Annotated in this window: 51 protein-coding genes and 2 pseudogenes (1 of these 53 only partly in view); 25 read left to right on the top strand and 28 right to left on the bottom strand. The window is 65.7% G+C overall.

All coding sequences use genetic code 11. The features are described 5' to 3' along the window. Both AC1DD3_RS17790 and AC1DD3_RS17785 read left to right on the top strand, forming a co-directional pair. A protein-coding gene (locus AC1DD3_RS17790) for a FadR/GntR family transcriptional regulator (protein WP_230118585.1) crosses the window boundary here: on the top strand, window positions 1-328 show its 3' portion. The gene continues 374 nt to the left of window position 1, outside the view; 328 of the gene's 702 nt are visible here — the last part of the coding sequence; its start codon lies off the left edge, out of view; the stop codon is at window positions 326-328. A gap of 2 nt (window positions 329-330) precedes the next feature. Beyond that, entirely contained in the window at window positions 331-1,062 is a 732-nt protein-coding gene (locus tag AC1DD3_RS17785) for a glutamine amidotransferase (protein ID WP_476882188.1), read from the top strand. 202 nt (window positions 1,063-1,264) lie between these two features. Here AC1DD3_RS17785 and AC1DD3_RS17780 read toward each other — a convergent pair whose 3' ends face one another. The 3 genes from AC1DD3_RS17780 to AC1DD3_RS17770 form a co-directional block, all read right to left on the bottom strand. Further along, window positions 1,265-2,344: a cyclase family protein gene (locus AC1DD3_RS17780; protein ID WP_476876308.1), complete on the bottom strand. Its 1,080-nt coding sequence runs from the start codon at window positions 2,342-2,344 to the stop codon at window positions 1,265-1,267. Window positions 2,345-2,349: 5 nt separating this feature from the next. Next, window positions 2,350-3,975, bottom strand: coding sequence for a purine-cytosine permease family protein (locus AC1DD3_RS17775; protein WP_476882187.1), 1,626 nt, complete (start codon window positions 3,973-3,975; stop codon window positions 2,350-2,352). A 263-nt stretch (window positions 3,976-4,238) separates the two neighbouring features. Then, window positions 4,239-5,258, bottom strand: coding sequence for a DUF6454 family protein (locus tag AC1DD3_RS17770; protein ID WP_476876306.1), 1,020 nt, complete (start codon window positions 5,256-5,258; stop codon window positions 4,239-4,241). Window positions 5,259-5,585: 327 nt separating this feature from the next. On the opposite strand from AC1DD3_RS17770, the gene AC1DD3_RS17765 reads away from it, so the two are divergent. Next, entirely contained in the window at window positions 5,586-5,984 is a 399-nt protein-coding gene (locus AC1DD3_RS17765) for a cupin domain-containing protein (RefSeq protein ID WP_230118590.1), read from the top strand. A 24-nt stretch (window positions 5,985-6,008) separates the two neighbouring features. On the opposite strand, the gene AC1DD3_RS17760 is transcribed toward AC1DD3_RS17765, so the two are convergent. Continuing rightward, complete coding sequence (locus AC1DD3_RS17760) at window positions 6,009-7,985, bottom strand: APC family permease (RefSeq protein WP_476882186.1); 1,977 nt, start codon at window positions 7,983-7,985, stop codon at window positions 6,009-6,011. Further along, window positions 7,972-8,598: a hypothetical protein gene (locus tag AC1DD3_RS17755; protein ID WP_476876305.1), complete on the bottom strand. Its 627-nt coding sequence runs from the start codon at window positions 8,596-8,598 to the stop codon at window positions 7,972-7,974. The genes AC1DD3_RS17760 and AC1DD3_RS17755 overlap by 14 nt, the downstream gene beginning before the upstream one ends. A 223-nt stretch (window positions 8,599-8,821) precedes the next feature. On the opposite strand from AC1DD3_RS17755, the pseudogene AC1DD3_RS17750 reads away from it, so the two are divergent. Then, a pseudogene (locus AC1DD3_RS17750) lies at window positions 8,822-9,839 on the top strand (magnesium and cobalt transport protein CorA). Window positions 9,840-10,137: 298 nt separating this feature from the next. On the opposite strand, the gene AC1DD3_RS17745 reads toward AC1DD3_RS17750, so the two are convergent. The 4 genes from AC1DD3_RS17745 to AC1DD3_RS17730 form a co-directional block, all read right to left on the bottom strand. Then, entirely contained in the window at window positions 10,138-10,350 is a 213-nt protein-coding gene (locus AC1DD3_RS17745) for a hypothetical protein (protein WP_230118594.1), read from the bottom strand. 18 nt (window positions 10,351-10,368) lie between these two features. Next, complete coding sequence (locus AC1DD3_RS17740; RefSeq protein WP_476882194.1) at window positions 10,369-10,998, bottom strand: glycosyl hydrolase 53 family protein; 630 nt, start codon at window positions 10,996-10,998, stop codon at window positions 10,369-10,371. Between the two features lie 17 nt (window positions 10,999-11,015). Next, a complete protein-coding gene (locus AC1DD3_RS17735; protein ID WP_476882185.1) occupies window positions 11,016-12,359 on the bottom strand; it encodes a glycoside hydrolase family 53 protein in 1,344 nt (447 codons plus the stop codon). A 69-nt stretch (window positions 12,360-12,428) separates the two neighbouring features. Beyond that, window positions 12,429-14,474 carry a beta-galactosidase gene (locus AC1DD3_RS17730; protein ID WP_476882184.1) on the bottom strand — a complete coding sequence of 682 codons (2,046 nt, stop codon included), beginning with the start codon at window positions 14,472-14,474 and terminating at the stop codon, window positions 12,429-12,431. A gap of 194 nt (window positions 14,475-14,668) precedes the next feature. On the opposite strand from AC1DD3_RS17730, the gene AC1DD3_RS17725 reads away from it, so the two are divergent. From AC1DD3_RS17725 to AC1DD3_RS17705, 5 genes are all read left to right on the top strand, one after another. After that, window positions 14,669-15,997: an ABC transporter substrate-binding protein gene (locus tag AC1DD3_RS17725; protein ID WP_230118597.1), complete on the top strand. Its 1,329-nt coding sequence runs from the start codon at window positions 14,669-14,671 to the stop codon at window positions 15,995-15,997. Between the two features lie 82 nt (window positions 15,998-16,079). After that, entirely contained in the window at window positions 16,080-17,048 is a 969-nt protein-coding gene (locus tag AC1DD3_RS17720; protein WP_230118615.1) for a carbohydrate ABC transporter permease, read from the top strand. 26 nt (window positions 17,049-17,074) lie between these two features. Next, on the top strand, window positions 17,075-17,944 hold the full coding sequence (locus AC1DD3_RS17715; RefSeq protein ID WP_476882193.1) for a carbohydrate ABC transporter permease: 870 nt from the start codon (window positions 17,075-17,077) through the stop codon (window positions 17,942-17,944). 19 nt (window positions 17,945-17,963) lie between these two features. After that, window positions 17,964-18,980 carry a LacI family DNA-binding transcriptional regulator gene (locus AC1DD3_RS17710; RefSeq protein ID WP_230118598.1) on the top strand — a complete coding sequence of 339 codons (1,017 nt, stop codon included), beginning with the start codon at window positions 17,964-17,966 and terminating at the stop codon, window positions 18,978-18,980. Between the two features lie 282 nt (window positions 18,981-19,262). Next, complete coding sequence (locus tag AC1DD3_RS17705) at window positions 19,263-21,032, top strand: S8 family serine peptidase (protein WP_476882183.1); 1,770 nt, start codon at window positions 19,263-19,265, stop codon at window positions 21,030-21,032. 116 nt (window positions 21,033-21,148) lie between these two features. On the opposite strand, the gene AC1DD3_RS17700 is transcribed toward AC1DD3_RS17705, so the two are convergent. Both AC1DD3_RS17700 and AC1DD3_RS17695 read right to left on the bottom strand, forming a co-directional pair. After that, window positions 21,149-21,688, bottom strand: a complete 540-nt coding sequence (locus tag AC1DD3_RS17700) for a hypothetical protein (RefSeq protein ID WP_230118600.1) — start codon at window positions 21,686-21,688, stop codon at window positions 21,149-21,151. Window positions 21,689-22,012: 324 nt separating this feature from the next. Beyond that, entirely contained in the window at window positions 22,013-22,849 is an 837-nt protein-coding gene (locus tag AC1DD3_RS17695; protein ID WP_230118601.1) for an alpha/beta fold hydrolase, read from the bottom strand. Window positions 22,850-22,991: 142 nt separating this feature from the next. Between AC1DD3_RS17695 and AC1DD3_RS17690 the strand changes: the two genes are divergently transcribed. Then, on the top strand, window positions 22,992-24,065 hold the full coding sequence (locus AC1DD3_RS17690) for an LLM class flavin-dependent oxidoreductase (protein ID WP_476882182.1): 1,074 nt from the start codon (window positions 22,992-22,994) through the stop codon (window positions 24,063-24,065). On the opposite strand, the gene AC1DD3_RS17685 is transcribed toward AC1DD3_RS17690, so the two are convergent. Both AC1DD3_RS17685 and AC1DD3_RS17680 read right to left on the bottom strand, forming a co-directional pair. Continuing rightward, complete coding sequence (locus AC1DD3_RS17685; protein ID WP_476882181.1) at window positions 24,049-26,073, bottom strand: DUF6541 family protein; 2,025 nt, start codon at window positions 26,071-26,073, stop codon at window positions 24,049-24,051. The two genes, AC1DD3_RS17690 and AC1DD3_RS17685, sit on opposite strands and share 17 nt — an antisense overlap. Before the next feature lie 6 nt (window positions 26,074-26,079). Further along, window positions 26,080-27,285: a polysaccharide pyruvyl transferase family protein gene (locus AC1DD3_RS17680; protein WP_476876300.1), complete on the bottom strand. Its 1,206-nt coding sequence runs from the start codon at window positions 27,283-27,285 to the stop codon at window positions 26,080-26,082. 164 nt (window positions 27,286-27,449) lie between these two features. On the opposite strand from AC1DD3_RS17680, the gene AC1DD3_RS17675 reads away from it, so the two are divergent. Together AC1DD3_RS17675 and AC1DD3_RS17670 are read left to right on the top strand one after the other, a co-directional pair. Then, complete coding sequence (locus AC1DD3_RS17675) at window positions 27,450-28,229, top strand: hypothetical protein (RefSeq protein ID WP_476882180.1); 780 nt, start codon at window positions 27,450-27,452, stop codon at window positions 28,227-28,229. Between the two features lie 99 nt (window positions 28,230-28,328). Next, window positions 28,329-28,574, top strand: coding sequence for a hypothetical protein (locus AC1DD3_RS17670; RefSeq protein WP_230118606.1), 246 nt, complete (start codon window positions 28,329-28,331; stop codon window positions 28,572-28,574). Between the two features lie 24 nt (window positions 28,575-28,598). On the opposite strand, the gene AC1DD3_RS17665 is transcribed toward AC1DD3_RS17670, so the two are convergent. The 3 genes from AC1DD3_RS17665 to AC1DD3_RS17655 form a co-directional block, all read right to left on the bottom strand. Further along, window positions 28,599-29,264, bottom strand: a complete 666-nt coding sequence (locus AC1DD3_RS17665) for a nucleoside/nucleotide kinase family protein (RefSeq protein WP_476882179.1) — start codon at window positions 29,262-29,264, stop codon at window positions 28,599-28,601. Between the two features lie 62 nt (window positions 29,265-29,326). After that, window positions 29,327-29,776, bottom strand: coding sequence for a sensor histidine kinase (locus tag AC1DD3_RS17660; RefSeq protein WP_476876299.1), 450 nt, complete (start codon window positions 29,774-29,776; stop codon window positions 29,327-29,329). Window positions 29,777-29,964: 188 nt separating this feature from the next. Further along, on the bottom strand, window positions 29,965-30,204 hold the full coding sequence (locus tag AC1DD3_RS17655) for a hypothetical protein (RefSeq protein WP_230118609.1): 240 nt from the start codon (window positions 30,202-30,204) through the stop codon (window positions 29,965-29,967). 146 nt (window positions 30,205-30,350) lie between these two features. On the opposite strand from AC1DD3_RS17655, the gene AC1DD3_RS17650 reads away from it, so the two are divergent. Continuing rightward, window positions 30,351-30,965: a TetR/AcrR family transcriptional regulator gene (locus AC1DD3_RS17650; RefSeq protein WP_230118610.1), complete on the top strand. Its 615-nt coding sequence runs from the start codon at window positions 30,351-30,353 to the stop codon at window positions 30,963-30,965. 64 nt (window positions 30,966-31,029) lie between these two features. Here AC1DD3_RS17650 and AC1DD3_RS17645 read toward each other — a convergent pair whose 3' ends face one another. The 3 genes from AC1DD3_RS17645 to AC1DD3_RS17635 form a co-directional block, all read right to left on the bottom strand. Next, complete coding sequence (locus AC1DD3_RS17645; protein ID WP_476882178.1) at window positions 31,030-31,608, bottom strand: mucin-associated surface protein; 579 nt, start codon at window positions 31,606-31,608, stop codon at window positions 31,030-31,032. Between the two features lie 96 nt (window positions 31,609-31,704). Further along, window positions 31,705-31,899 carry a hypothetical protein gene (locus AC1DD3_RS17640; protein WP_476882177.1) on the bottom strand — a complete coding sequence of 65 codons (195 nt, stop codon included), beginning with the start codon at window positions 31,897-31,899 and terminating at the stop codon, window positions 31,705-31,707. A gap of 118 nt (window positions 31,900-32,017) precedes the next feature. Continuing rightward, complete coding sequence (locus AC1DD3_RS17635) at window positions 32,018-32,512, bottom strand: hypothetical protein (protein ID WP_476882176.1); 495 nt, start codon at window positions 32,510-32,512, stop codon at window positions 32,018-32,020. Window positions 32,513-32,973: 461 nt separating this feature from the next. On the opposite strand from AC1DD3_RS17635, the gene AC1DD3_RS17630 reads away from it, so the two are divergent. After that, complete coding sequence (locus tag AC1DD3_RS17630; protein WP_230121367.1) at window positions 32,974-33,846, top strand: NAD-dependent epimerase/dehydratase family protein; 873 nt, start codon at window positions 32,974-32,976, stop codon at window positions 33,844-33,846. A gap of 37 nt (window positions 33,847-33,883) precedes the next feature. Continuing rightward, a complete protein-coding gene (locus AC1DD3_RS17625) occupies window positions 33,884-34,915 on the top strand; it encodes an aldo/keto reductase (RefSeq protein WP_476882175.1) in 1,032 nt (343 codons plus the stop codon). A 71-nt stretch (window positions 34,916-34,986) separates the two neighbouring features. Here the strand turns inward: AC1DD3_RS17625 and AC1DD3_RS17620 are convergent, their stop codons facing one another. The 6 genes from AC1DD3_RS17620 to AC1DD3_RS17595 are packed head-to-tail and all read right to left on the bottom strand — an operon-like array spanning window position 34,987 to window position 41,215. Beyond that, window positions 34,987-36,177 carry a Gfo/Idh/MocA family protein gene (locus AC1DD3_RS17620; protein ID WP_476882174.1) on the bottom strand — a complete coding sequence of 397 codons (1,191 nt, stop codon included), beginning with the start codon at window positions 36,175-36,177 and terminating at the stop codon, window positions 34,987-34,989. Next, window positions 36,162-36,860 carry a ThuA domain-containing protein gene (locus AC1DD3_RS17615; RefSeq protein ID WP_230121370.1) on the bottom strand — a complete coding sequence of 233 codons (699 nt, stop codon included), beginning with the start codon at window positions 36,858-36,860 and terminating at the stop codon, window positions 36,162-36,164. Before AC1DD3_RS17615 ends, AC1DD3_RS17620 begins: the two co-directional genes overlap by 16 nt. Window positions 36,861-36,871: 11 nt before the next feature. Continuing rightward, window positions 36,872-38,056 (bottom strand): Gfo/Idh/MocA family protein, encoded by a 1,185-nt coding sequence (locus tag AC1DD3_RS17610; protein ID WP_476882173.1) that lies wholly within the window; start codon window positions 38,054-38,056, stop codon window positions 36,872-36,874. Between the two features lie 27 nt (window positions 38,057-38,083). Further along, complete coding sequence (locus tag AC1DD3_RS17605) at window positions 38,084-38,989, bottom strand: carbohydrate ABC transporter permease (protein ID WP_230121372.1); 906 nt, start codon at window positions 38,987-38,989, stop codon at window positions 38,084-38,086. Next, window positions 38,989-39,891, bottom strand: a complete 903-nt coding sequence (locus AC1DD3_RS17600; protein WP_230121373.1) for a carbohydrate ABC transporter permease — start codon at window positions 39,889-39,891, stop codon at window positions 38,989-38,991. The genes AC1DD3_RS17605 and AC1DD3_RS17600 overlap by 1 nt, the downstream gene beginning before the upstream one ends. 4 nt (window positions 39,892-39,895) lie before the next feature. Continuing rightward, window positions 39,896-41,215 (bottom strand): ABC transporter substrate-binding protein, encoded by a 1,320-nt coding sequence (locus tag AC1DD3_RS17595; protein WP_230121374.1) that lies wholly within the window; start codon window positions 41,213-41,215, stop codon window positions 39,896-39,898. A gap of 303 nt (window positions 41,216-41,518) precedes the next feature. Between AC1DD3_RS17595 and AC1DD3_RS17590 the strand changes: the two genes are divergently transcribed. Continuing rightward, window positions 41,519-42,556, top strand: a complete 1,038-nt coding sequence (locus tag AC1DD3_RS17590; RefSeq protein WP_476882172.1) for a LacI family DNA-binding transcriptional regulator — start codon at window positions 41,519-41,521, stop codon at window positions 42,554-42,556. 44 nt (window positions 42,557-42,600) lie between these two features. Here the strand turns inward: AC1DD3_RS17590 and AC1DD3_RS17585 are convergent, their stop codons facing one another. Beyond that, complete coding sequence (locus tag AC1DD3_RS17585) at window positions 42,601-43,902, bottom strand: ROK family protein (RefSeq protein ID WP_476882171.1); 1,302 nt, start codon at window positions 43,900-43,902, stop codon at window positions 42,601-42,603. Window positions 43,903-43,912: 10 nt separating this feature from the next. Then, window positions 43,913-45,181, bottom strand: coding sequence for an FAD-binding protein (locus AC1DD3_RS17580; RefSeq protein ID WP_476882170.1), 1,269 nt, complete (start codon window positions 45,179-45,181; stop codon window positions 43,913-43,915). Window positions 45,182-45,426: 245 nt separating this feature from the next. Between AC1DD3_RS17580 and xylA the strand changes: the two genes are divergently transcribed. Both xylA and AC1DD3_RS17570 read left to right on the top strand, forming a co-directional pair. Next, window positions 45,427-46,617 carry a xylose isomerase gene (xylA, locus tag AC1DD3_RS17575; protein ID WP_476882169.1) on the top strand — a complete coding sequence of 397 codons (1,191 nt, stop codon included), beginning with the start codon at window positions 45,427-45,429 and terminating at the stop codon, window positions 46,615-46,617. 4 nt (window positions 46,618-46,621) lie between these two features. Continuing rightward, window positions 46,622-48,130 (top strand): xylulokinase, encoded by a 1,509-nt coding sequence (locus tag AC1DD3_RS17570; RefSeq protein WP_476882168.1) that lies wholly within the window; start codon window positions 46,622-46,624, stop codon window positions 48,128-48,130. Window positions 48,131-48,190: 60 nt separating this feature from the next. Here the strand turns inward: AC1DD3_RS17570 and AC1DD3_RS17565 are convergent, their stop codons facing one another. Further along, window positions 48,191-49,006 carry a FadR/GntR family transcriptional regulator gene (locus AC1DD3_RS17565; RefSeq protein WP_476882167.1) on the bottom strand — a complete coding sequence of 272 codons (816 nt, stop codon included), beginning with the start codon at window positions 49,004-49,006 and terminating at the stop codon, window positions 48,191-48,193. Window positions 49,007-49,139: 133 nt separating this feature from the next. Here AC1DD3_RS17565 and AC1DD3_RS17560 point away from each other — a divergent pair, with 133 nt between their 5' ends. From AC1DD3_RS17560 to AC1DD3_RS17530, 7 genes and pseudogenes are all read left to right on the top strand, one after another. Then, window positions 49,140-50,420, top strand: coding sequence for an ABC transporter substrate-binding protein (locus AC1DD3_RS17560; RefSeq protein WP_476882166.1), 1,281 nt, complete (start codon window positions 49,140-49,142; stop codon window positions 50,418-50,420). A gap of 90 nt (window positions 50,421-50,510) precedes the next feature. Next, on the top strand, window positions 50,511-51,449 hold the full coding sequence (locus AC1DD3_RS17555; protein ID WP_476882165.1) for a carbohydrate ABC transporter permease: 939 nt from the start codon (window positions 50,511-50,513) through the stop codon (window positions 51,447-51,449). After that, window positions 51,446-52,327, top strand: coding sequence for a carbohydrate ABC transporter permease (locus tag AC1DD3_RS17550; protein WP_230121363.1), 882 nt, complete (start codon window positions 51,446-51,448; stop codon window positions 52,325-52,327). Before AC1DD3_RS17555 ends, AC1DD3_RS17550 begins: the two co-directional genes overlap by 4 nt. A gap of 9 nt (window positions 52,328-52,336) precedes the next feature. Further along, window positions 52,337-53,485: a galactonate dehydratase gene (gene dgoD / locus AC1DD3_RS17545; protein WP_476882164.1), complete on the top strand. Its 1,149-nt coding sequence runs from the start codon at window positions 52,337-52,339 to the stop codon at window positions 53,483-53,485. Between the two features lie 53 nt (window positions 53,486-53,538). Further along, window positions 53,539-54,210 (top strand): bifunctional 4-hydroxy-2-oxoglutarate aldolase/2-dehydro-3-deoxy-phosphogluconate aldolase, encoded by a 672-nt coding sequence (locus AC1DD3_RS17540; protein ID WP_476882163.1) that lies wholly within the window; start codon window positions 53,539-53,541, stop codon window positions 54,208-54,210. Continuing rightward, window positions 54,207-55,181, top strand: a complete 975-nt coding sequence (locus tag AC1DD3_RS17535) for a sugar kinase (RefSeq protein WP_230121366.1) — start codon at window positions 54,207-54,209, stop codon at window positions 55,179-55,181. Before AC1DD3_RS17540 ends, AC1DD3_RS17535 begins: the two co-directional genes overlap by 4 nt. A gap of 74 nt (window positions 55,182-55,255) precedes the next feature. Further along, window positions 55,256-55,665 (top strand): annotated as a pseudogene (locus tag AC1DD3_RS17530) (bifunctional D-altronate/D-mannonate dehydratase); the annotation flags it as partial.

The following is a 55,665-nucleotide window of genomic DNA, read 5'->3' as shown; positions in this document are numbered from 1 at the left end:
CTCTGACATGAAGGCCATCGAGAACGCGCTGGACGCGATGGCAGAAGAAGTGGCCTCGGGTGCCAAGGGCGCACGCGGCGACGAGCTTTTCCACCAGGCGGTCACTGCCGCCGCGCATTCCGCGGTTCTTGCCCAGCTCATGACGTTCATTGCCGGGATGATCCTGGAAACCCGGCTCGAATCGCTCGGGCAGCCTGGCAGGCCGGAGCAGTCACTCGCCTCCCACCGCAAGATCGCCGACGCCATCAGGGCCCAGGACTCCGCGGCCGCAGCAGCGGCGATGTTGGAGCATATCGATCTTGTCTCCGACGTGGCGCTGCTGAAGTGAGCATGAAGCCGTTTCTGTTGCTCGCCTCGCGGGCCGAAGACGCCGCCTCCGAGGATGAGTACGAGGCCTACCTCCGCTACGGCGGGCTGGAGCCGGACCAGCTGAGACGGATCCGGATGGAGCAGGCTCCGCTCCCGCATCTCGACCTGGACGATTATTCCGGTGTAATCGTGGGCGGCAGCCCGTTCACGTCCAGCGACCCCGCAGACCATAAATCAGAGTCCCAGCGCCGGGTGGAGCGTGAATTGTCGGCGCTGCTGGACCGGATTGTGGCCGAGGACTTCCCGTTCCTGGGCGCCTGCTACGGAGTCGGAACCCTCGGCCTGCACCAGGGCGCGGTGATTGACCGGACCTACGGGGAGCAGTTGGGCGGCGTGACCATCAGCCTGAGCCCGGAGGGCCTGGAGGACCCGCTGCTGGCCGGAATGCCGGCACAGTTCACCGCCTTCACCGGCCACAAGGAAGGCTGCACGGTCCTTCCCTCCCATGCGGTGCTGCTGGCAAGCTCGGCGGCTTGCCCGGTGCACATGTTCCGGATCAAGAAGAACTTGTACGCCACGCAGTTCCATCCCGAGCTTGATGCCGAAGGCCTCGTGACCAGGATCGACATCTACCGCCACGCCGGGTACTTCCCGCCCGAATCTGCTGAGGAACTGATGGAGGCTGCCCGGACCTTCACGGCAACAGAGCCCATGAAGATCCTGCGGAATTTCGTCAAGATCTACGGCCGGTAGCTGGTAGCCGACAGCCAGTGCCGGGTAACGCAAGAGGACGACGGCGGGTGGATCCCGCCGTCGTGTCCGCTTTTGCCGGACCCGACAAGCCCTGTTTTCATCGCCCGGGTGACCGCCGACCTCCAGGAATTGCCTAAAAAGACATCCAGTACGAGGTTTTCGGCCCGGACCTGTGGCTGGCTGACTTCCAGTAACTGCGCGGTCAGCTGTCCTCGGCCGCCGCTGGAACGGCCGAGAGGTGCTCATGCACGGCAAGTACGTCGCCGGTTTCGGTCCGGGTGAATATGATGGTCTCCCGTTCATCGCTGGCCAGGGTTCTGCGGCCGGGTCCGGTCCGGACGAGTGTGGCCACGCGGTGCGTAAAGATCGCCGTAGTGCCGAGCATCTGGATGTTCTGCTCGCTGCTGCGGCAATCGAGGACTTTCCAGCCCGAACCCACCCAGGTATCCCACACCTCCCGATACTCGCTTCGGGAACCCAGCGACTCAGGCTCCGGATGGAAAATGAACGTGGCCGATGGGCTGAACGCGGCGAAGTAGCGCTCGGTATCCGTCGATGCGAAGGCAGCGACCAGTCGGTCGGCGGCATCCTGGACGTCCGCCCGGCTCAGCGGCGCAGTCCCGGCGAGACGTGCCATGGCCCGGATCGGTGCCCCGTCGGCGTCGGGAATGCTGAGCGGAAAGAGGAAAACCTCGACGCCGGCGCCCCCAGCCGCTGCCCGTTCAATCTGTTCCAGCCCGGTGAGGTTTTCGACGATAACGCACCCGTTCGCGGCCAGGATGTGGTGTGCCGGGAAGTCTTGGCCCGCTGTCCTGTCAACGCTCAGCGCATCCAGCCCGACGGTACGGTAGCCGCGGTCCACGATCAGCTGCGCGGCGTCGGCGTGGAGCCACGGATGGTCCAGGTACTCTGGCGAGCCCCAGTGGCTGGCGAAGCCCGTGTGGAGCAACAGGATCCGGTCCGGATGCCCTGCCCGTCCGTCGCCGGGAGCCGGCCGGATGCCGGCGAGGTGTTCCGCAGTGATAACGCCGCCCGGCCCGGCGGAGCGGACGTCGACCAGTTCCACGGGTCCGTTGAACTGGGCCGGCGGCAGCGCATCGAGTGCCGGGAAGGCATCGTGGACGTGGAACGGTGCGTCAAGGTGCGTTCCCGAGTGGGAGCCGAGGGCGAGGGCAAGCACGTTGGCGCCGTCGCCGTCGGCCGTCAGCGCCGGGGTGATCCGCACTTCGGGATCTCCGGGATAGACGGGCATCCCCGTCCGGAGCGGGACGCTCAGATCCATCCAGGTCACGGTCGGACCGCCAGTTCGTCCAGATCCAGGTTCAGATCCAGATCCTGGTGCCCCGGCGCAACGACGTGTCCGGCGCTGTCCGTCACCGGAGGCACGGCAACGTTCCGGCTGGGAATCCAGCGCGGACCGGCCTCGGGAAACACGACGCGGGGTTCGGGGAAGATCCAGAGCAGCCCCAGATAGAGCACCGCGGCAAGGACCAAGGAGGCTGGGAGGCTGATGTCCACGCCGCCAGCGAGGTTGCCCAGCGGGCCCTGGAATTGGCCGGGCATGTTGACCAGGCACAGTCCCGCCGCGGCGCTCAGCAGCCACGCCAGCATTCCGCGCAGGTTCCAGCCATGGTTGAACCAGTAGCGGCCGCCTGTCTGGCGGCGGTTGAAGACCTGCAGGGCCTCCGCGTCGTACCAGCCGCGGCGGGTGATGAAGCCGATGATCATCACCACCATCCAGGGGGCAGTGCACGTGACAATCAGCGTGGCGAAGGTGGAGATGCTCTGGACGAGGTTGAAGGCGAAACGGCCCACGAAGATGAACGCAATGGCCAGCACGCCGATGAACACCGTGGCCTGCACGCGGTTGAAGCGCGGGAAGACACTGCTGAAATCCAGTCCGGTTCCGTACAGCGAGGACGCACCCGTGGACATGCCGCCGATCAGGGCGATCGCGCACAGCGGGACGAAGTACCAGGCGGGGGAGACTGCCAGGAGCCCGCCCACATAGTTGGGGGCCGCCGGATCCATGAACTCCGGTGCCTTGGTGGCGATGATGGAGGCGGTGGCGAGCCCGAAGACAAACGGTACAAGGGTGGCGAGCTGTGCCAGGAGGGCGGCCCCCATGACCTTGCGCTTGGGGGTGTTCGTGGGAATGTACCGCGCCCAGTCGCCGAGGAAGGCGCCAAAGGAAATTGGGTTGGACATCACGATGAGGGCGGCGCCGATGAACGCCGGGATGAAACCGGCTACGCCCAGGCCGTCCAGGCCCACGCCGAAGGCGCCGGCAAAGTTCAGATCCAGGTCTCCGGCGAACGCGATGTATCCGACCACGAACAGGAGGGTGGCCGCCGTGACGGCGATCTTGTTCACGAGCAGCATGAACCGGAACCCGTAGATGCAGACAGCCAGCACCAGAACCCCGAAGAGCCCGTAGGCCACGGCAAAGGAACCCATGTCCTGGGGCAGGCCAACCAGGCGGTTGAGGCCTCCCACCAGAGCGTCGCCGGAACTCCACACCGAGATGGAGAAGAACGCGGTGGCGGTCAGGAGCGAGAGGAACGACCCCACGACCCGGCCGTGGACGCCAAGGTGGGCGGACGACGAGACCGCGTTGTTGGTACCGTTTGTCGGCCCGAAAACGGCCATCGGCGCCAGCAGGAGCGCCCCGACAGCCAGGCCGAGGACCGTGGCTGCGAGACCCTGCCAGAAGGAGAGGCCGAAGAGGATGGGAAACGCTCCAAGGAACGCCGTGGAAAACGTGTTGGCGCCGCCGAACGAGACCCTGAACAGATCAAAAGCGGTGGCATTCCGGTGCTTCTCCGGGATCTGTTCGATGCCGAAGGCTTCTACCTCGGTTACTTTGCCGCGGCCGCTTTGGCCGCCTTTGGCCTTATGCTGCCTATTTTCCACGCTGATCTCCATCCGACGGCAACGCCTCATGTTGCTTAGCGAGCATCACAAGTTGTTAGTGAGGCTACATTTTTAATGAGGCTACCGTGTGAAGAGGCTCACATCAAAGATTTCTTTCTCATGACGCGGGAAGGGTTCAGCCCCTCCCTTCCACTGACTCAGAAGGGATCGGCTAAAAGACAGCGGACGACGGCGGGTGCGCCCCGCCGTCGTCCGCTTGCCCTTTGGAAAAGGGTCTCGAGTGTTCGTTCGCGCTGTGATGCTTAGTGCGGGGGCGTCACCATCGCCTCGTAGGTCAGGATTTCGGTCCCATTGCCCTCTTCGCCATTGTCCGGGGCCACCCGCATGGTGAGGTGGTTCCCCTCGGCCGTCATCTTGAACGGGTTGCGGGTCGCGACGTGGCCGCCCGCGCTCCACCGCTGGAACGGTGCATCGTGCAGTGTGTTGTGGGTGTTGATGTCGATCAGTGCCATGCCGCCCAGCTCGTACGTCGCGGAAGGACCTCCTGCGGCAGGTGTCTGGGGCAGGTTGGCTATCCCGGCGCACAACATCGTGGAACTCGCCGCGTATTGGCAGTCCTGGTAGTCGATGAAGTTGTCCGGGTTCTGCCAGGAGGTTAGCTCCTTGCCCTTCAGGTTCCACTCGGCGAAGCGGCGCGAACCCCAGGTATTGCCTACGAGGTGGCCGGTCTGCTTGTCCATGACAATGCCGCCGAAGTGGTCCTTGACCTCAAACTGCCTGTGGACGTCCAGCGTGCGGGCGTCAACGCGGTACACGATCGAGCTGCTGTCGGGGCGGTACTCCGCGACCGGAACCCAGACGTTGGTGCCGTCGAAATCGATGCCGCCCGGGTGGTACATGGCGCCCTCGCCCAGGACGATGTCCTTCTGGAGGTTCCCCGCCTTGTCCATGACAAACAGGTGTCCTGTTCCCTTGCCGGGCGTACGGTCGTAGCCGCCCTGCGGGCTCGGGAACTTCACGGTGGGCTCGATAATCTCCACCGAGGACAGGAAAATGTGGTCCTTCGTGAACGCTATCCCCTCGGTGTGGAACGTCGGGAAGTCCAGTTCCAGCCTGCTGGTCAGCTGCCAGGCGGTGTTGCGGTCGACGGCGGTGAAGGCGTCTGCGACGGCGGTGTCCGCCCCGTGGTGGCCGGCATTGCCGGGATTCTGGTCTCCAGGGTTTTGGGAGGCCTGGGCGACAGCCGTGCCGCCGATGGCCGACGCTGCGAAGGCGGCCGCGATCACGGCCGCGACGATGGTGCGGGTGCGGGTGGTGCTCATTGGGGAGGGGCCTCTCGTTGGTTCGGACCGGGGCGACGCTACCGACTGGTAGTGAACTGACGGCAACCGCTGCCTTAACACTGCTGGGACAGCCCCGCCCTTCGGGATGCCTGACCGATTTTTCCCCATTGACTTAGGCCCCGGGAGGGCTAACGTTGAACTACGGCAACAAGGATCTGTTGCACGCGCGTGCGCTGGAGGGGGGCAGCAGCACTTGCGGGCTGTTCGCACATTCAGGCCTCGGTCTGCAGTCCGCAAACCTTCAGCTTTGCTCCGCTCCGGAGCACCACAACATCAGGTCTCAACTTAGTCCCCAGGTAGCGTCCCATGACCGCTAATTTCGTTACTGCTTTTGCCGTTAAATCCTTCGACGTCCCGGATAAGAAAAGGTATCCGGACAAAGCCGAGGTGGATCTCGTGAGTGTGAACGACTACTCGGTCGCCCGGCTGATTCTCGCCCCGGGCTGGCAGTGGTCGGTGTGCTCCAAACACACGGAGAAGACAGATTTCTGCGAACACAACCACCTCGGATTCTGCCTGTCGGGCACGCTGGAAATCGCCACACCCGACGGCCAGAAGTCCATCATCCACGCCAATGACACCTACGCCATTCCGCCAGGCCACGACGAATGGGTGGTGGGTGCCGAGCCGTTCGTGGCCGTTGAATTTCTCGGTGCGGCGTCGTTCGGCCGGCCTTTCAGCCGCGGCCAGCACGCCCGAATCTGACACGTCTCTGACCCCGTCCCCTGCTCAGCCGACGTGGACCCACGGGCGCCTCGACACGTCCGGCTCCGCTTCGCGCAGGACCTCGCGGGTGACAGGTGCGATCTCGCCCTCTCCGAGAAACAGGAACCGGAGCAGATTGACCACAGGATTGCCTTCAGTCCAGCGGAAGTAGATGTGCGGCATCAGTCCGGTCACGTCCCGGATATGCAGGAGCACCGAGGCGATGGAGTTTGGCACCACCGGCCCGTGCACCTCAAGAACCGGGTAGCCGTGCCGGACGATTCCGCGGACCTCCAGGGCCGTTTCGAAGTCCGAGGAATCGTCCACGATCACCTCCAGGAACAACGCCTGGTAGTCCAGCGGCAGGTGGCTGACCTCGATCGCAGAGGTCAGCTTGTCCCGGTAGGCTTCCGCGGTCAGGCGCAGCGGCTCGTGCGCGATGATGCCGATCGGCCCGTCCAGGTTGGAGGACATGAATTCCAGCGCCTGGCGGTCGAGGTGGACGTGGGTGGCGTGCAGTTCAAAGGAACGCCGGATCCGGGACAGGAGCGAGATCACGATGATGCCGAGGATGAAGAACGAGGCGATCCGGAGGCCTTCGGGCCGTTCGAAGATATTGGCCACCGTGGTGTAAATGAACACTATTGCGATGGCTCCGAACCCGATCGTGCGCTTGCGCTGTTGGCGGCGGCGGGCCGAAAGCGTGACCGCCACCGCTGCCGAGGTCATCAGCACCAGCACGCCGGTGGCGTAGGCGCCGCCCTGTGCATCGACGTCGGCCTTGAAGAGGATGGTGACCAGGAACCCGATCAGCGTGAAGACCAGCACCAGCGGCCGAACCGCCCTGGCCCACCCCGGGGCCATACCGTAGCGGGGAAGGTACCGCGGCACGAGGTTCAGCAGCCCTGCCATGGCGGAGGCGCCGGCGAACCAGAGGATGGCGATGGTGCTCAGGTCATAAAGGGTGCCAAATCCGTTCCCCAGATATTCATGGGCCAGGAACGCCAGGGCCCGGCCGTTGGCCTGTCCGCCGGGCTCGAACTCCTGGGCAGGGATCAGAACCACCGTGGTGAAGCTCGTGGTGACCAGGAACGAACTCATGATGACGGCGGCAGTGGTCAGCAGCTTCCTGGCGCCATCGATCCTGCCCGCCGGATGCTCTTCGGTGTCGCCTGGCCGCCCCTGGATCTGGGGCATCACCGCCACGCCCGTTTCGAAGCCGGACAGGCCCAGGGCCAGTTTCGGGAAAACCAGCAGGGCAATGCCGACCACCATGACGGGGCTTCCGTGCGATGTGGTCAGGGCGTGCCACCAGTCGCCCACGGCCACCGGATGGGTCAACGCTTCGAAGGCGGTCGAGGCGACCACCACCACGTTCAGGCCCAGATAGATGGCGACCAGGGCCACCGCGACGCCGATGGCCTCCTTAAAGCCGCGGAGGAATACCGCGGCAAGCAGCGCCAGCAGGACCAACGTGACAGCGACACTGTTGCCCTGCAGCCAGCCGGGGGCATAAGGGTTCTGGATCGCGTGCGCTGTCGCATCGGCAGCCGACAAGGTCATGGTGATCATGAAGTCAGTGGCCGCAAAGCCCAGCAGCACCAGGACGAGGAGTTTGCCGCCCCAGCGCGGCAGCAGGCGCTCCAGCATCGCGATGGACCCTTCGCCCCTCGGGCTTTCACCGGCTACCCTGCGGTATACGGGCAGGGCGCCCAGCAGGGTCACGGCCACCAGCACGAGGGTGGCCAGCGGGGAAATCACGCCGGCCGCAAGCGCGGCGATGGCCGGCTGGTAACCCAGCGTGGAGAAATAGTCCACACCGGTCAGGCACATCACCTGCCACCAGGAATGCTTCTTCAGATGGGAATCGCCCACAGCGCCTGGGCCTTGGTGTGAACCCTTGGCGTCCTGCAGGCCGAACAGCAGCCAGTTCCTGAATTTTTCCCTGGCCCCCGGGCTGGGCGCCGAAGGATCCAACGGCGGTCTGCTAAGCGTGGTCATGTGAGCCTCTCCGGGCGTTGCGCACTTCGACATAACAAATGAATCCGGCGGTGGCCGGCAGATACCAGTGCCTGCGTCGCCGGACGGGCCGGTAGGTGTGGCCGAAGGGATCCTGGACATGAACGTCGTCCAGCTCGTCCCCGTGGGAAAGTCTGCGATCGATCTCCTGCAGGTCGGGCGTGTGCGATGCGACCCCTTCGATGACCACGGTCCAGGAACCCACGGCCGGGCCCGCTTCCAGGGCGAGCGTTTCGAACAGGTCCTGCAGCAGATCAGTCAGGGTTTCGGGGTAAAAACGCCGAAGCCGAAGCGCGTCCGGATGCACGTCCTGCGCCGCCAGCCAAGCCTGGCGGAGCCAGTGGAACTCCACCGGACCGGTTGCCGGCCCCAGCACGAGGCGGCGGTCCGGGGCGAGGGCCAGGCGCCGCTCGTCGCCACTGCGGTCGATGATGCACGCCGCTTCGCCCACGTACTCAAATGCCGGCAGGAGTTCCTCTTCAGACCGGTGATAGGAAAACTCTCCGCTGTCATCCACGGCGACGAAATCCTGCGCGTGGCCGGCATTGCCCGGGATGGCCGGCGAGCCCGGTTCCGGGCGAGGGGTGGTGTTCATCCAAATCGGCTCCTGCCGAGGATCGGCCTGCGGCCACGGCGGCCGGGGCGTCCTCTTGCTTCATGACAGCACGGGCCAGGCCCGGCGGGGGCGGGTCTTAACGGTTTCCATACGCTTCTTAACGCTTTCCATACGCGCCCGGTGTGCCAGGAGTGTTGGCACCGCCCCGGGGAAGGGATAACGTCACAGCCAAGGGTGCCGGTCCAACGAAGGAGTCGCTGCCGTGACCATTGTCGACAACGCTGTGTACGTCGAAGGCCGCCGGACGGCGGACCCTGAGGGGCTGGAGGAGACGTATTTCCTGCTGCGCCAGCGCGAGGGAATGGCATGGATCGGTCTCTACCGGCCGGATGCGCCGGAGTTACGTTCGGTGGCCGACGAATTTGATCTCAGCCCGCTGGCAGTCGAGGACGCGCTGACCGGCCACCAGCGGGCGAAGCTGGAGCACTACGGCGAGACCCTGTTCATGGTGCTGCGCCCGGCCCGCTATCTCGATGACGTGGAAAAGGTGGAGTTCGGCGAGATCCACATCTTCATTGGGCCCGACTTCGTGGTGACCGTCCGCCATGCCGAATCGCCGGACCTGGCCAAGGTTCGCCGGCGCATGGAATCCCAGCCCGGGTTCCTCGCCCTCGGGCCGGATGCGGTGCTGTACGCCATCCTGGACCAGGTGGTGGACGAATATGAGCCCGTGGCCGCCGGCCTCGAGAACGACATCGATGAAATAGAGGACGAACTCTTCGGCGCGGACCCGGAGGTCTCCCGGCGGATTTATGAGCTCTCCCGCCAGGTCATCACGGTCCAGCGCGCCACCGGGCCGCTGGCCGGCATCCTGCAGGCGCTCATGACGGGTACGCCCGACCACCACCCCGGCCCGGAACTGCAGGACCACCTCCGGGATGTCCTGGATCATGTCCTGCGGTTGAACGACCGGATCGCGTCCTTTCGCTGCCCTGCTCCAGAATGCGCTCGCGGTCAATGCTGCCCTCGTGGCGCAGCGGCAGAATGATGAAATGCGCCGACTCACTGAGTCCAGCTTCGCCCAGAGCGAGCAAGTCAAGAGGATTTCCTCGTGGGCGGCCATCCTCTTCGCGCCCACGCTGATCGGCACCATCTACGGCATGAACTTCCACTCCATGCCTGAACTCGACTGGGTTTTCGGCTACCCGATGGCCATCGGCCTGATGGTCGGCATGGGCATAATCCTGTACGTCGCGTTCAAGCGCAACAACTGGATCTAGGGTAGCGGCGGAGGCCTACCCATCCCGCCGCCCGGGCCGAAAGAGACTGATCTGTCCGATACCCAATTTGGGTGGGGTCAGGCGCCAGGCAGCGAAATCCTCAAGTTTTCCAGAACCTGCCCCGTCCACACTGGCCGTGTTCCATCCTCATTGCGGCGGTGGCGCAGACATCCGAAGCCCGGGAAATGCCCAAGGGCCATCCCGTGAATCCTCGGGGATCTGCACTACAGGGGAACGGCAGGCCTGCGGCTCTTTGGGTCGCAGGCCTGCCCTCTTCTTTAGTGGACCAGCGCGTTCTTTAGTGGACCAGCTCGCGGGTCAGGCCGTAGGGGACGTCGTCGCTGAGTGAAACGGTGTAATGCCCGGGGCTGAGCCACGTGACCAGAATGCCCTTGTCGTGGGTGCGGGAAGCGACCATCTGGAGGTCCCGGACCACGGAATTTAGCCGCTCTTCGACGTGGCGGGCGCTGTCCACCTTCACTTCGACGGGTTGGGCGGTGGTGGTGTTCATGGTGGGATACCTTTCTGCTTAGTCCTGGGTGCGCTTCACGGTTGTCCCGGTAAGGGGGACCGTGACGTCGCCGCCGAACGGGGCCACGCCTGCTGCTTGCCCGGCCGATCCCGACGAGTCAGGAGTTGCCGTCAGCGTGAGCCCGGCAGTCGTGGCACCGAACTTCGTGGCGTGCCACGTGAGGTTGCCAACGGTCCGTGTTTCTCCGGGCGGTATGGCGATGGCCTCCGGGGAGGACGGCCTGAAGTCGAAGCCCTTCGGCGCAGCAGCACTGATGGTGCCGGTGAACGTGGCGCTTCCGCTGTTGTGCAAAGTTACGGGGCGGGTGGCACGCGAGCCGATCTTCACATTGCCGAAGTCAGCCGGCTCCGGTAAGGCGGTCAGCTCTGCGCGGGCCACGGGATCTGCCGCGTAGGCGGCCATGGCCGGCAGGGCCTTGTTGCTGTAGTCAAACAGGGCCTGGTTCTCCCAGGCGTTGCCCGACGCAGGATCCTCGGGATCCCAGCCGCTTCCGACCACGGACGTCCAGGCCGGCTCCCAGTAGACAGTTCCGATGCCCCTGCCGCCGGGCGCGGAGGCCACGACGTCCTGGACTGCGCGGAAGTTGGCCGCCTGGCCGGCTGGCGTGGCCGGGTAGCCCTTGACCAGCGAGGTTGCGCTCTTGATTACGTTGTCATAGGCGAGTTCGGGTTGTCGGCCAGGGTGAAGGGGTAGGCGGTTTCGACCACCAGGACGTCCTTGCTGTACCGCGCAGAGAGGGTGCTGACGGCGTTCTGCAGGTCAGCGAGCGTGCCGTGCCAGTAACCGTAGTAGGACAAGCCGATGACGTCGAAGGGCACCGCGCGGGCGGTGACTTCATCAAACCACCACGTCAGTCCGCCGATGCCGTTGTTGATGTTGGTCAGGTGCAGGATTTTCTTGGTGTCCGGGCTGACTTCGGCAACGGCGCGGGATCCGGCTGTGAGGAAGGCTGCGAGGTTGTCCCACTGTGCGCCGCTTACGGAGTCGTTGGGGTTGACGTCCCAGGTCTGGCCGTACGGCCACATCATCCCGGGGTTGATTTCATTGCCGATCTGCGCGGCGTAGGGAGTGATTCCGGCAGCCTTGAGCGCCGACATGACGTCTCGTGTGTGCTCGTAGACGGCATCTGCGAGAGCCGCCGGGGTGAACCCTTTCCACGCTGCGGGCATTCCCTGCGCGCCCGGGTCCGTCCAGCGGTCGGAGTAGTGGAAATCGACGAGGACCTTCATGCCAGCGTCCTTGGCGCGCCGGGCCATTGCGACCATGTGGGCGCTGTCGTTGTAGCCGTCTGCCGGGTTTACCCAGACCTTGAGGCGGACGACGTTGGCGCCGGCGTCGGCGAAGGCCGTGACGGGATCCACGGCCGTGCCGTCTGCGGTGGAATAGGCTGCCCCGTTGTCCTCGTTTTTGGGGACGCCTGAAAGGTCTGTGCCACGGATGGCGCGCTCGACGCGCCCGCCGGTGAAGGTGACGTTGTCCATGCTGGCCCAGGCGCCGGCACCCGTGGTGCTCAGCTGCAGGGTGCAGTCGCCGCCGCTGACGTAGGCGCTCACGGCCAGAGACAGCCACTTGTCGTCGGTTTCGGTGGAGGGCAGCACCGTGGAGCCATCGGTGCCGCAGCCGGTGAGGACCAGCTTCGAAGAGCCCGCCGGTCCGCCGGATTTGATGTTTGCGCGGAAGGTCCGCCAGCCTTCAGTCAGGCCGGTGAGGGTCTGGGAGGTGGTGGCGGTGCCCGCGGAACCGAGCCAGTGGGTGAGGCGGCTCGCGGACTGGTTGCCGCCGCCTTCCGTTTTCGCCGATCCTGCGGGACCGGCCACGGTCCAGCCGCTGAACCCCGATTCGAAGCCGGCGTTGGCGACTGTACCGGCGGCGAACGCCGGAACGGGGGCCAGCAGCGTGCCGGCGGCCAGTGCCATGGCGGCGGCCGCGGGTATGACGCGCCGTGCCTGTTTGTTTCTGATGGTGCTGTGCGGGGTGGTGCTCTTCATTGCTCGTCCTCCTCGACGTGTGGAAGCCGGCCCGGATCGTGCTGGATCCGGGCCGGCGGTCTGTGGTGCCTAGCTGTTTCCTTCCGGGGCGTGGATGACGCTGACAGTGCCGCCGGGGACGACCGCCGTGTGCTCGAACGCTGCTCCGGTGAGCAGGTCCGTGCCGGAGGCCGGGTACTCGGCGTCGGCGTCGGAGTGGTTGATCAGGAACGTGAAGTGGTCTGTCGGGGTGCTGCGCGTGATGACCTCCAGCCCCTGCGGGGGCTGGGGCGCCGTTGCGATGCCGGCGGCGCCGGCGGCGTCAAGAACGACGGCGGCGAGGTCACCGTCGTCGAGCTTGGTGGACACGTACCACGCGGTGCCGCGGCCGAAGGCATTGCGGGTAATTGCCGGCCCCGAGGCCGCAGGTCCGTCTACGTAGCGCGAAACCACCGTTGCCGAGCCGACGTGGATGTCCTCGGCCCAGACCGTGCCGGAGCCCGAGCCGCCGCTGAGGCTGACCGTCTCCTGCTCACGGAGCGGCAGGAACTCATGGATTTCCAGTCCGAGAATGTCGCGCAGGGCACCCGGGGATGCGCCCGCCGGGACGGTGTCGTTGCCGTCGACTATTCCGGAGAAGTAGGAGACGAGGAAGTGCCCGCCGCCGTCGACGTATTCCCGCAGGTTCGCGGCCGCCTTCTCACCGATCAGATAGAGGGCAGGTGCGAGGACCAGGTCGTAGGCGGACAGGTCAGCTTCCGGATGGGCGAAATCGACGGTGATCCCTTGGTTCCACAGCACGGAGTAGTAGGCCTCGATGCGTTCGCGGTGGTCCAGGTCGCTGCTGGGGCGCCATTCCAGGTCCTGGGCCCAGAAGGACTCCACGTCCCAGAGGATCGCAACCCGTGCCCGGACTGTTGAGCCCTTGACGGACGACAGCTTGTTCAGGTCGTCGCCCAGGTCCAGGACTTCGCGCCAGATTCGGGTGCCGGTTCCGGCGTGGGGGAGCATGGCCGAGTGGAACTTTTCGGCACCGTACCGGGAGGCGCGGAACTGGAAGAACATGACGGCGTCCGCGCCCCGGGCCACGTGGGAGAGGCTGTTGCGCGCCAGCTCGCCGGGGCGTTTGGCAATGTTCCGGCCCTGCCAGTTCACCGCGCCGGTGGAGTGCTCCATCAGCATCCACGGGCGGTTACCGGCGAGGGAGCGGGTGAGGTCGGCGTCCATCGAAAGCAGGACATGGTTATCGGTGCGTTCAGCCACGAGGTAGTGGTCGTTGGCGACGATGTCTACCTCCCGACTCCACGCCCAGTAGTCCGGCGAAAGGCAGTTGGTTGCCATGAAGTTGGTGGTGACCGGCACTCCGGGGGCGTGCCGGCGGATCACATCGCGCTCGGCAATGAAGCACTTGAGCAGTGCATTGGAGGTGAAGCGTTTGAAGTCCAGCCGCTGCGCCTGGTTGCTGACGCTGGCCGCCACCCTGGGAGCGTCGACCTCGTCCCATTCACCGTATTTCTGGCCCCAGAAGAGGGTGCCCCAGGCCTCATTCAGTTTTTCCAGAGTGCCGTAGCGGGCGCGCAGCCAGTCCCGGAAGGCCGCAACTGAAGAGTCGTCGTAGGACTCGCTGACCGGTGCGCCGTATTCATTGTGGACGTGCCACAGCACCACTCCGGGGTGGGATCCATAGCGGCGGGCGAGCTGTTCGGTGATGCTGGTGGCGGCCCGCAGGTACTCCGGTGAGCTGGGGCTTGCCATGCCACGGGACCCGCTGCCCAAAGCCATTCCTTCCCGGGTGACCGGGCGGGCCTGCGGATACTTCTTCCAGAACCACGCCGGCGGAGCCGCGGTGGGGGTGCCGAGGTCCACGCTGATTCCGGCGTCCGTGAGCAGGCCCATCAGGTGATCCAGCCATTCGAAGTCGTACTCGCACTCGCGGGGTTCCAGCAGGACCCAGGAGAAGATGCCGATGCTGACCAGGTTGATCCCGGCTCCCCGCATGAGTGCGATGTCTTCGGCCCAGACCTCCCGCGGCCACTGCTCGGGGTTGTAGTCCCCGCCGTAGCAGAGCCCGGCCGGACGCTCCAGCCAGGGTGCCGGCACGCTCCGGGGGGCGGTGCGCTGTAGGACGTCTGTCATCTCTTGATCTCCTTAGAACTGTGTGCGCTCCCAGTTGTATCACGGCCGAAAGTTACGTGGCTAGGACAGCTTGGCTGTTGACATGGATCACACTTCTATGGATTACTGGAACCGCTCACAGTCATGCGGCCCTCGATCGAATGAGCGGCAATAATGCAGACGGATAATTCAAGCTTTTCGACAAGGAGGACGAAATGCGTACGTCATTTCGTGCAGGCGCAGCAGTAGTGCTCGCCGCAGCCGCAATGCTCACCGCCGGGTGCTCCGGCGGAGCTCCGGCCAGTTCGCCCACGGCATCAGCCGCGGCAAACCCTGACCAGAAGGTGGAACTGACCTACTGGGCCTGGGCGCCGAACCTGGACAAGGTGGTCAACATCTGGAACAAGAAGAACCCCAACATCCACGTCACCGTCAACAAGCAGGACGGCGGCGACCCGGCCGTAACGAAGCTGCTCACCGCGGTCAAGGCCGGCAGCGGCGCACCGGACCTGATCCAGGCCGAGTATCAGAAGATCCCGACCCTGGTGGCCGCCGACGCTCTGGCGGACCTGTCCAAGACGCCCGCAAATGAAACCAAGAGCCACTTCCCGGAGGGGGTCTGGAATTCGGTGACCCTGGGCAGCGACGCCCTGTACTCGGTACCGCAGGACACCGGCCCCATGGTCTTCTACTACCGTGCGGACGTTTTCGAGAAGCTCGGCCTCGCCGTTCCCAAGACGTGGGACGAGTATGCTGCAGCGGCCAAGGCCGTCCACGCCGCTGACCCCAAGGCTTACCTTGGCACGTTCTCCTCGAACGATGCCGGCTGGTTCACCGGCATGGCCCAGCAGGCCGGAGCCTCGTGGTGGGGCATCGACGGAGACGCCTGGAGCGTCAAGGTGAATGAAGAGCCCACCCAGAAAGTGGCAGGCTACTGGGGCGGCCTTGTCCAAGACGGCGTCATCGACAACAAGCCGATGTACACCCCCGAATGGAACACCGCACTGAACACCGGCAAGCAGGTCGGCTGGCTCAGTGCCGCCTGGGGCCCGGGCGTGCTCGCGGGCAACGCCGGTGCAACGGCCGGCAAGTGGAAAGCTGCGCCCATGCCGCAGTGGGACGCCGCCAACCCTGCCACCGGCAACTGGGGCGGGTCCTCCACCGCGGTGACCGCGCAGTCCAAGAATCTCGACGCCGCGGCGAAATTCGCCACCTGGCTGAACACGGACGCTGAGGCCGTCAAGGCCCTGGTCACCGAAACCGGAATCTACCCGGCGGACTCTGCCGGGGCAGAATCGGCCCTGACGGAGGCGCCCAAGTTCTTCAGCAACCAGCCCGACTTCTACAAGGTTGTCGGTGACGCCGCCCAGAACGTCGGCTCCTTTACCTATGGCCCGAATGTCAACGTGGCCTTCAACGCCTACAATGACCAGTTCGCCAAGGCTGCACAGTCCAAGCAGAAGAGTGCCTTCCTTGATGCCGTGAGCAACATGCAGCAGGTCACCGTGGACGACCTGAAGAAGACAGGCTTCACCGTCAAGTAATGACCTTCCGGGAGGGCGCGCCGCGTCCTCCCGGAAGCCTTTCACCACCGACTACCGATACCAAGGAAGTGCACCCGTGGCAATGACCGTAACCAGGCCCGGCCCGGCGGCGAAGACCGCACCCGCCGGAGAACCCAGGCGGGCAAGGAACTTCAGATCACGGGTGCTCGTCCCGTACTCGATGCTCGCCCCCGGCATCGTCCTTTTCCTCGTCTTCATGGCGGCACCGATCGTCTACACCCTGGTGCTGAGTTTCCAGAAGAAGAAAGTCAGCGGGCTGGGGCTGGGCAAGGGCTCCCAGAGCCAGGTCTTCGCCGGCCTCGACAACTACATCAGCTCGCTCACCGACCCCGAATTCACCGCCAGCGTGTTGCGCGTGCTGCTGTACGGTGTCATCCTCATCCCGCTGATGCTCGGATTCGCGCTGCTGTTCGCCCTGTTGCTTGACTCCCGCCGCACCCGGGCCGGCAACTTCTCCCGCACCGCGATCTTCCTGCCCTACGCCGTGCCGGCCGTCATCAGCTCCCTGCTCTGGGGCTTCCTGTACCTGCCCGGCGTCAGCCCTTTCCACTTCCTGGCCCGCCAGATGGGCCTGGAGCTCCCGTCCCTGCTGGACCCCAATCTTGTAACATTCGCCATCTGCAACATCGCCCTGTGGGGCGGGGTGGGGTTCAACATGATCGTCATGTACACCTCCCTGAAGGCGGTACCGAGCGAAATCTATGAGGCCGCCAAGCTCGACGGCTGCTCGGAAATCCAGACGGCGCTGCGGATCAAGATTCCCATCATCGCCCCCTCGCTGGTGATGACCGCCCTGTTCTCGATGATCGCCACCCTTCAGGTCTTCGCCGAACCGACCACGCTGCGCCCGCTGGCCAACAGCCTGTCCACCAGCTGGTCGCCGCTCATGCTCGTCTACCGGGACGCCTTCACCCGCAACGACGTCTTCTCTGCCGCCGCGACCAGCATCGTCATCGCCGCGGCCACCTTCCTTATTTCCTTCCTGTTCCTGCGCATCGTGCAGAAGCGGGCCTTCGGACAGGAGAACTGACCGTGAGCACCACCGCCACCCGCCCCATGGCCGTCCGCGCCCAGGCCAGCCGCGATGCCGGGACCCGGGAGAAGCCCAGCTTCCTCTCCACCGGAATCCTGATCCTGGGCGCGCTGTACTGCCTCTTCCCCGTCTTCTGGGTCCTGGCCGCCGCGAGCAAGGACGGCACGGAGCTGTTCTCCACCTTCACCCTCGCCCCCAGCACCCACCTCTGGGACAACATCGTCGAACTCACGGCATACCGCGACGGCCTGTTCTGGCGCTGGATGCTCAACACCGCCCTCTACGCAGGCATCGGCGCCGTCGTTTCCACCTGGGTCTCCGCACTCTCGGGCTACGTCCTGGCCAAGTTCGACTTCCCGGGCAAGAACGGCATCTTCAAGGTCCTGCTCATGGGAGTCCTGGTTCCAGGCGTCATCCTGGCCATCCCGCAATACCTGATGCTCGCCCAGGCCGGGCTGACCAATACCTACTGGTCCGTGCTGCTGCCCCAGATCATCAGCCCCTACGGCATCTACCTTGCCCGGATCTACGCCGCAGCGTCGGTCCCCGGCGACGTCATCGAGGCCGCCCGCACCGAGGGCGCCCGGGAAATGTACATCTTCAACCGGATCGCCACACCCATGATGCTGCCGGGCCTGGTCACCATTTTCCTGTTCCAGTTCGTCGCCATCTGGAACAACTTCATGCTGCCCTACATCATGCTCGGCGACGACCACCTGTTCCCGATCACCGTAGGCCTCAACGGCCTGCTCAACCAGGGCGCGTCGGCGCCTGCCCTCTACACGCTGGTCCTGGCCGGCGCTCTGCTCTCAATCATTCCGCTGGTCATCATGTTCCTCTTCCTGCAGCGGTACTGGCGGGTCGACCTCGCCGCCGGCGCCGTGAAGGCCTAGTCCTAGTTAGGCTTGAACCATGACTCACCCCCCGATGAAGCAGCGGCCCAAGATCGACGACGTCGCGGCCGAAGCCGGCGTGTCACGCGGCACGGTCTCGCGGGTGCTCAACGGGGGACACTGGGTCAGCCCCGCGGCCCTGGCCGCCGTCAACGCCGCCATCAAGAAGACCGGGTACCGGGTCAACCCGCACGCCAGGAACCTGGCGACGAACCGTGCCAATTCCGTGGCGTTCCTGCTCACCGAGTCCCACGACCGACTGTTCGAAGATCCGAACTTCGCCGTGCTCATGCGGGGCGCAGCCGACGCCCTCGCCGTGCACGACATCCCGCTGGTCCTCATCATGGCCGGCACGGACGATGAACAGCGCCGAGCCACCGAATTCCTCACCGCCGGGCACGTCGACGGCGTCCTCCTGGTTTCCTCGCACGGCAGCCGGAAAGGCATCATCTCCGAAATCATCGCCGCCGGCGTTCCTGCCATCGCCTGCGGGGTTCCGCTCGGATTCGAAAAGAAGATGGGCTACGTTGCCGCGGATGACTACGAAGGTGCACTGGACGTCCTGAAGCACCTGCGCTCGCGGGGGCGCAAGCGGATCGCCACGATCACAGGGCCGCAGGACACCTCGGGAGGCATCCGGCGGCTGGAGGCCTACCGGGCAGACCAGGGCGCTGACTTCGACGAAAGCCTGGTTGTCCACGGGGACTACAGCCGGGAAAGCGGGGCGAAGGGAATGCGGGATCTGCTGAACCGCGTCCCGGATCTGGACGCGGTTTTCGCGGGGAACGACCTCATGGCGCTCGGGGCCCTGGACGTGCTCAAGGAGGCCGGACTCCGGACGCCCGAAGACGTTGCAGTCGCGGGGTTCGACGACATTAATGTGTCGTCGGAAGCGGCCCCGGCGCTGACCACCGTGAGGCAGCCGTTCGAACGGATCAGCGACGAGATGGTCCGGCTCCTACTGGCCGTCATTGAGGGTCAGCGCCCGGCGGCCATCACCATCCCCACCGAACTGGTCATCCGCGAATCGACCTAGGACCGGCGGATAAGAGGCAGGGTGGCTGCAGGTCACCCGCCTCTTCTCACCCTGCATTTTCTCACCCTGCCCAGGCCGACGCGCAGGATTACGCCGGTTTTTCCCCAGCACTCCAAGTTTCGCCGAAGGTTAGAGGCAGCTCCGGCGCTTCCAGCGGCAGCGGAAAATACACTGGATTTAGCCAGATTCCGTCGCCCCACCCCGCGTCCCTAGGAACCCAAAATTCGTTCTGATTCTTTCCTCCGCTCTGCCCTCGCCACGCTACTGCTGACAGCACTGTCGGTGACCACCGCAGGAGTGTCCGCGGGAACCGCGGGCACTGTGCCCGCTTCCCGGTCAGGCGGGGGAGCCGCCCGCTACCTGGTGCGCTACGCCCCCGGGACGGACGTCGCGGGGGCAGCCAAGACCCTGCGCTCGCGGAACATCGCCGTCGGACGCACATTCTCGAAGGCGCTTCGCGGCGCCGTCGTGACAGCGACGCCCGCCCAGGCCGCAGAGCTGAAGAGCTCCGCGCAGGTGGCCGCCGTCGAAATTGATGCCCCCGTGACGGCCGTCGAAACCCAGCAGCCAGCCCCGTGGGGACTGGACCGCATCGACCAGCACGCCCTGCCCCTGTCCGGTTCCTACACGTCGGCTGGTTCGGGCTCCGGCGTGAGTGCCTACGTGATAGACTCCGGCGTTCTCGCCTCCCACAGCGAGTTCGGCGGCCGCGTCGCTGCGGGATGGACGGCCGTGGCCGACGGACGCGGAACAGGTGACTGCAACGGCCACGGAACGCACGTCGCCGGCACCATCGCCGGTAAGACCTATGGTGTTGCGAAGGCCGCCACCATCATTCCCGTGCGTGTCCTGGACTGCAGCGGATCCGGTTTCAACTCCGACGTGATCGCAGGCCTCGAGTGGGTGGCCTCCCACCACCAGGCCGGGACGCCCGCCGTTGCCAATATGAGCCTCGGCAGCACCGCCAGCGCCATGGTGGACGCGGCAGTACAGGGCGTACTCAACGACGGCGTCACAGCGGTGGTTGCAGCCGGCAATTCCGCCACCGATGCCTGCAACAGCTCCCCGGCCCGGGTGCCCGACGCACTGACCGTCGCCGCAAGTGACTCGTCGGACCGGCAGGCTTCGTTTTCCAACTTCGGCAGCTGCGTTGACCTGTACGCGCCGGGCGTGGGAATCACGTCGGCAGGGATCGCCTCGGCGACGGCGACTGCCTCGATGAGCGGAACCTCCATGGCGTCGCCGCATGTGGCCGGCGCGGCCGCTGCAGTGCTGTCGCGCTCGCCGGATCTGGCTCCCGCGGCGGTGGCGGCCCGGCTGATCTCCGGCTCCACTCCCGCGGCGATCACGGGCAGCGGGGCCGGAACACCGAACCGCCTGCTGTACTCGGACCCCTCCGCCCGCATCCTCACGGTCCCAACCGTTACCGCCCGCACGCCGGGCGCCAACGGCACCGGCGTGGCCGTCAGCGGCAACGTGACGGCCACCTTCAGCACAGCCGTCCAGGGAATCGGCGGCAGTTCCTTCATGCTGAAAAGCCCCGGCGGCGCCGTCATCCCGGCGGCGGTCACCTACAGTGCCAGCACGCGCACGGCCACGCTGAACCCGGCGTCCGGCCTTGCCAATGACACGAAGTACACCGCCACTTTGCTCGGCGGAACCGCAGCCGTCCGGGACGCCGCGGGTACTCCGCTGGCCACGACCAGCTGGACCTTCACCACGGGGCCGGCGCCTGTGATCACCGGGATGAGCCCCCGTCCCGGCGCCTCCCTGGTCCGGCGGTCGAGCAATATCGCTGTGACTTTCGGCGAAGCCATCCAGGGTGCAGGCACCGGCACCATCTACGTCAAGAACTCGGTCACCGGCGCGAAGATGGCCGCGACGGTCTCCCGCTACGGAACCACCAACCAATGGATCCTGAACCCGTCCGCCACGCTGGCCGCCAGGACCAGCTACACCGTTACCGTCACGGGTGGACCGGAGGCCGTCCGCGACCTCGCCGGCAACAGCCTGACGACGTACAGCTGGAACTTCACCACCGGTTCGCTGTGAAGTAGCAGGTTCGCTTTTAGCTTGCAGGCACAAAGACAGAGGACGACGGCGGCACTTGCGTGCCGCCGTCGTCCTCCCAGTCGCTAAACAGTCAGTGGGAAAGCCCTCGCGGACTGTTACCTACGCCCGTTGTCGACACGGATGTAAGCCGTGGGGCTCGTGTCACGGTCGGACCCCCAAGAATCGCGCTTCTTGTCGTTGTTCTTGAACTGGATCTTCACTTCATGGAACACCTTGACGAACTTGTCGCCGCGGTCAGCACGAACCTTCTCCACGTTGTAGACATGTTCGTCGCTGTCTTTGCCGACCCAGACCCAGCCCTTGTCGGACCCGATGCGATGGTCTCGCCCGTTTTCCTTGAACATTTTTTGCTCGAAGTAAACCCGGGTTCCCTTGTCGCAGTGGATCTTGAACGCGAACTTGACATCAACGGACTTGCTGTCCTTCTTGTCCCTGTTGTTGTTCCTTCCGTGGTCCGCAGTCGGCCTGTAGGCCGTGACGCTACAGTTGTCCCCGTTCGAATGGCGGGGCGCTGCTGCCGTCGCCGTGCTGGCAAAGGCAACGGGGCCGGCAAGCAGTCCCAAGGAAACTGTCGTAATCATTGCGAACCGGGCCGAGAAGGAATGGCGGCTTCGGATCGTCGGAGTTGTAGTCATTTCTACTCCTGCATTGATATGCAAAATTTTTTTGTGGACGGGCAGCACCGGCAGATCCCGTTGCGTTGGCAGGCTGAGTCAGCCGTTTGTGTCCCGTTATTAAAAAGGGCTCCCGTAAGCTACGGGAGACCAGGGGCCGGATTCATTTTCAAGGCTTTGTCCTTGGATCCGGTACTTCATTATCTTACGCCCGACTCTCGGTTTGAGCGCTTCTTTCCACCGATTTTGGTTGCGGGCGATCCTGGAGGCAAATGCGAACGGCCGACGACGGCCTAGGCGTCGTCGGCCGTTATGCGCTCTTATCTGCCTGCCGGCCTTATAGAGCTACCTGCCAAGGAAGCCGAGCAGGGCTTCGTTGACCTCGGCTGCGTGCGTCCAGAGCAGGCCGTGCGGGGCGCCGTCGATCTCCACGTATTCCGCGTCCGGCAGGGCCTTCCTGAACTCCCGGCCGGTGGCGTCGATCGGCAGGATGTTGTCCGCTGTGCCGTGAACGATCAGCGAGGGGACATCGATTTTGGGGATGTCGGCGCGGAAGTCGGTGATCCACGTGGGCACGGCCGCCAGGGAGGCAAAGGCTCCCGCACTTGAGGCCGTGTTCCAGCTGGCATTCACGGACTCCTGGCTAAGGCGGGGTGTTCCCAGGAAGGTCCCGCTGTTGTAGAAGTTCTTGAAGAATTCCGTGAAGAAGGCGTAACGGTCCGCCTTGACCGCCTCGGCGAGGCCGTCAAACACGGACTGCGGGACGCCGGTGGGGTTGTCGTCGGACTGGAGGAGGTACGGCTCCAGGGAACCGAAGAAGGCGGCCTTCGCTACCCGTGCCGAACCGAACATTGACAGGTAGCGGGCCACTTCGCCGGTGCCCATAGAGAATCCGACCAGCACGGCGTCGTTGAGGTCCAGGGTGTTGAGGAGGGTATCCAGGTCGGCAGCGAAGGTGTCGTAGTCGTAGCCGGTCGTGGGCTTGCTTGACTTGCCGAAGCCGCGCCGGTCGTAGGTGATGACCCGGTATCCCGCATCAAGCAGGGCCGCCGTCTGCTTCTCCCAGGACGAGCCGTCAAGAGGGTAGCCGTGGATGAGAACCACCGCCTGGCCGGTGCCGTGGTCCTCGTAGTAGAGCTCGACGTCGGTGCTGTTTTCCTGTCCAACGGTGATGTAAGCCATGTCAGCAGTCCTCTCGGTCTGGTGAGAACGGTCGTCCTCTACCGGTGGTACCAACCTATCCGGATCGAACGCCCGGCGGGAAAGCCGTCCAAGGGCGCCTTCCGGCAGGAATGGCAGCGGACGCGAAAGCGTTGCAGAGGTCATGAAACGTATCGGCTTCCTGTCCTTCGGCCACTGGGGCCCGGTCCAGGGTTCGCACACGCGGACAGCGCGTGATGCCCTGCTGCAGGGGATCGACCTGGCTGTCGCGGCCGAGGAACTCGGCATCGACGGCGCCTACTTTAGAGTGCATCATTTCGCCCGCCAGCAGGCCTCCCCGTTCCCACTGCTCGCGGCCATTGCGGCCAGGACCAGCCGGATCGAACTGGGCACCGCAGTGGTGGACATGCGCTACGAGAACCCTTTGTACATGGCAGAGGAAGCGGCCGCCACGGACCTCATCAGCGGCGGCCGGCTGCAGCTGGGCATCAGCAGGGGTTCACCCGAGCCGGCGAAGAACGGTGCTGCGGCGTTCGGCTATCTCCCGCGCGACGGGGAGACCGATGCGGACATGGCCCGCCGGCACGCGGAGGAATTCCGCAGGGCTGTGGCCGGTGCCGGTGTGGTGGAAGCGGATCCCCGGTACGCCGGAGGGGCCACCGGCCTGCTGCCTATCCAGCCGCGCTCGGAGGGGCTGGGAGAGCGGATCTGGTGGGGTGCCGGAACCCGCAAGACCGCCGTCTGGGCCGCTCAACTCGGCATGAACCTGATGAGCTCCACCCTGCTCACGGAGGACACCGGCGTGCCCTTTGACGAACTCCAGGCCGAACAGATTGCATTATTCCGGGAGGCGTGGGCGGCAGCCGGTCACAGCCGCGAACCGCGAGTTTCTGTGAGCCGGAGCGTGCTGCCCCTCGCCGATGACGAGGATCGTCAATACTTCGGGCTCAGTGCCCTGCGCGAGAGCCGGGACCAGGTGGGCGCCCTCGACGGCGCCCTGGCCCGCTTCGGCAAGAGCTATATCGGCGAGCCTGACGTCATTGCCGGGCAGTTGGCCGCGGACGCCGCCGTGCAGGCGGCCGACACCCTCCTGCTCACTGTTCCGAACCAGCTGGGCGTCGAGTACAACGCCAAGATGCTGGGGACGATCGCCAGGCACGTCGCGCCGGCGCTTGGCTGGCAGCCGAAATCCTCAGGCGGGGTATCTGCCGGAAACCTGCCTACCGGCAGGCCGTGATCCGGTACAGCGCCCGGCCGCCGTCCGCAGCGACCTGCTCGAAGCCCTGATCCGTGGAGACGTTGTAGAAGCCGGGCCAACTTTTCAGGCTGGCGCTCCCGTGCGAGCCGCCCGCAATGTCCTGGTAGAAGTGCGTCGCCCCCACCTTGAGCAGGGCGGCGCAGACTGACTTGTCCGTGTGCAGGCGGTTGAAGCCGGTGCGAAGCAGCTCTTTGGCTGCGCTCGAAGCCGTCGCAGCGCCCAGCTGGGTGTAGACGACGTGCCTTCCCGTGAGCGCATAGAAATACGTTTCGCCGTTGAAGGGATCCCCGATCACCACGGCATCCGCGGGAAGCAGGGCTCCGGCACGCTGGATGAACGCCTGTTCGCCGCTGGACAGGACGCCATTGCCTGGCTTGGCGGAGACGGCGTAGTTCTGCGCAGCCACAGCGACCCGGTCAACCGACCGGTAAGCCGCCGAACTGAAATAGATCGCGCCGGTGATGACCATGACACAGCCGGTGAAAAGAGCCGCCGGCACCTTCCACCGCCCGGATACGGCGGCGTCGGGCCACCTGGCGGACACGGCCCGGATGACGGTCCCGGTGATGACGACGATGGTCAGCGCGGCCAGAATGCTCCCGGCCATGGCGATGAACGGAGCGATCCTTTGCGTGTCCTTATACCAAAAGCCGGTCAGCCACCTGAGGCCGTTCTCGGGTCCGGCCGCCAGCACGTAAAGCACCACGAACGCCAACCACGAGACGGCAAGCGGACGCGCTTCCCGAACGAAGACGGCAATGATCGCGCCGACGATGGCCAGCAGGCCCACCACGAGGTTGAAGTCATCCGGGGACGGGGTACGGAGGGCGGGAAACTGCGGAAGATCGAACAGCGCAAGATTAACGGAATCAGGAATCACTGCCCGGACCGCCCGGCGATACGCCATGACGCCCGCCAGCAGTTTGAAGCCGGCCAAGGCCGAATATAACAGCACCGCAGCGAGGACCGCCCCGGCAGTGGCGGCCCCGGTGATCCAGGGCCGGCGGCGGGGTCCCCGCAGGAAAAGCGGGAGGAGGCCAGCCGCCACAAACGGAAGAACAGCAACTGCCAGGGCAAAGATGGTGCTCGGATGGGCGGCAACGCAACCGCCCAGGGCCGCCGCGCAGACGACGCCCAGAAGTATATTTTGTCCGCGCGTGGTCACGCCGCGCTCTCCGGAGGTCAGCCGCCGCAGCAGCAGTATGGCCACCGCCGCGGTGGCAGGAACCAGGGCAGTGGCGAGGCCGTTGGGCCACTGCCCGCTGCGCAGCAGCTGGGCGAACGGGAAGCTGATGAAGGAGGCACCCAGCAGCGGCGTCAGCGCCCAGACTGCAGGATGCCGCGGCACGACCGCCGATGCCAGAAAAGCCAGGCCGATCGGCCAGATGATGCCGCCGATGACGACGGAGGACAGATTTGCCGCTGCGGTCACGTCAGGGAAAAGGGCCACCGCGCTGTGCCAGCCGGAGGGGTAATAGGTCGGCCTGCCGGCTCCGAAGATGGGGGCAATGCCCCACGGCGTTGCATTGCCCGATTCCTGGATCCATCGAAGGGCATTCAGGTGGAAGATCGGGTCCCACCCCTGCGACGCTGTCCCCGGGTTTCCGATGCCGCGCAGCAGCGCCCGGCAGGTCAGGACCGAGCCGACGGCCAGGCCGGCACCCACGCCGACCTTCGTGGATGCAGGGAGGGCGGGCGGCACCAGCGGTGTGCGGAATGCATAGCGCCTGCCGATGAGCCAGGGGAGCAGGACCAGCGGAACAGCCAGTCCGACGGCGGTTGCCGGGTTCCACGGGAGGTGCAAGGCCGCCGCCGCGAAGGTTCCCGCCATGTAGAGCAGCAAGGTGACGGCCGGGCCCAGCGCGACGGCGGCAGGCCATCCCGTCCTTAGCGGGAGGAGCGCAAGGGTTCCCGGGAGGAAAAACGCGGCCAGGAGGAGCAGGGTAGTCAGGGCCGGGCGTGCCAGCTCGGGTAGCCAGTCGAGCATGTCCGGTCAGTTTGCTCCGTGCCGGATCTTGTTCCTCCGGGACGTGCCCAGAGTGATTCCAAAGAGCTTGGCGGCATTGGCGGAACGTGAGCCTGGCTGGTCTTCCGCCCGGGGGTAGACCTTCGCGGCTTCTGCGTGCTTCTGCGACACGAGCGCCGCCACGCCGGCCTGCAGGGATCCGCGGTGCGGCGGCATCCCGGGCTCGTCAGCACCCATCGCGAGGGACCACCCGCTTCCCAGCGCGGCCACCGACTCGTGTTTGACGTCGTAGTAGCCCTCTTTCATGCCGACGGCGATGCCGCGCGCGCCGGCGGCGGCAGCGAGGAGATGGAAATGGAAGCGGCTCGTGATCCAGGTCTGGCTGTCCGAGAGCGGAAGGCCGTGGGTCCAGATGTGTGAGAACGGCAGGAACCGCTCCTCGGGGATGAGATCGGCCATAAGCTCGTAGGCCGCGCGGTCGCCACCGGGAATGGCTTCGATGTAGAAGGCCTTGCGGCCCTCGCCGGCGGCCTCTTCCACGGCAGTGCGCGCCAACGCGACGGCTGTCTCGAACCGCTCCGGATCGGCGGTGTCGCTTTGAATACACACGTAGAGCGCAGCCTCTCCCCGGGCGCGGGCGACTTCCCCGGCCACCCCGAGGAACGCGTCATCCAACCCGCGGTCGACTCCGTAGGCCGCTGCCCCGGCTTCATCCCTCGCCGTGACATGGCTGAATCCTTGGAACAGGGGCATCTCGGCAGGCGCGGAGGTCACCAGCGGCATGAGTCCCTGGCCGGTCGCGACGAGTCGTGCACCCGTCAGGTCGCGGACGGCGCGCATGGCGACGACGAGTCCCGCATGGTGCGACCAGTTCTCGTTGATGTAGCCCCCGCCCATGAGGTGGAGCGATTCGGCTTCCCGCAACTTGAGGAGGCCAAGATCGTAGGACGGGGAGCCGAGCCCGGTGACACGGGCTCTGATGGTGTCCGCCGAGGTCTCGATGGGAACGTCGGCGTTTTCGTGAACCAGCCGCCAGAGCGTGTTCGTTACGCGCAGCCGCGGATGCAGCCCGTCGAAGAGGACCTGCGCGAGGCCTGGCTGTGGGCAATCCAGCCAAACCTCGGCGTCGGGCCGCTCGACCGCCAAATACCTGAGCCAGGCGGCGGCAATGAATTCGTCGCCAAAGTTGGGATTGCCCGAGGGGCCGATCAGATAAATGAGACCCGACTGCATGGTGAAGACTATAGCGTTCCTGACCGGCCAAGGCCTGACTCCTTACGGACAGAGTACGAGGATGACGCCGGCGGACGGCGCCGGATCTACAGGGCATGGTCTGTTGCGACCGACAGGCGTAACCTACTGGCAAAGCAGGGATCCTCCGGTTGGGGGTGAGTTCCATGGAAAAGAATGACGACGACGGCGCCGCCCCCCGCGGGCGCGCTCTTCCGGCGGAAGGTCCGGGAGCAGCCGGTCGGACTGAACCTGCAGCATCCTTCCGGCTGGCCGCAAGCCTGCTGTTTGCCGGCGTCGTGCTCTCCCTGGCGGCCGGCATCCTTCATCCGGAGGGTGCCAGCGCGAATGACCACGTAGCCGCCTTCACGGAGTATGCGGCCAGCGACCTGTGGATCGGCGTCCATCTGGGCCAGTTCGCGGGCATGGCGGTCCTCATAGCCGGGCTGTTTGTCCTGGGAAGCACACTCGACGACGTGCCGGGCCATGCGCCCTGGACGGCGCGCCTCGGAACACTGGCGGCGGCTGCAGCGCTTGCCCTCTACGGCGGGCTCCAGGCGGTGGACGGCGTGGCGCTCAAGCATTCGGTGGATGCCTGGATCGCGGCGGAGGGGCCGGAGAAGGCCCTGCGGTTCGCCGCGGCTGAGGACATTCGGTGGCTCGAGTGGGGAATGCGAAGCTACCAGAGCTTTGTGCTGGGCGCCGCCCTCGTGCTCCTCGGCTTCGCAGTGCGGACGGCGCGGCGGATTCCCAGGGCGGTGGGCTACCTCATGGCCTTGTCCGGCGTGGCCTACGTTGTCCAGGGCGGGGTCATTGGCGCAGAAGGATTTTCCAGCAGCAACACCGTGCCGACTTTGGCGGGGATCGTGCTGATCGTGGTCTGGACTGCCTGGCTTCTCGTCAGCTCCCTCCGAAGAACCCAGGGCACCGGACCTGGGCGCACATAGACTGGTTCCGCTGCACTGCCGCCAAGGGCACGCGGCGTTTCTTGAAGCGCGGGCCTTGAGGCGGCGCATGATCGGCAGTTCCGAGTGAAAGGCAGTTCCATGAGCGACCCCAACAACCCGACGCACGAATCCGCGGGCCTTGAAGGCCCCGGCGACCCGGACGCCGTCGATCCCCGGCAGCCCCACCCTGAGGCGGGCAAAGCGGGGAACATCCGTGAAGAGCAGCTGACCCAGGCGGCCGGTACCGTGCCGGCGAGCTACGTGGGAAGCGGCGCCCCGGACGCTGAGCACAAACCGGAAGAAGCTGCGGACGAGTCGGGCATGTGGGACTCGGAGGAAAAGTAGGCCGGGACTGTCCCGCCCACGCGGTCAGAACCAGGGAATAACGCGGTCGGCGCGGTGCCGGGTGGCTTCAATGAGCCGAGCGTTGGCTTCGTCGGATCCGCCGGCCCAGGCCTCAGCCGCGGCGCGGTCCATGCCGAAGAGGATGTGCCGCTCCACGAGCCGCGAAAGGCGCAGATCCGGGGGAGTGTCGATGAACCACACCTCGTCCAGCTGGGACCGGACGTGGCGCCACTGCGGCTCGTCGGACAGCAGGTAGTTGCCCTCGGTGATGATGAGCGGCACGCGCGCGGGAACCGCGATGGACGCGGCGACGGGTTCATCGATCGAGCGCCGGAAGTCCGGTGCGTAGACAACGTCTTCGTCCCGCCGCGCCAGCCGCTGCAGCAGCGAGAAGTAGCCGCCGACGTCGAAGGTGTCCGGAGCGCCCTTGCGCTCCTTCAAGGGCGTACCGTCGATGACGGCGTTCCCCAGGTGGAACCCGTCCATGGGAACCACGAGCGCCAATCCGGGCCCCATGGTTTCCGCGAGGCGGGCGGAGAACGTGGATTTTCCGGAGCCGGGGGCACCGGCCACCCCGAGCAGGGTCCGCGTTCCACTGGACAGCCGGAGGCGCAGTTCGGCCACGGCCTGCCGGATTTCCGGGGAGTCGAAGGCCCGGAGCGCGGGCGGCTGGGCGTTGCGCGTTGTCATGGAAAGAATCCTAGGCGAGGTCCGGCGCGGACGTGAGCGGGTCCGGCGCTTCAGCCGGCGGATCAGTCCAGGGGAATCGTCACGGTCACTGCCGTGCCCGATCCTGGTTCCGAGTCGACGGCTACTGTCCCGCCGGCTTCCTGCACCGCCGCGTGCACGGTCCGGTGCCCCGCCGACCGGGGACCCGATCCGCAGCCGTTGTCCGCAACAGTAAGCCGGATACCGTGGAACACGGCGGCGAGCCTTACCGTCACGTCGGTGGCATGCGAGTGCCGGAACGTGTGGCTCAGGGCTTCCTGCGCAGACTGGTACAGCAGGATGGCGCAGCTTGCCGAGATCTCCACGCCGTGATGGGGCGTCTCCCAGTGGACGCAGGTGCCTTGGCGGCGCAGCGGTGCCGTTAGCCGGTCGATGCAGCCGGCGAGCCCGAGCCTGTGGAAGTCCACGGGTTCAGGATCCGTGATAACTCCCCCGACCTCGGTGACTTCTTCGAGAGTTGCTGCGTTGTTCATGGTGCCCGCGCTTCCTTGCGGCTCTTAATGCGTTCCCCGAGGGAGCCGTTCCCAACAGGCTGATGGATCAAGGGTGGCGCGGGCGGATCAGGCTTAGCGCGGGATTTCCTCAGGATCGGATCAGCTTTTCACCGGGTCAATATTTACCGGGCAAATGTCGGCTGGTCCAATGTTCGCCGGGAGGCTTACTACTGGGCCAGGGTCCAGGGCTGGAGCGCCTGCCGCGGGTACGTGACAGCGTCAGCGGCGTCAAGGACTTCCAGTGCTGTCATGTGGGCCGCGGCCGCGACGTCCCGGATGGGCTTGCCGTGCGTCACCGCTGCCGCCACGGCTGTTTGCAGGGTCACCGCTGCAGGCTCGTGCTCTGCACTCTCGGATTCCAGCGTGGCAGCGGCTTCTTCCACGGCCCGGATGTCGTCATCGTCCATCAGTGCGCTCCTCTTCTCTGCTTCATTGCAGTACCGCCGGCGGCGCCCTCAGGGGTACGTTGCCCCGAAGACGTCACTTCATCCTGATAGAAACAATAGGACAGACAAGTCTGTCTCGGCCAGTCCCAAGGTAGAGTATTTCTCTAATGAACACACCTGATACCACGGAGGGCACCTTGCTGCCCCAAGGTGTTCGTGCTGCGCAGAACGAACCCCTGCACCGGATACTCTCCACTGCCTACGAGCTGTTTTCCCGCCGTGGCATCCGCGACGTCGGCATCAACGAGCTGATTGAGCGTTCCGGCGTGGCCAAATCCACGTTTTACCGGCATTTCCCGTCCAAAGATGCACTGGTTCTTGCCTTCCTGGCCCTCCGAGATCAGGTATGGACCGTGGATCTCATTGTCGCCGAAGCCCGGAGCCGCGGGAACAGCCCCGAGGAACGGCTGCTCGCCATCTTTGACGTGTTCGGCGACTGGTTCCAGCGCGATGATTTCGAGGCCTGCACTTTCATCAACGTCCTCCTTGAGATGGGCCCCGAGCATCCGCTGGGGGAAGCCAGCATCGGCTACCTCGCCCGGATCCGCGGCCACCTCCAGGCGCTTGCGGAGGAAGCGGGCCTGCGCGACACCGAGGAGTTCGCCCGCTCCTGGCACATTCTGATGAAGGGCTCCATCATTTCGGCCACCGAGGGTGACTTCCTGGCGTCCAAACGCGCCCAGCAGATGGCTGGCTGGCTGATCGCCCACCACCGGAGCTGACGCCAGGGCAAGGCTGGCGCCGGCAGGCAGCGCCTCGGCCCACGGGTATCGTACGCCGGGAGAGTCAGCCACCCTTCTTGCCTTTGCCCTTGTTGGAGCCCTTGGCCCGGTTGTCGGTGGCGGGCTGCGTGGTCACGGCCGGTTGGGGAGTCAGGGCGGCGGGAGCCTGGTGGGCGGCGGCGTTTTGGGCGGTGGCGTTTTGGGCCGCGGCCGCCTCTGCGGCGGCTTCCGCTGCCGCTTTGGCGGCGGCGGCCTTATCTGCGGCCGCTTTGGACGCAGCCGCTTTCTTTGCTGCAGCCGTGCTGGCGGCGGCTTTGGCCGTAACCGCCGCCCGGAGGTCAGCCCGGACGGCGTCGATGGCTTTCATGATGCTTTGGTGCCGCTTGAAGGACACGTCACCATTTGCCGCAGCCCGGGTCAGGTGCTCGGCCAGCTCATCGAGGATCCGGAGCCCGGTGGAAGGATCCTCGTTCGCAGCCGCCGTGCTGACGGCCAGGACCTGGGCCTGCAGTTCCGTGCCGGTCTTGGAGTCCAGGTCCGGGGCGGCTGGAGCGCAGCCGGCCAGGGCGGCAACCGCGAGACCGGCGGCAAGAAGTCGCGTGCCAACGTGCAGCCGACCAACCTTGCTGCCCAGCGAATCCATCATGGTTTCCCTACGTTGCCGACCGGTACCCGCCGCTGGGGCATTCTGCCCCAGCCCGCGGGGCCGCCGGAAATGGCAGCCGAATAAATCATAAGCCTACTTATCTTCAATAGGGGATCCGGTATGAGGCCATGAGTGCCGCGAACTCTCGAGGAGGTGGCGCAGGAGGGCCTGTTCCGGACAGCCGGGGTGTGCAGCCAGATGGCGCACCAGCCGGAGCCTGACGGCGGATTGGGGATCCGTGGCCGAAATGATGTCCAGGATGAGATCGATGACCTGCTGGCGCATCACCGTCCGATCCTGACGGCCGTGCGGGCTGCCCCACGGTGTGCGTGGGCGGGCAGGTGCTTCGAGTTGGCGGAGTCGGGGTCCCGAGGCTTGCGATTCGCGCTCCAGCGGATCCGGGAGATTAGCCGTCATCACGGCCTCCGTGGTGATCGCCGCCGCGCCGGGCAGGCCTGTCATCGCTTCCGCCGCCGCGCCGGGCAGCCCCGTCATCGCCGCCGTGCCTGAGCCCGCCCTTGTCGTCTGGGATGCTGGTCCCGCTGGCCGGGGGGACCGCCGACCCGACTACAGCAGCCAGAGCGGGCTCGGCTGGCACGACCACAGCGGCAGGGGCGGGCTCGGCCGGCACGACGAAAGCGACCAAAGCGGTATTGCTGCCGGCGGTACCCGGTTTACGGCCCGGGGGCGGCGCTGCGCGGGTGGGCTTGGGTAAAGCCGTAACCGGCATCGCCGTGGAGCCAGCGGGTATGTCCGCGTTTGCCGCCGGGCCCATGGCGGTCACGTTGGGCACCACAATGCCGGGCCTTTGGATCTGGGTCGGTTCGGCCAGGGCTTCGCTCCAGACATTGAATCCGGCAATGGCTATCAGGGGAAGGCTTAGGAGTAACAGCTTCTTCATCGGAGCGCCCCTTTCAGCGGCTTCACTGCCTGACTCCCGCCACTATCCGCCGGTTCTCCTGTGAAAATCTCGGCACGCCATCCCCCCTATGGGGTCATGAAGGGGGGAACTGGGGGGTCAGGGGTATTGGTGGACCCCCGCATGGGGGAGTTTCTGGGTTTCCATCAAGAAATTCCCGGGTTTTCATAAGGAAGGCCAGCAGGAAAACCCACACCTGCCGGGGCCTGGGGGTCCCAAGGTTTTAGCCCTCGTAGTGTGTCTTAGCGGACCTGCCCGAGCTGCAGATCCCGGGTGGCTCCGGTTTTCCTAGGACTCACAGGGCCTGCCAGAAGGGCTGCGCGGGGGCACCCGCGCACCTAGGCTGGGTAGGAAGGTGACCGGCGGGACTCCGCCATGACAGTCCACACCCGGGCCGGCCGTCAGACCGGGCCGGCCTGCAAACCAAGCCAGAGGAGACCACCATGAGAATTGCTGTAACAGGGGGAAGCGGAAAGCTGGGGCGCAGCGTGGTCCGCCGGCTCACAGAGGACGGGCACTCCGTCCTGAACCTGGACCGGGCGGGAGAGAGGAGCGCCGCGCATGCGGTCGTGGACCTGCGCAACTATGGCCAGGTACTGGACGTGGTCCTGGGCCTGGACGACCGCCACCGGGGGTTTGACGCAATCGTCCACCTCGGGGCGATCCCGGCGCCCGGGCTCGTGCCGGACGCCGCCACCTTCGAGAACAACATGCTGTCCACCTACAACGTGTTCCAGGCGGCCCGCAGGGCCGGCATCAAGAAGGTCGTGTACGCCTCCAGCGAGACGGTGCTGGGACTGCCGTTCGACGTCGACCCTCCCTACATCCCGGTGGATGAGGAATACCCGGCGAGGCCGGAAAGTACCTACTCGCTGGTGAAGCACCTGGAGGAGCAGATGGCGATCGAGATGACGCGGTGGGACCCGGAGCTCAGCATCACCGGGCTGCGGTTCTCCAACGTCATGGACCCCGAGGACTACGAGGAGTTCCCGTCCTTTGACGCTGACGCGACGCTGCGCAAATGGAACCTCTGGGGCTACATTGACGGACGCGACGGCGCCCAGGCGGTGGCGCGCGCCCTCGAGAGCGGGAAGCCCGGCTTTGAGGCGTTCATCATCGCCAACGAGGACACCGTCATGAGCCGCTCCAGCGCGAGCCTGGCCGCCGAGGTGTTCCCCAACGTCAAGGTAACCAGGGAGCTGGGCGAGCACGAGACCATGCTCTCCATCGACAAGGCCAGACGGCTCCTGGGTTTCGCCCCCGAGCACACGTGGCGGACCTACCACTCCAACCGCACCACCCCCACCGAAGACTGACCACCGAGAACTGACCACCGAGGACTGAGGAGAACCCATGCAATACCGCACCCTGGGCAACAGCGGGGCCGTCGTGTCCAACTACGCGCTGGGCACCATGACCTTCGGCGCCGAGGCCACGGAGGAAGCGTCCCACGCCATCCTGGATGACTACGCGGCAGCCGGCGGCAACTTCATCGATACGGCGGACGTGTACAGCTCCGGCGTGTCTGAGGAGATCATCGGACGCTGGCTCGCGAAACGGCCGGAAGCCAAGGACCAGGTTGTCCTTGCCACGAAGGGCCGGTTCCCCATGGGGAAGGGCCCCAACGACCTGGGCACCTCCCGGCGCCATCTCACCAAGTCCCTGGATGATTCGCTCCGGCGCCTCGGCGTGGAGCAGATCGATCTCTACCAGATGCACGCCTGGGACCCCATCACGCCGCTGGAGGAGACACTGCGGTTCCTCAACGATGCCGTCAGCAGCGGGAAGATCGCGTACTACGGGTTTTCCAACTTTCTGGGATGGCAGCTGACCAAGGCCGTCCACCTTGCGAAGGCGCACGGCTGGAGCGCTCCCGTGACTCTCCAGCCGCAGTACAGCCTGCTCGTGCGGGAGATCGAGTCGGAGATTGTGCCCGCCTCGATGGACGCGGGCATCGGGCTCCTGCCCTGGTCACCCCTTGGCGGCGGCTGGTTGTCCGGCAAGTACAAGCGGGACCAGCCGCCGGCCGGAGCCACCCGTCTGGGCGAGAACCCCACGCGCGGCATGGAAGCCTGGCAGGCCAGGAACGACGACGAACGCACCTGGGAGGTCATCGGAACCGTCGAGAAGATCGCCGCGGATCACGGCGTCAGTGCCTCACAGGTGGCCCTCGCGTGGCTCGCGGACCGTCCTGCGGTCACGTCCGTGATCCTCGGGGCCCGCACTACCGAACAACTGGCGGACAACCTGGCGGCGGCAGATCTTGAGCTGACCTCTGCGGAAACCGAGAGGCTGACGGAAGCCAGCCAGCCGCGCGTCGGGGTTTATCCGTACGGGCTGATGGCGCAGGAGCAGCGCAGCAGGAAGATTGCCGGCGGCCGCTAGGCAAATCCACAATCGCCCCGGTGGCTGAATGCCACCGGGGCGTTCTTGCGCGACCCTCTGAACTGACGATCCTATGACCTGACGGGTTGCGCGTCGTCCTGCCGGATCTCCTCGCCGGGCAGTGATTCCTCAGCCGGTTCCTCCGCCTCAGCCGGTTCCTCAGCCGCGGCCGGCCGGTTGAGGTCGGTCAAGGGCACCGGATCCGGCCTCACCGCCGTGCTCTGAATGGGGACGGCGGCTCCGCTGTGCGCTGATACGAGCATGGCTTCCATGATCTCGAGCGCGTGGAAGGCCAGGACCCCGCCGGCGCGCGGCTCGCGTCCCGCAGGCGTGCCGGCGAGGTCCGCTATGCCGAAGCCGCGGCCCGCATCGAGGTAGCCGGCGGACACCGGCAGCGTCTCCCAGGCGTCGGAGCCGAGCAGGAACAGCTGCACATCGCCGTCGAAATGGTTCGGATCCGGAACCACCAATGATCCTTGCTCGCCGTGGACCTCGATGTTGGGGGACTTGGACTGCACAGCGTCAAAGCTCATCACCAGCGTGGACAGCGCGCCCGAGGCATGAACCAGAATTCCGGTGACGTGGGAATCGGTGTTCACGGGGACCATTTCGCCCATCCGCGGTCCTGACCCGATGGTGCGCGCGGGCCGGGTGTGGCTTGCGGCGCCAATCACGGACACCACCGGCCCCAGCAAGGTGACGAGGGCACTGACGTAGTACGGACCCATGTCCAGCAGGGGTCCGCCGCCGGGCTGGTAGTAGAAGTCGGGGTTGGGGTGCCAGCGCTCATGGCCTGGAGTCACCATGGTGGCGGTGGCCGAGACCGGTGCCCCGATGAGGCCGTCGTCGATGGCTTTTCTGGCGGTCTGGATGCCGGTGCCCAGGACCGTGTCGGGTGCACACCCGATGCTCACCCCCGCCTTGACGGCCGCCTCAAGCACCTGCCGGGCTTCCGCCACGTTCGCTGCCAGCGGCTTTTCTCCGTAGACGCTCTTGCCTGCTGCGATGGCCCTCAGCGCGATGTCCGCATGGGCTGCCGGAATGGTCAGGTTCAGGACAAGGTCAACGTCCTGGGCAGCCAGCAGTTCGTCGACGCTGACCGCCCGTACGCCGCCGTAGCTGTCCGCCACGGCCCGGGCCCTCGCGGGATCGAGGTCCGCCACCGCCACCAGTTCGACGCCGTCCAGCCTGCGGAAACTGGCGAGATACTGGGCGATGATTGCGCCACAGCCGATGATTCCTACTTTTAGCGACTTGCCCACAGCAGGCCCCTTTCAATGATCGTGCGGACGTTGGTGTCCTGAAGGATTTCCACCCGGTGCCCCGGCGTGGCGACGAAGATGCGGCCTTCTCCCCACTGCCGGGTCCAGATCGCAGGGGAGGTCACTTCGCGGTGCCAGGGGTCCCATTCGCGGACCTTCTGGGTGGTGGTGGCGAGGACGTCGATGTAGTCGTCCGAGAGCACCCAGTACTGCTCGGTGACGAGGTCGAAGTCACCCAGGCCCTGGGTGATGGGGTGCTGGGCAGCGGCGGGAAGCATCCGGACGGTGTAGGGCACGTAGTTGTCCGACTGTTCCCCGGTGAGTTCGTCCGGGTGCTTTCCCGGATGGCAGGCGAATTGGCCGCCGATCAGGTGCAGGTAGTCGGAGTTGTTGCGGTACGAATCCGCGATGCCGCCATGCCAGCCGGCCAGGCCGGTGCCGTTTTCGACTGCGGCGCGCAGGCCGGCGAATTCTTCCTTTTCGATGGTGGTCATTGTCATGCACTGCATGATCAGGTCGACTCCGGACATGTACGCGCTGTCCGCATAGATTTTCGGGGACTCCTCCACGCGGACGTCGTACCCGTTGCCTTTGAGGAACGGGATGAAGAGTTCCGTGGCTTCGAACGGCTGGTGGCCGTCCCAGCCGCCGCGGACCACCAGGGCTGTCTTGGTTTCTGTCATGGGATGCTTCCTTAGTTTTTAACGTTGTGCCAGCGGCTGGAGTCGGCGGCGCTTGCCTCGACGGCAGCCAGGACCTGCTGCACCTGCAGTGCATCGGCGAAGGACGGTTCCGGCTGTCGGCCTGTTGCTATCGCGGTCACGAGATCCACCACCTGGTGCGTAAACCCGTGCTCGTAGCCCAGTCCGTGGCCGGTGGGCCACCAGTTGGCCGCGTACGGATGCTCCGGCTCGGTGACGAAGATCCGCCGGAAGCCGGCGTCGGGCGATTCGGTGGCGTCGTAGTACGAGAGCACATTCATCTCCTCGAAATCGAAGGCCAGTGATCCCCGGCTTCCGTTGACTTCCAGACGCATGGCGTTCTTCCGTCCCAAGGCGTAACGGGTGGCTTCGAAGCTCCCCAGCGGACCGCCGTCGAACCGTGCAGTGAACAGTGCGGCGTCATCCACGGTGACGGTTCCGCGGGGCGTGTCCGCGCCGGCGTCGCCGTGTCCGCCGAGTCCCACGAGATTGCCGGCGAGTGGCCTTTCCGGCACGAAGGTCTCCGTCAGGGCCGACACGCCGCTGATTCGTTGGCCCGTGATCCATTGTGCGGCGTCGATGCTGTGCGCACCGATGTCGCCCAGCGAGCCGGACCCTGACTTGGACTTGTCCAGCCGCCAGGTCATGGGGGCGTTTTCATCGCTGAGCCAGTCCTGCAGATACTGGGCCCGGACGTGCCTGAGGGTGCCGAGCCGCCCTTCGTCCGCGAACCTCCTGGCGAGGGCAAGGGCGGGCGTCCTGCGGTAGCTGAAGCCGCACATCGAGAAGACGCCGCGGTCGGCCGCGGCTTGCGCCGCGTCCGTCATCCTTTCCGCGTCGGCCACGGAGTTGGCCAAAGGCTTCTCACACAACACGTGCTTGCCTGCTTCGAGGGCGGCGAGCGCTATCTCCGTATGAGTGTCCCCAGGCGTGCAGATGTCAATCAGGTCGATGTCGTCGCGTTCTATCAGGCGGCGCCAGTCCGTTTCGGTCGAGGCCCAGCCGAGCTTGGCGGCGGCTCCGTTCAGCGCTTCCGGGTTACGGCCGGCGACGGCGGTCAGTTCGGGTTGAAGCGGCAGGTCGAAAAACCTGGGCGCGGTCCGCCAGGCGTGGGAGTGGGCTGCACCCATGAAGGCGTAACCCACCATGCCGACGCGCAGCGTCTGTGCGGCTGTCATTGAGGTCCTTTCGTAAGGCCCGGCATGCTATTTGCTGAATCCGGCGGTCAGTCCGCTCAGCAGCTGCCGGCGGGCGACGACGTAAATCACCAGGAGGGGCAGGGTCGCCAGAACCACTGAGGCGAGAATGGCGGGGATGTTCACGCTGAACTCACCCTGGAACGCCCACAGCGAGAGCGGCAGCACCCTCGTGGACGGGCTTTGCGTCAGGATCAGCGGAAAGAGGAAGCCGTTCCAGACGTGCAGGGCGTTGTAGATGCCGACGGTGATGACGGCGGGCTTGGTCATGGGAAGTGCCAGCCGCCACAGCATGGCCCAGTCGGAGCAGCCGTCCAGGCGCATGGACTCGAACAGCTCGTTGGGCACATCCCGCATGAAGTTGGACAGGATGAGGACGGAGACCGGAATGGCAAAAGCCACGGACGGCAGGATCAGCGCCAGCAGGGTGTCGTACAGGTGCGCCCTGGTGATCATCCAGTAGATGGGGATGATGGTGGCATGGAGCGGGATGGCGAGACCCAGGAGGAACAGGTTGTTCGTCCAGTTCAGGAACCGGCTCTTGCCCCGGACGATTGCGTAGGCGGCCATGAAGGACACCACCAGGGCGGGGAGCACCGTTCCAACGGTGACAATGACGCTGTTGGTGAAGTACCTGACGAAGTTGTTGTCCAGCACCAGCTTGTAATTGTCCAGAGTGGGCTCCGCCGCCGGGAGCATCGGATTGGACGTGAAGAATCCCGCCTGGTTCTTAAGGCTGGTAATCACCACGTAGTAGATCGGGACGATGATAATCGCGAGCCAGAGCCAGCCGCCCGCGCCGCCCAGAAGGTTTGGACGCCGGCGTCCCAGCCCCTTCGTGCGGGAAGCCGGCGCTGCGGCGGGCGGGCCGGTGACGGTCGCCGGAGGGACAGGGAGCTGAGTCGTGGAGGCCATCAGGCACCTTCCAGTTGGCTTGCGTTGCGGTTCTTGCCGCCGAGGCGCTGCAGGAGGAGGGCAAGTCCAAGACCTATGACGATGAGGATGACGCCGAGGGCGCTGGCGGCTCCCATGTCATTGGCCTTGAATCCCGTCAGGTACATGTGCAGCGGCAGCAGCCGCGTACTGTAGCCGGGTCCGCCGCCGGTGAGCACAAAGATGAGGTCGAAGTAGGCCAGGCTGCCCACCACCATGAGCGTGGAGGACGTGATCATGGTGTACTTCAGCTGCGGCAGGGTGATGTTCCAGAACTGCCGGAACCGGCCCGCCCCGTCAATCTCCGCCGCTTCGTAGAGTGAAGCCGGGATCTGGCGCACGCCGCCCTGGTAGATCAGGGTGTGGAACGGGACGAATTGCCAGGCGATGACGAAGACCACGACGAACAGCACCAGATCGGAATTGCCCAGCCAGTCCTGGGTCAGCAGGGGCAAATGGAAACCGGGCCCCAGGCCGAAGTTGGGGTCGAGCAGCGCTTTGAAGGCAATCGCAACGGCAGCCGAGGAGAGAAGCAATGGCAGGAAGTAGAGGACGGCCAGGGCCGCCCGGTATTTCTGCCCGCCGGCGGTGAAGACGCCGAGCAGCAGGCTCACGGGCGCCTGGACAATGAATGAGAAGAACATGATCTTTGCTGTTACGAGAAGGGCGTTGCCGGTCACCGGATCCGTGAGGACTGTGGCCCAGCTGGACAGCCCGTCCAGCTTGATCTCCCGGAGACCGTCCCAGCTCGTGAAGCTGAGGAACACCACACCGAGGAGCGGAATCACGGCGAACAGCAGGAAGAAGACGAGGGCCGGCGCCGCCAGCCACCCCGAAGGGCCCGCGTCGCGGACCCTCCGGGCAGGAGAACTAAGGGAAGTCATGGTGCTACTTACCGATCGTGGCGTTCATTGTGGCGACGAACTGCTCGGGGCTGATTTTCTTCAGGAAGATCTGGTCCAGGTTGGACAGCATTGCGTCGCCCTGGGCAGGGCTGAGGGCCTGGTCCCAGGAGAGGGTGAAGCTCGGCGCGTTCTTGGCCATGCCGTAGACGAAGGTCAGGAAGTCCTTGTCGGGAGAGGCAGCGAGTTTGCTGTCGATTCCGTTGATCACGGGCACCGCTCCTGAGTCGATCAGGGCCTGGGTGTCGCCGTCGGTGAACATTCCGTCCTTGACGTAGTCCAGGGCGGCTTTCTTCTGGGCGTCAGTGGCCTTGGCCGAGATGGACCAGAAGTTGGACGGGTTGCCGACGACGTTGGCGGGATCGCCCTTGCCACCGGAAACGGTGGGGAACGTCGCGTAACCGAGCTTGCCGCCCTTGACGAAGTCGGCGGCGTCCTTCTTCATGCCCTGGTAGATCCAGCCGCCCTGCAGGACCATGGCGGCCTTGCCGGTGTAGAGCAGTGCCTGGTCGGCGTTGCTGTCGGCGGCGACGGAGGAGAAGCCGTTGATGAAGCCACCCGCGTCCACCAGCTCCTGGATCTTGGTCAGTGACTGGGCCACGGCGGGGTCAGACCAGGCATCGGGCTTGTTGGCGGCGATGTTCGCGAAGACCTCCGGGCCGCCGATGCGTTCTACGAGGTACTCGAGCCACATCAGGTCCGGCCACTTCGACTGCCCGCCGAGTGAGAACGGAGCGATGCCGGCTTCCTTGAATTTCGGCACGAGCGCCATGAGCTCATCCCAGGTCTTGGGTGCCTGTGCGCCGACCTTGTCGAAAACCTCCTTGTTGTAATACAGGACCACGGGCTGGACGTTGTTGTTCGGAAGGGCGTAAGTCTTTCCGTCCACTACGCCGTTCTTCAGCACCGAGGGGAGGTAGCGGTCCTTGACGTTAGGATTCTGTGCAACGAAGTCAGACAGGTCGGCCACCTGGCCGGCATCAACGTATGATTTCAGCACTCCGCCGCCCCAGCCGTAGATGAAGGTGGGCCCTTCTCCAGCGCCCACAGCCGTCCGGACCTTGGTCTTGTAGGCATCATTGGCGAAGAAGTCGAGCTTGATGGACTTGTCAGCGTTGGCCTGGTTCCAGGACTCCACTGATTTTTGCAGGACAGGCTGGTTGCCGCCGGTCAGACCCCACATGGTTGCCGAGTCGCTGCTGACATTGGAACCGGCAGGACCGGCAGAGCCGCAGGCGGCCAGACTCAGCGCCACTCCCGCGGCGGAAAATGCCAGTGCAGCCGAGCGCAACTTTCGAATGTTCATTTCGCTTCCGTTCATCCTCCGGGCGCAACGCTGGTACCCGGTAACGTGTGAAGTGGGCCGCCGGCGTCGACTCCGAGGCGGGCGGTCCATTCGTGTGTGGTGGCGCAGCCGCAGAGTAAGGATTTCGAAACATTTCGAAACTATTGCGGCCGGTGAGGTAAATCTAGCCGTGAGCGCAGTCACAGTCAAGCGATTTTCGGCAAAACAACTCGGGATGCCTGTTCGGTTGTTGACCGGCACGGTTCATCCGAGGCAAGATGATGGCAGCGAAATATTTCGAAAGAACTCGAGGATCCCTTGTCTATGACCGTTCGGCCGGAGAAACCGACCCTTGCAGCCGTTGCCTTGCGTGCCGGCGTGTCAGCTCCCACCGTGTCCAAGGTTGTCAACGGCCGGGAGGACGTCTCGCCCGATACTCGCGCCAGGGTACTTGCGGCGCTGGAGGCGCTGGGATATCAGTCCCCTGTGCAGCGGCGCACGACCGCCCCGGGGCAGACCGTCGTCGAGGTGGTTTTCGACGCACTGAACTCCGCTTATGCGGTGGAAATCCTCAACGGGGTGCTGGAGTATGCCGGGACCACGGACGTCGAAGTGGTCCTGAGCGTAACCAGCCAGGTGACGGGTGCGGCGCTGAGCCCCGAACGCCGCGCCCAGAGGATGGTGGACGCCGGCCGCAGCGGCATGATCGTGGTGACGTCCGCCTTCAGCGCCGCGCAGCTTCATGCCTTTCGGCGCCGGAAGATCCCGGTGGCGGTGATTGACCCCCTGAACCCGCCACCGGCTGATGTTGTGAGCGTCGGTGCCACCAATTGGGCGGGCGGCAAGGCCGCGACGGAACACCTGCTCCAGCTCGGTCATTCGCGCATTGGTTTCCTTGGCGGCCCGGAAGCTGCCGAGTGCAACCAGGCGAGGCTGCACGGCTACATGGCGGCCCTCATGGCAAAAGATGTGACGGTGGATCCTTCGTACGTCCTGTCAGGAAGCTTCCGCTCGGATCACGGAGCCCGGGGCCTGAAGGCACTGCTGTCCCTCGCCGAGCCGCCCACTGCCATTTTCGCAGCGAGCGACAGCATCGCACTCGGCGTCCTCGGCGAAGCCCGGCGGAACGGTTTGCGGATTCCGGAGGATCTGAGCCTTGTGGGATTCGACGGGACCTACCAGGCGGAGGAATCCATTCCGCCGCTCACGTCCGTGGCGCAGCCCCTGCAGGAGATGGGCCGTGCGGCACTGCGCGCGGTGCTGCGGCAGCTCCACGGCGAAGCTCTCGATTCCCAGCGGGTGGAGCTGGCCACGCATCTTGTTGTGCGTGAATCAACCGCTGCGCCGCGTGAAGCTCATTGACTCTTAAAGGTCAATGAACGGTCTCCGGACCGGACGCCGCGCGATCACGTCGAGGCCGGGGCGCCACTGCGGGCAGCTGCCGAGACCGGGGCCGCGGGCAATGGGCCCGCGCTGGCGGGATCCGCCAGGAACTGGGCGAAGGCAAGTTCTGCCGCCCCGATCATCATGAGGTCAGCGCCCAGTGCCGCCCGGTAGATCCTGGCTTCTGCCGCCGGCCCAGCCATTGCCCCGGACCGGACCAGATTTTCCAGCGTCCCGGGCGACAGGCTGTGCAGGATCCCCAGAAATCCGTCCAAGATGATGACCTCCGGGTTGAAGATGTTGACAGCGTTCCGCAATGCTGTGCCCAGATACTCCAGCTGGCGTTCCACTTCCCTGGCTACTTCGGGGCTGCCGGCATGCCGCAGCGCATGCTCCAGCTCTGCGGCGTCCCCGCCGGCGAGCCCGGCCAGTTCGAAGAGCCGGGATTGCGAGACCTCCGTTTCCAGGCAGCCGGTGGCTCCGCAATGGCAGGAATTGCCCGCCGTCCGGACGAACGTGTGGCCGAGTTCGCCCGCGTAGCCGCTGGCCCCTCGAAGCAGCGTGCCGCCAGCGATCACGCCGCCGCCGATGCCGCTGGCCCCGCCGTTGAGGTAGATGAGGTTTTCCCGGCCGGCTCCGGCACCAAAGAGGAGCTCGGCTTCGGCCGCGAGGGAGGCATCATTGGCGGCGTGGCAGGCATACCCCGTCGCCTCGGCCAGCATCCGGGCCACCGGCTCGTTCCGCCAGCCAAGGTGCGGCGCGTGCCTGACGATTCCATCTGCTTGGTTGACCAGGCCGGGCACGGCCATGCCTGCGCCCGTGATCCGGTAGGACGTGTCCAGTTCAGAACGCATGCCCTCGATGACGGCGGCCGCGATGTTCACGGCTTCCGTGGCTGAAGGTATCCGCTCCGTGGGGAAGCGGATCTTTTTTTGGATCCGGCCCCCGAGGCTGACCAGCCCGATGGTTACCGCATCGATTTCCGGGTAGACGGCCAGTGCTGCAGTGGAGGGGCTCGGGCGGACTTCGGGGCTGGGCCTGCCCACCTGCGCTTCACCTGACGGTGCGGACTCATACGCCAGCCCGAGCGCTACAAGCTGTCCGATCAGGGTTCCCACTGTGGACCTGTTGAGTCCCGTCCGCCTGGTGATCTGAGCACGGCTGAGGACCCGGTGGTGGTGCAGCATGGCGGTGATGAGGGCCAGATTGTTCCGCCGGGACGGATCGGCCTCGCTTCGGGCAGTTACGGGTTCGGGTGGCGGGAAGGAGAGGGGAGGCGGGGCAGGCTGCGCCGGTCCGGATCCGCGGGCTGGGGAGGGCATCATCGCGACAATATCAGCTTCCGAATACCTTGCGGTCGAGGAAGCTGTTGCGGAACTTTCCGGCGGGATCCAGCCTTTCGACCAGTGCCTTAAAGTCACCAAAGCGCGGGTACAGCGGCCCGACGGCGGCGGCGTCGCCGTCGAACAGCTTGCCCCAATGGGGCCGCGCCGCGAAGGGCGCCAGTTCTGCTTCCAGTACCGGCAGGACCGCCTCAACAGCCGGCTGGTCCTGCCGCCACGTGAAGTGCAGCCCGATGCCGTCACGGCCGTAGTTCGGGCTCAGCCAAAGGTTGTCCGCGGCGACGGTGCGGATTTCACCGACGAGCAGCAGCGGTTTCACCACACCTGAGAGCCGGCGCATGGTGCGGAGGGCATCCGCGGCGTGCTCGCGGGGAATGAGGTACTCGCTCTGCAGCTCCTCGCCCTTGCTCGGGTTGAATTCCATCCGGAAATGGGCCAGCCGGTCAGACCAGGGGCCGGCGACGCCCAACTGCTGGGTGCAGCTGGTGCCGGGTACGCCCGGCAACGGATGCCTTGCCTCGGCAGCAGCCTTCCCGCCGAAGAATCCGGACTCCACACCCGGCTGTCCGGCATCGACTGTCCTGCGCTTCAGCCAGGCCTGGCCGATGGTCGGCCCGCTCCAGTCGGTGAACAGGCTCACGCTGTACGCGGCGGAGGTGACGTCGTCGAAGTTCTCCAGGACCAGGTTCCAGTCAAGGTTCTCGAAAACGCTCTGGCTGACCTCGTAGCTTGGCTCGATGTCCAGGGTCAGCCTGGTGACAATACCCAGGGCTCCCAGCCCCACCACCATGCCGGCAAAGTCGGCATCACCGCGGTGCACCGTCAGCAGCGAGCCGTCTGCGGTGACCAGTTCGAGGCCGGCCACCGCAGTGGCCAGGTTGCCGTTCCGGTCCCCGGACCCGTGGGTGGCAGTGGCGACGGCGCCCGCCACGGATATGTGGGGAAGCGAGGCGAGATTGTGCAGGGCGAAACCGCGGCGGTGGAGTTCGGAGGCGAGGGTTCCGTAGCGGATGCCCCCGCTCACCGTCACCGTCATGTCCTGCTCGTTAATGCTTATTGCGGGGTCGAGGCCCTCCAGCGACGCCAGAATGCCCGGTGTGTCGGCGATGTCGTTGAAGGAATGCCTGGAGCCGAGCGCGCGGATTTTCTCTGCGTCGGCCACCGCCTCGCGGAGCTCCTGCACGCTGTGCGGAAAGACTGTCGCCGGCGCCTTGTAGCTGTAGTTTCCGGCCCAGTTGCGTTCCGTGGTGAGTTGCTCCATTGCGATTACCGTTCTGATCGGGATGCCGTACGTCTGTTTGATGCCTAGCACAACTTACCAAGCCGCCTGCCAAAACAATAGAGGTTTCCAGCACGCGGACCAGTGCAGATCGGCGCGACTATTCTCGCGAAAGTGGTTGACATCCTTGGAAATACGAATATGTTTGTCTACAGAACAATTTCTCGGGTCGCATCGATGACCCCGTTCGGACAGCAACTTTCTCCCTACTTCTTTCGGAGCTCTCAATGGCGATTCAGCCCACCCGTGAAGACAAGTTTTCCTTCGGCCTTTGGACAGTTGGCTGGGAGGCGCAGGACCAGTTTGGATCTGCCACGCGCCCGTCGCTGGACACCGTGGAGGCCGTCAACAGGCTCAGTGACCTCGGCGCCTACGGCATCACCTTCCACGACAACGATCTGTTTCCCTTTGGCTGCTCGGCGGCGGACCGCCAGCGGGAGATTGACCGGCTTACCGGTGCGCTCAAAGCGACGGGCATGGTGGTTCCCATGATCACCACCAACCTGTTCAGCCATCCCGTCTTCAAGGACGGGGGCTTCACCAGCAACGACCGCGGCGTGCGCCGTTTCGCCCTCCGCAAGGTACTGGAGAACATCGACCTCGCCGCCGAACTCGGCGCGGAGACATTCGTCATGTGGGGCGGCCGTGAAGGCAGCGAGTACGACGCCGCCAAGGACATCCGCGGCGCGCTCGAGCGCTACCGTGAGGCCGTGAATCTGCTGGGCGACTACGTCACCGACAAGGGCTACAACATCCGCTTCGCCATCGAGCCGAAGCCGAACGAACCCCGCGGCGACATCCTGCTGCCAACGCTCGGCCACGCCCTCGCCTTCATCGAAACGCTGGAGCGTCCGGAACTCGTGGGTATCAACCCCGAAACAGGCCACGAGCAGATGGCCGGGCTCAACTTCACGCACGGCATCGCCCAGGCCCTGTACCAGGGCAAACTGTTCCACATCGACCTCAACGGCCAGCGCAGCATCAAGTTCGATCAGGACCTGGTGTTCGGCCATGGTGACCTCCAGAACGCGTTCTCGCTCGTGGACCTGCTGGAAAACGGGGGACCCAACGGCGGCCCGGCCTATGACGGCCCGCGCCACTTCGATTACAAGCCCAGCCGTACCGAGGACATCGACGGTGTGTGGGATTCGGCGGCCGCCAACATGCAGACCTACCTGCTGCTGAAGGAGCGCGCCAAAGCCTTCCGTGCAGACCCCGAGGTCCAGGCCGCTCTGCAGGTGTCGCGCGTCGCCGAGATCAACGAGCCCACCCTTAACCCTGGTGAGGGATACCAGCAGTTGCTCGCCGACAAGTCCGCTTATGAGGAGTTCGACGCCGATGCCTACTTCGGCGGCAAGGGCTTCGGTTTCGTGAAGCTCCAGCAGCTCTTCATCGAGCACCTGCTCGGCGCACGCTGATCCCATGACACTGGTTGCCGGGGTGGATTCCTCAACCCAAAGCTGCAAGGTCCTCATTCTGGACGCCGACACCGGTGCCCCGGTGCGCGAAGGCCGTGCCGGCCACCCGGACGGTACCGAGGTCCACCCGGACCACTGGTGGCGGGCGTTGTCTGAGGCAATTGACGACGCCGGGGGGCTGGGTGACGTCAGCGCCGTCTCCATCGCGGGCCAGCAGCACGGCATGGTGCTGCTGGATCGGGAGGGCAGTGTTCTGCGCCCGGCACTGCTGTGGAACGACACCAGGTCTGCCGTGGCTGCCGCCGCCCTCATCGACGAAGTGGGTGCGGCGGACTACGCCAAACGGACCGGCCTGGTGCCCGTGGCGTCCTTCACTGCCACCAAGGTCAGGTGGGTCAGGGACCATGAGCCGGAAATCGCGGCCCGGGTGGCCGCCGTCGCATTGCCCCATGACTGGCTGACGTGGCGGCTGCGCGGCTTCGGCCCGTCAGGGTCCAGCCCCCTGGGTCCGGACCTTGAGCAGCTGATGACAGACCGTTCCGATGCCAGCGGCACCGGCTACTGGAGTCCGGAGACCGGCGCCTACGACCTGGAGCTCTTTCATCTGGCCCTTGGCCGTCCAGCCCGCGAAGCCGGGGACTCCGCGGGGCTGGAGGACGCCGTCGTTTTGCCCCGGGTCCTGGACCCCGGCGCTTCGGCGGGGCACGCTCACCTGGCATGCCTCCCTACGGCTGGAAACGGCGCGGCGGGTGCCGCATCCGCAAGCGGTGGCATCGCCGTCGGGGTCGGAGCCGGCGACAATGCAGGGGCCGCGCTGGGACTGGGCATCAGCTCCGGCGATGTGGTGGTTTCCGTGGGGACCAGCGGCACGGTGTTTGCCGTCGCGGCCGATCCCTGCACGGACGTGACCGGAACCGTGGCCGGGTTCGCCGACGCGGGCGGGGGCTACCTTCCCATCGCCGTGACCCTGAACGCGGCCCGCGTTCTTGGTTCCATCGCCGACGTACTGGACGTCGATTTCGACGGATTGGCCCGGCTGGCCCTGGAAGCGGACCCTGGCGCCGGGGGAGTGGTCCTGGTGCCCTATTTCGAGGGTGAACGTACCCCCGACCTCCCGGATGCGAAGGCGAGCCTGCACGGCCTCAGCATTGCGTCCGCAACGCGCGGCAACATCGCCCGGGCGGCGTTCGAAGGCATGCTGTGTGGGTTGTCCGGGGGAATGGATGCGCTGCGGGAACTGGGCGTGCCGGCCCGGCGGCTCCTGCTGATCGGCGGCGCGGTGCAGAACCCTGCGCTCCAGAAGATAGCTGCCCAGGTCTTCGATCTCCCTGTTGTCATTCCCGAGCCCGGCGAGTACGTGGCACGCGGCGCGGCCGTGCAGGCCGCCTGGGCCTTGACCGGGGACCGTCCGCAGTGGAAGACCGCACTGGAGGCGACCCCCGCGGCGGACTTCCGTCCGGTCATCGGACAGCAATACCGGCGCGCCTGTTTCGAATTGCGCGGCGGCCGCTAGCCTCGGGATTGTCTTGGGCGGCGGCTCTGTGTCAGGATCACACCTGCCGCAGGGCCGCCGTCAGGCGTTAACTGTCCTTTCGGTCGCCCCCGCGTGGGCCGAGGCAGCCGCGACTGCGCCTTCCCCGGCGGCGCTTTCCTGGATTCCGCCGTCTCCCTGGTGCCGGGACCAGATGTCACCCATTTCCTCGGTCGACTGCTCCACGATCCTGCTCATCGCGGCGTGGGCAGCCTCAGCCTCGCCGCGCTGGATGGCGCTCGCCACGTCAACGTGCAGCTGGAGCGCCTCGTGGTGCGGAAGGTGCGGCACCAGCCCGTGTTCGGTGCGGCCGGTCAGGACTTCCCGCACCAGGTTGTGCAGCTGGGAAAACATCGCATTGCCGGACGCCTTGAGCACAGCAGCATGAAAATCGATGTCCAAGAGCAGGAACTGTTCCTGGTTGTCGCCCTGCCCCGCCGCCCATAGGCGGGCCGCGATGGACACGAGCTCACTTCCGTCCTCAAGCGAAATCCGGCCAGCGGCGAGCCGGGCCGCCTGCGGCTCAATCGCCCCGCGAAGTTCGTTAAGTGCGCGGAGCTGGTCCAGGCGTGCGGAGGAGGCGAGCCGCCATCGGATTACCTGCGGGTCATAGAGATTCCAGCACTCCACGGCCTGGACTACCGTTCCCAGGCGCCGCCGCGATTCGAGCATGCCCATCGAACAGAGCACCTTCGTCGCTTCCCGGACCACTGACCGGGAGACCTTGTGCTCGGCTTCCAGCTCGTCGATCCGGAGCACGGCGTGCGGCGCAAGCGTGCCGTCGGCAATAGCCAGGCCCAGCCGTTCCAGAAACGACACCGGCAAGGCTTGGGAGGGCTCCGCCTTTGGAGATTTCATAAATAAATCATACGGGTGGGCCACAAGGGGTTGTTTAAGTCTGCTTTATTTCCCTATGACCGCTTCCGGAGCAGATGCAAAGATGCGTATGCGGGCGGCCGGAGCAGCTCCGGCCATGATCTTAGGAGTCGTAATGAAGCGAGGTTCAGTAGTGAAGTATGCGGCCGTCGCCGCGGCCCTTTCGCTGGGGTTGACTGCCTGCGGAGGCGGAAGCGGCGAGTCGAAGGGCTCGGACACGGTACGGGTCACCCTCGCCAACCATGTGTGGACCGAAGGGATCAAGGCAGCAATTCCGGAGTTCGAAAAGTCCACCGGGCTGAAGGTGGAGCTCACCCAGCTCGGCGAAGACCAGCTCTCGGACCAGTACAACGTCAAGCTCAACGCGGGCAGCGACGAAATCGATGTCATGATGTACCGCCCGCTGCAGGAGGGCAAGGCGTTTGCCCGCAACGGCTACCTCGCGGACCTGACCAGCAAGGTGGCAGAGGACGCCGGGTGGAACTGGAAGGACTACCAGGACGGCCCCGTCAAGGCCACCACTTATGAGGACAAGGTGACGGGCGTTCCCATCATCACCGAACGGGAGGTGCTCTACTACCGCAAGGACCTGCTGAAGGCCGCCGGCATCGAAGTTCCCAAGACCATGGAGGAACTCGAGGCGGCCGCCAAGAAGCTTTCTTCCGCGGACACCGCAGGGTTCGTTGCCCGCACCGGCAAGTCGGCAGCCGTCACCCAGTTCTCCAGCTTCCTATACAGCTTCGGCGGCGACTTCACCGATGAAAGCGGCAAGTCCGCCGTCGGGAGCGAGGAAGCCAAGAAGGCGTACGCCTTCTACGGCGGCCTGATCAAGAACTACGGCCCTAAGAACGTCAGCACGGACATGAGCTGGCCCGAGGCAATGGCCATCTTCACCCAGGGCAAGGCCGCCTTCTACACCGAGGCGGATTCCCTCTACAAGAACGCCACGGACCCCGCCAAGTCCAAGGTGGCCGAGACCGTTGGCTTCGCGCCGCTGCCCGCCGGTCCTGCCGGCTCCAAGCCGTACAACATCCCGTCCTGGGGTCTGGGCATCAACCAGGCCTCGGCCAATCAGGACAACGCCTGGAAGTTCATCAAGTGGGCCACCGGCAAGGAACGTACCCTTGAGGCACAGAAGGCCGGCGTCCCCGGGCCGCGCGCCTCGGTCTGGTCCGATCCCGCCGGAACCTCCACCTACCCGAAGGACCTCGCCGCCGCCATCGCGGTGAGCGCTGAAAACGGCGTGGGCCACGACCGCCCGCAGGTCCTCACCGTGGGCAAGGCCCGCGAAATCGTCGGCGGCCCGATCGTCGCCTCCATCACCGGTGCCGACGCTTCAGCAGCAGCTGACACGGCCAACACCGCGTTCCAGAAGTTCCTGGACGACGAAAAGTAAGTAACTAAAGCGCGACGGCGGGGCACCCGCCAGGCTGTTGTCCCGCCGTCGTCCGCTGAAGATTTTCACCCCCAACTTCTTAGGTGAACAATGTCTGTACTGACCCCTGCCCGGACCTCCGGACGAACGGCTAGCGCCCAGGAGAATTTCTCCGCCTGGGCCAACCGCCACCGGAAGTGGCTGTTCGCGGCGCCCGCCATGATCTTCGTGGGCGTCCTCATCATCTTTCCGCTCGCCTGGACCCTGTACCTGAGCCTGACCGACTCCCAGGGGTCGGTGCGTGCGGCGTCGGACTTCGTGGGCCTCGAGAACTACCTCACGGTCCTTACCGATACCGAGCGCTTCTGGCCGGCCGTGGGCCGCACGCTGTCCTTCACCTTCGTGGCGCTCGCCTGCGAAATCATTCTCGGCATGGGCATCGCCCTGCTCCTGTGGCGTCCGTTCCGCGGCGAAAAGTGGGTCCGGGTGGCCATCCTGCTGCCGCTCGTGGCCACTCCCGTGGCAGTGGGCATGATGTGGCGCCTGATCTTCGATCCGAACATCGGCTTCGCCAACCAGCTACTGGGCCTCGTGGGCATTCCGCCGCAGCCGTGGCTCTCCGGACAGGATTCCGCCCTGCCCACCACCATCTTCATGGACGTCTGGCAGTGGACCCCCATGGTGGTCCTCATCCTCCTGGCCGGCCTCACCTCCCTCTCCGATGAGCCGGATGAAGCCGCACGGATGGACGGCGCCAGCGCGGTCCAGCGCTTCTTCTACGTCACCCTGCCGCTGATGATGCCCACGGTCATCGTGGCCATCCTGCTTCGCGGCATTGATGCCCTGAAGACGTTCGACATCCTCTACGCCACCAAGGGCAAGGGCGGCGGTTCCTTCCATGAGGTGGAGACTCTCAACGTCTACGCCTACGGGCTGAGCTTCGACTACAACCAGTACGGGCTCTCCTCGGCCGTACTGATCCTGTTCTTCATGATCATCATTGGCTCCATGTGGCTGCTGACCATGCGCAAGAAAGCGGTAAGCAAATGACCCTCCTGACTGAACCCCAGGCACCGGCACGGCGCCGGCCACAGGTGGCGCGCCGCAAGAAGCCGCTGCGCAGCCGCGCCTACAAGACCTTCCGCGTGGTTGCCCTGATCGCGGTGGTGCTGTTCCTGATCGCGCCGCTGTTCTGGATGCTGCTGGCCTCCTTCAAGACCAACGTGGACATCTACGACGCCGGCAAGTCCTTCCTGTTCACGCCCACCGGCGAGAACTACGCCAACGTGCTGCAGCGCAACAACTACTTCGTCTTCATCTTCAACAGCTTCTGGGTGGCCTTCGTTTCGACCGCCCTGTCGCTGGTCCTGGGCGTCCCGGCCGCCTACGCCATGAGCCGCTTCACAATGCACCGCTCGGCGCTGGTGGTCCTGATGGCCCGCGTCATCCCGGGCGTCTCCCTGCTGGTGCCCTGGTACTACGTCTTCTCCAACCTGAAGATGGTGGGCGGCTTCGAGGTGCTGATCCTCAGCCACATGTTCGTCGCCCTGCCGCTGATCGTCTACATCATGATGAGCTACTTCGACTCCCTGCCGCTGGAACTCGAGGAGTCGGCCCAGGTGGACGGGCTCACGCCGATCGGCGCGTTCCGCCGCATCACACTGCCCCTTTCGGTGGCCGGCATGGCCACCGCCGGGATCCTGTCCTTCATCTTCTCGTGGAACAACTTCATGTTCGCCCTGGTGCTGTCCGGTTCGAAGACCAAGACGCTGCCCGTGGCCATCTTCGACTTCGTCTCCTACGCCAGCATCGACTGGGGCGGACTGATGGCCGCGGCCACCGTGGTGACCATCCCGATCATGATCATTGCGCTCTTCACGCAGAAATACATTGTGTCCGGCATGACCGCCGGCGCCACCAAGGGCTAGGGGTACGCCATGACGCGAATCAGCAGAATAGAAACCTTCCTGGTCCCGCCGCGCTGGCTGTTCGTCCGCATCGAGACGGACAGCGGGATTGTCGGCTGGGGAGAGGCAAGCTGCGAGGGCCGCAGCGAAACCGTCCGGACCGCCGTCGACCAGCTCTCCGAGTTGCTGATCGGCCAGGACGCCCTGCGGATCGAGGACCACTGGCAGGTCATGACCAAAGGTTCCTTCTACCGCGGCGGCCCCATCCTGGCCAGCGCCGTGTCCGGGCTCGACCAGGCCCTGTGGGACATCGCCGGCAAACACTTCGGCGCCCCGGTCCACCAGCTACTGGGCGGACCGGTCCGCGACCGCATCCGGATGTACGGCTGGGTGGGCGGCGACGAGCCCAACGAGGTGGCCGACCAGATCAGCGCCCAGCTGGAAGTCGGACTCACGGCGGTCAAGATGAACGCCAGCGGCCGGATGAGCCCTGTCGCGTCGGTGGCGGAGCTCGACGGCGTGGTCCGGAGGGTGGCCGCCGCCCGGGAGGTTTTGGGGGACCACCGCGACGTGGCGGTCGACTTCCATGGCCGCTTCAGCCTCGCCAACGCCAGGCGGGTGGCGCCGCTCCTTGAGCCGTACCGGCCGTTCTTCCTTGAGGAACCGGTGGTACCCGAGAACACCCATCTGCTGCGTGAATTCACCTCATCCACCACCACGCCGGTGTCCACCGGGGAGCGGCTGTACAGCAGGCAGGAATTCCTCCCCGCTCTGCAGGCCGGCATCGCCGTGGCGCAACCCGACCTCTCGCATGCCGGCGGCATCACCGAGGTCCGCAAGATCGCCTCACTGGCCGAAATCTACGAGGTGCAGCTCGCACCGCACTGCCCACTCGGCCCGCTGGCCCTGGCCGCGTGCCTGCAGGTTGGCTTCGCGACGCCCAACTTCCTGATCCAGGAACAGAGCATCGGCATCCACTACAACCAGGGCGCCGAAGTCCTCGACTACGTCGTGGACAAGACGCCCCTCAAGTTCGTGGACGGGCACATCGAGCGGCTGACCGGGCCCGGCCTCGGCATCGAAATCGACGAAGCGGTGGTCCGGGCGGCAGACAAGCAGGGGCACGCGTGGCGCGGCCCCGTGTGGCGTCACCCCGACGGCTCGTTTGCCGAGTGGTGAGCGCAGAGTGGTGAAGGCCAGCATGACCAAGCAGGAAGTGGAGAGCCCCGCAAATGGAAAGCACTTTGACGCCCGAGTTTCTCTTGGCAGGAATCAGGGAAACCCGGCTGGTCGCGATCGTGCGCGGGACCGACGGTCCGGCTGCCGCGAAGGCGGCCCTCGCCGCGATGGAGGAGGGATTCCGTTTCGTCGAGATAGCACTGACCACGCCGGACGCGCTGGCGGCGATCCGCGACGTTCGCTCGTCGGCACCCGAAGGCTGTTTCGTCGGGGCGGGGACCGTGCTGACGGTGCAGGACGTTGACGACATCGCCGACGCCGGAGCCCAGTTCACGGTGACGCCGGCGCTGGCGGAGTCGATCGGCGAATCTTCACGGCGCGGCATTCCCGTCCTGGCGGGGGCGCTGACCCCCAGCGAGGCCTACAAAGCGATGAACCGCGGCGCCACCGCAGTCAAGCTCTTCCCGGCATCCATCGGGGGGCCCCGTTATCTCAAAGCATTGCGCGACCCCTTCCCGGAGATCCCCTTCATCGCTGTGGGCGGCGTGGGGCTCGAGGAAGCGGCCGGCTACTGGGAGGCCGGCGCCATCGCCGTGGGGCTGGGCGGTCCGCTTTTCGGCGACGCCGGCTCCGGCGGCGATCTGGCTCCGCTCCGGGGTCGCGCCCGCAGCTTCGTCCGCCTGTCCGCCGAGTTCGGCGGCCGGACGGCCGGGAGCCTCCAGTGAGGGCCGACGTCGACCTCCTGACACTGGGTGAGTCCATGGTGTCGCTGCGCTCGGGCGGTCCGCTGTCCGCTGGCGGCAGCCTGTCCATGCATGTGGCAGGGGCCGAATCGAACGTGGCCGTCGGTGTGGCCAGGCTGGGGCACAGAGTGCGCTGGGCCGGCGTGGTGGGTGCCGATCCGCATGGCCAGTTCGTCCAGCGCCAACTGCGTTCCGAGGGCATCGAGCTCCACCACCGGGAAGATTCCGTCCGCAGCACAGGCGTGATGTTCCTGGAGCAGCGGACTGCCGATGTCAGCCGCGCCTTCTACTACCGCGCCGGATCAGCCGGTTCCACTCTTTGTAGGGAGGACGTCGACGCTGCGCTCCAAGGCGGGGCCCGCATCCTTCACATGACCGGCATTACCGCGGCACTGAGCGCGGAAGCGCGGGACGCCGTGGAATACGCAGCGCGCCGGGCAACGGGCGCCGGCGTCCTGGTTTCCTTGGACGTCAACTACCGCAGCAAGCTCTGGTCGCGCGACGAAGCGCGGGCTGTCCTATCCCCGCTCGTCCGGCACGCCAGCATTGTCATCGCCTCCGACGACGAACTCGACCTGGTCGCCGCCGACTCCGGCGTGCCCTCGGACTCCGCAGAGGCCGAGGCCCTGATGGCCAAGCACCTCCTGGGCCTTGGCGTGCAGGACGTGGTGGTCAAGCGCGGGGCAGCCGGCGCCGGAGCACACACTCGCGCCGGGCACTGGGAGGTCCCGGCTGTGCCGGTGACGAGCATCGACACGGTTGGCGCCGGGGACGCCTTCACCGCCGGTTACCTCTCGGCACTGCTCGACGGCGAGGACGTTCCCGGCCGCCTTCGGCGCGGCGCCCTGGCCGGTGCCTTCGCGGTGAGCACCGCAGGGGACTGGGAAGGCCTGCCGCGCACCGGCGAACTCGCGCTGCTCGGCGGCCACGTTGCCGGTACCACCCAGCGCTAAGCGGACGGCGCCCCGTCCCGGCCGAAGGGCCGGAAACGTTCATTGTTAGACCTGAAAGAAAGCCAGGACCTGTTGTGAAAATCATTGCCGCGGAAGTGTTCGTGACAAGCCCCTCCCGTAACTTCGTGACCCTGCGGATCACCACCGAGGACGGTGTGACCGGCATCGGTGATGCCACCCTGAACGGCCGCGAACTGGCCGTGGCCGCGTACCTCAAGGAACACGTCGCGCAGTTGCTGATCGGCAAGGACCCGCACCGGATCGAGGACACCTGGCAGTTCCTGTACCGGTCCTCGTACTGGCGCCGCGGCCCGGTGACGATGGCCGCGATCGCGGCGGTGGACATGGCGCTGTGGGACATCAAGGGCAAGGTCGCCGGGATGCCGGTCTACCAGCTCCTGGGCGGGGCGTCCCGCAACGGGCTGCGCGCCTACGGCCACGCCTCCGGCGCGGACATCCCCTCACTGTTCGACTCGGTCCGCGA

Source organism: Arthrobacter sp. 05T444, assembly GCF_056395905.1.
This window is presented reverse-complemented; position numbering and strand designations above follow the sequence as displayed.

Bases quoted from the DNA above. Each gene is read 5' to 3' on its own strand.
- AC1DD3_RS17610 (WP_476882173.1), bottom strand. From the start codon at position 38,056: ATGACAGCCGCACAGACGCTGCGCGTCGGCATGGTGGGTTACGCCTTC.
- AC1DD3_RS17570 (WP_476882168.1), top strand. From the start codon at position 46,622: ATGACACTGGTTGCCGGGGTGGATTCCTCAACCCAAAGCTGCAAGGTC.
- AC1DD3_RS17585 (WP_476882171.1), bottom strand. From the start codon at position 43,902: ATGATGCCCTCCCCAGCCCGCGGATCCGGACCGGCGCAGCCTGCCCCG.
- AC1DD3_RS17710 (WP_230118598.1), top strand. From the start codon at position 17,964: ATGACTCACCCCCCGATGAAGCAGCGGCCCAAGATCGACGACGTCGCG.
- AC1DD3_RS17715 (WP_476882193.1), top strand. From the start codon at position 17,075: ATGGCCGTCCGCGCCCAGGCCAGCCGCGATGCCGGGACCCGGGAGAAG.
- xylA (WP_476882169.1), top strand. From the start codon at position 45,427: ATGGCGATTCAGCCCACCCGTGAAGACAAGTTTTCCTTCGGCCTTTGG.
- AC1DD3_RS17720 (WP_230118615.1), top strand. From the start codon at position 16,080: ATGACCGTAACCAGGCCCGGCCCGGCGGCGAAGACCGCACCCGCCGGA.
- AC1DD3_RS17645 (WP_476882178.1), bottom strand. From the start codon at position 31,608: ATGGATTCGCTGGGCAGCAAGGTTGGTCGGCTGCACGTTGGCACGCGA.
- AC1DD3_RS17565 (WP_476882167.1), bottom strand. From the start codon at position 49,006: ATGAAATCTCCAAAGGCGGAGCCCTCCCAAGCCTTGCCGGTGTCGTTT.
- AC1DD3_RS17745 (WP_230118594.1), bottom strand. From the start codon at position 10,350: ATGAACACCACCACCGCCCAACCCGTCGAAGTGAAGGTGGACAGCGCC.
- AC1DD3_RS17615 (WP_230121370.1), bottom strand. From the start codon at position 36,860: ATGACAGAAACCAAGACAGCCCTGGTGGTCCGCGGCGGCTGGGACGGC.
- AC1DD3_RS17625 (WP_476882175.1), top strand. From the start codon at position 33,884: ATGCAATACCGCACCCTGGGCAACAGCGGGGCCGTCGTGTCCAACTAC.
- AC1DD3_RS17550 (WP_230121363.1), top strand. From the start codon at position 51,446: ATGACCCTCCTGACTGAACCCCAGGCACCGGCACGGCGCCGGCCACAG.
- AC1DD3_RS17730 (WP_476882184.1), bottom strand. From the start codon at position 14,474: ATGACAGACGTCCTACAGCGCACCGCCCCCCGGAGCGTGCCGGCACCC.
- AC1DD3_RS17700 (WP_230118600.1), bottom strand. From the start codon at position 21,688: ATGACTACAACTCCGACGATCCGAAGCCGCCATTCCTTCTCGGCCCGG.
- AC1DD3_RS17670 (WP_230118606.1), top strand. From the start codon at position 28,329: ATGAGCGACCCCAACAACCCGACGCACGAATCCGCGGGCCTTGAAGGC.
- AC1DD3_RS17630 (WP_230121367.1), top strand. From the start codon at position 32,974: ATGAGAATTGCTGTAACAGGGGGAAGCGGAAAGCTGGGGCGCAGCGTG.
- AC1DD3_RS17555 (WP_476882165.1), top strand. From the start codon at position 50,511: ATGTCTGTACTGACCCCTGCCCGGACCTCCGGACGAACGGCTAGCGCC.
- AC1DD3_RS17590 (WP_476882172.1), top strand. From the start codon at position 41,519: ATGACCGTTCGGCCGGAGAAACCGACCCTTGCAGCCGTTGCCTTGCGT.
- AC1DD3_RS17650 (WP_230118610.1), top strand. From the start codon at position 30,351: ATGAACACACCTGATACCACGGAGGGCACCTTGCTGCCCCAAGGTGTT.
- AC1DD3_RS17580 (WP_476882170.1), bottom strand. From the start codon at position 45,181: ATGGAGCAACTCACCACGGAACGCAACTGGGCCGGAAACTACAGCTAC.
- AC1DD3_RS17780 (WP_476876308.1), bottom strand. From the start codon at position 2,344: ATGGATCTGAGCGTCCCGCTCCGGACGGGGATGCCCGTCTATCCCGGA.
- AC1DD3_RS17755 (WP_476876305.1), bottom strand. From the start codon at position 8,598: ATGAACACCACCCCTCGCCCGGAACCGGGCTCGCCGGCCATCCCGGGC.
- AC1DD3_RS17685 (WP_476882181.1), bottom strand. From the start codon at position 26,073: ATGCTCGACTGGCTACCCGAGCTGGCACGCCCGGCCCTGACTACCCTG.
- AC1DD3_RS17675 (WP_476882180.1), top strand. From the start codon at position 27,450: ATGGAAAAGAATGACGACGACGGCGCCGCCCCCCGCGGGCGCGCTCTT.
- AC1DD3_RS17660 (WP_476876299.1), bottom strand. From the start codon at position 29,776: ATGAACAACGCAGCAACTCTCGAAGAAGTCACCGAGGTCGGGGGAGTT.
- AC1DD3_RS17695 (WP_230118601.1), bottom strand. From the start codon at position 22,849: ATGGCTTACATCACCGTTGGACAGGAAAACAGCACCGACGTCGAGCTC.
- AC1DD3_RS17690 (WP_476882182.1), top strand. From the start codon at position 22,992: ATGAAACGTATCGGCTTCCTGTCCTTCGGCCACTGGGGCCCGGTCCAG.
- AC1DD3_RS17635 (WP_476882176.1), bottom strand. From the start codon at position 32,512: ATGAAGAAGCTGTTACTCCTAAGCCTTCCCCTGATAGCCATTGCCGGA.
- AC1DD3_RS17540 (WP_476882163.1), top strand. From the start codon at position 53,539: ATGGAAAGCACTTTGACGCCCGAGTTTCTCTTGGCAGGAATCAGGGAA.
- AC1DD3_RS17770 (WP_476876306.1), bottom strand. From the start codon at position 5,258: ATGAGCACCACCCGCACCCGCACCATCGTCGCGGCCGTGATCGCGGCC.
- AC1DD3_RS17655 (WP_230118609.1), bottom strand. From the start codon at position 30,204: ATGGACGATGACGACATCCGGGCCGTGGAAGAAGCCGCTGCCACGCTG.
- AC1DD3_RS17560 (WP_476882166.1), top strand. From the start codon at position 49,140: ATGAAGCGAGGTTCAGTAGTGAAGTATGCGGCCGTCGCCGCGGCCCTT.
- AC1DD3_RS17785 (WP_476882188.1), top strand. From the start codon at position 331: ATGAAGCCGTTTCTGTTGCTCGCCTCGCGGGCCGAAGACGCCGCCTCC.
- AC1DD3_RS17760 (WP_476882186.1), bottom strand. From the start codon at position 7,985: ATGACCACGCTTAGCAGACCGCCGTTGGATCCTTCGGCGCCCAGCCCG.
- AC1DD3_RS17605 (WP_230121372.1), bottom strand. From the start codon at position 38,989: ATGGCCTCCACGACTCAGCTCCCTGTCCCTCCGGCGACCGTCACCGGC.
- AC1DD3_RS17595 (WP_230121374.1), bottom strand. From the start codon at position 41,215: ATGAACATTCGAAAGTTGCGCTCGGCTGCACTGGCATTTTCCGCCGCG.
- AC1DD3_RS17765 (WP_230118590.1), top strand. From the start codon at position 5,586: ATGACCGCTAATTTCGTTACTGCTTTTGCCGTTAAATCCTTCGACGTC.
- AC1DD3_RS17680 (WP_476876300.1), bottom strand. From the start codon at position 27,285: ATGCAGTCGGGTCTCATTTATCTGATCGGCCCCTCGGGCAATCCCAAC.
- AC1DD3_RS17665 (WP_476882179.1), bottom strand. From the start codon at position 29,264: ATGACAACGCGCAACGCCCAGCCGCCCGCGCTCCGGGCCTTCGACTCC.
- AC1DD3_RS17735 (WP_476882185.1), bottom strand. From the start codon at position 12,359: ATGAAGAGCACCACCCCGCACAGCACCATCAGAAACAAACAGGCACGG.
- dgoD (WP_476882164.1), top strand. From the start codon at position 52,337: ATGACGCGAATCAGCAGAATAGAAACCTTCCTGGTCCCGCCGCGCTGG.
- AC1DD3_RS17600 (WP_230121373.1), bottom strand. From the start codon at position 39,891: ATGACTTCCCTTAGTTCTCCTGCCCGGAGGGTCCGCGACGCGGGCCCT.
- AC1DD3_RS17725 (WP_230118597.1), top strand. From the start codon at position 14,669: ATGCGTACGTCATTTCGTGCAGGCGCAGCAGTAGTGCTCGCCGCAGCC.